The 54,450-nt window shown below is 72.0% G+C and carries 59 protein-coding genes and 1 pseudogene (2 of these 60 running past the window's edge); 28 read left to right on the top strand and 32 right to left on the bottom strand.

What is annotated here, in order from left to right:
- The 3 genes in view from EWH70_RS19260 to EWH70_RS19250 are tightly spaced (each overlapping or abutting the next) and all read left to right on the top strand, a layout consistent with a single transcriptional unit that may run on beyond the window.
- Positions 1–622, top strand: the 3' portion of a protein-coding gene (locus EWH70_RS19260) for a phosphonate ABC transporter ATP-binding protein (RefSeq protein ID WP_130476834.1). 92 nt of this gene lie to the left of the window's left edge; 622 of the gene's 714 nt are visible here — the last part of the coding sequence; its start codon lies off the left edge, out of view; it ends in the stop codon at positions 620–622.
- The gene (gene phnE / locus EWH70_RS19255) at positions 619–1,440 is read left to right on the top strand and encodes a phosphonate ABC transporter, permease protein PhnE (protein WP_130476833.1); all 822 of its coding nucleotides are present in this window, start codon (positions 619–621) and stop codon (positions 1,438–1,440) included. Before EWH70_RS19260 ends, phnE begins: the two co-directional genes overlap by 4 nt.
- Positions 1,437–2,093, top strand: a complete 657-nt coding sequence (locus EWH70_RS19250) for a phosphonatase-like hydrolase (RefSeq protein WP_130476832.1) — start codon at positions 1,437–1,439, stop codon at positions 2,091–2,093. Before phnE ends, EWH70_RS19250 begins: the two co-directional genes overlap by 4 nt.
- A 1-nt stretch (position 2,094) precedes the next feature.
- Here EWH70_RS19250 and EWH70_RS19245 read toward each other — a convergent pair whose 3' ends face one another.
- Entirely contained in the window at positions 2,095–2,328 is a 234-nt protein-coding gene (locus EWH70_RS19245; RefSeq protein WP_240687066.1) for a hypothetical protein, read from the bottom strand.
- A gap of 54 nt (positions 2,329–2,382) precedes the next feature.
- Between EWH70_RS19245 and EWH70_RS19240 the strand changes: the two genes are divergently transcribed.
- Both EWH70_RS19240 and EWH70_RS19235 read left to right on the top strand, forming a co-directional pair.
- Entirely contained in the window at positions 2,383–3,048 is a 666-nt protein-coding gene (locus tag EWH70_RS19240; protein WP_130476831.1) for a TetR/AcrR family transcriptional regulator, read from the top strand.
- 5 nt (positions 3,049–3,053) lie between these two features.
- On the top strand, positions 3,054–3,332 hold the full coding sequence (locus tag EWH70_RS19235) for a hypothetical protein (RefSeq protein ID WP_130476830.1): 279 nt from the start codon (positions 3,054–3,056) through the stop codon (positions 3,330–3,332).
- Here EWH70_RS19235 and EWH70_RS19230 read toward each other — a convergent pair.
- The gene (locus EWH70_RS19230) at positions 3,320–3,934 is read right to left on the bottom strand and encodes a DinB family protein (RefSeq protein ID WP_130476829.1); all 615 of its coding nucleotides are present in this window, start codon (positions 3,932–3,934) and stop codon (positions 3,320–3,322) included. The two genes, EWH70_RS19235 and EWH70_RS19230, sit on opposite strands and share 13 nt — an antisense overlap.
- 99 nt (positions 3,935–4,033) lie before the next feature.
- Here EWH70_RS19230 and EWH70_RS19225 point away from each other — a divergent pair, with 99 nt between their 5' ends.
- Positions 4,034–4,666, top strand: a complete 633-nt coding sequence (locus EWH70_RS19225) for a class I SAM-dependent methyltransferase (RefSeq protein WP_130476828.1) — start codon at positions 4,034–4,036, stop codon at positions 4,664–4,666.
- 45 nt (positions 4,667–4,711) lie between these two features.
- Here the strand turns inward: EWH70_RS19225 and EWH70_RS19220 are convergent, their stop codons facing one another.
- The 8 genes from EWH70_RS19220 to EWH70_RS19185 all read right to left on the bottom strand — a co-directional run bounded on the left by EWH70_RS19220 (position 4,712) and on the right by EWH70_RS19185 (position 11,788).
- On the bottom strand, positions 4,712–5,782 hold the full coding sequence (locus EWH70_RS19220; protein ID WP_130476827.1) for an alpha/beta hydrolase: 1,071 nt from the start codon (positions 5,780–5,782) through the stop codon (positions 4,712–4,714).
- The gene (locus EWH70_RS19215) at positions 5,779–6,612 is read right to left on the bottom strand and encodes a hypothetical protein (protein WP_130476826.1); all 834 of its coding nucleotides are present in this window, start codon (positions 6,610–6,612) and stop codon (positions 5,779–5,781) included. The genes EWH70_RS19220 and EWH70_RS19215 overlap by 4 nt, the downstream gene beginning before the upstream one ends.
- The gene (locus EWH70_RS19210) at positions 6,609–6,926 is read right to left on the bottom strand and encodes a type VII secretion target (protein WP_130476825.1); all 318 of its coding nucleotides are present in this window, start codon (positions 6,924–6,926) and stop codon (positions 6,609–6,611) included. The genes EWH70_RS19215 and EWH70_RS19210 overlap by 4 nt, the downstream gene beginning before the upstream one ends.
- Complete coding sequence (locus EWH70_RS19205) at positions 6,923–7,270, bottom strand: YbaB/EbfC family nucleoid-associated protein (RefSeq protein WP_130476824.1); 348 nt, start codon at positions 7,268–7,270, stop codon at positions 6,923–6,925. The genes EWH70_RS19210 and EWH70_RS19205 overlap by 4 nt, the downstream gene beginning before the upstream one ends.
- 17 nt (positions 7,271–7,287) lie before the next feature.
- Entirely contained in the window at positions 7,288–8,037 is a 750-nt protein-coding gene (locus tag EWH70_RS19200; protein WP_130476823.1) for an ESX secretion-associated protein EspG, read from the bottom strand.
- Positions 8,034–8,363 carry a hypothetical protein gene (locus EWH70_RS19195; protein WP_130476822.1) on the bottom strand — a complete coding sequence of 110 codons (330 nt, stop codon included), beginning with the start codon at positions 8,361–8,363 and terminating at the stop codon, positions 8,034–8,036. Before EWH70_RS19195 ends, EWH70_RS19200 begins: the two co-directional genes overlap by 4 nt.
- Positions 8,363–9,382, bottom strand: a complete 1,020-nt coding sequence (locus EWH70_RS19190) for a hypothetical protein (protein WP_130476821.1) — start codon at positions 9,380–9,382, stop codon at positions 8,363–8,365. The genes EWH70_RS19195 and EWH70_RS19190 overlap by 1 nt, the downstream gene beginning before the upstream one ends.
- Before the next feature lie 111 nt (positions 9,383–9,493).
- A complete protein-coding gene (locus EWH70_RS19185) occupies positions 9,494–11,788 on the bottom strand; it encodes a helix-turn-helix domain-containing protein (protein ID WP_130476820.1) in 2,295 nt (764 codons plus the stop codon).
- Between the two features lie 107 nt (positions 11,789–11,895).
- Here EWH70_RS19185 and EWH70_RS19180 point away from each other — a divergent pair, with 107 nt between their 5' ends.
- Positions 11,896–12,096 (top strand): hypothetical protein, encoded by a 201-nt coding sequence (locus EWH70_RS19180; RefSeq protein WP_130476819.1) that lies wholly within the window; start codon positions 11,896–11,898, stop codon positions 12,094–12,096.
- Here EWH70_RS19180 and EWH70_RS19175 read toward each other — a convergent pair.
- The 8 genes from EWH70_RS19175 to EWH70_RS19140 all read right to left on the bottom strand — a co-directional run bounded on the left by EWH70_RS19175 (position 12,048) and on the right by EWH70_RS19140 (position 17,905).
- Positions 12,048–12,473, bottom strand: coding sequence for a DUF6640 family protein (locus EWH70_RS19175; protein WP_130476818.1), 426 nt, complete (start codon positions 12,471–12,473; stop codon positions 12,048–12,050). The genes EWH70_RS19180 and EWH70_RS19175 overlap by 49 nt on opposite strands.
- A 276-nt stretch (positions 12,474–12,749) precedes the next feature.
- Entirely contained in the window at positions 12,750–14,048 is a 1,299-nt protein-coding gene (locus tag EWH70_RS19170) for an MFS transporter (protein WP_205669171.1), read from the bottom strand.
- Positions 14,049–14,153: 105 nt separating this feature from the next.
- Positions 14,154–15,140, bottom strand: coding sequence for a hypothetical protein (locus EWH70_RS19165; RefSeq protein WP_130476816.1), 987 nt, complete (start codon positions 15,138–15,140; stop codon positions 14,154–14,156).
- The gene (locus tag EWH70_RS19160) at positions 15,137–15,991 is read right to left on the bottom strand and encodes an ABC transporter ATP-binding protein (RefSeq protein ID WP_130476815.1); all 855 of its coding nucleotides are present in this window, start codon (positions 15,989–15,991) and stop codon (positions 15,137–15,139) included. The genes EWH70_RS19165 and EWH70_RS19160 overlap by 4 nt, the downstream gene beginning before the upstream one ends.
- Positions 15,988–16,344 carry a GntR family transcriptional regulator gene (locus EWH70_RS19155; protein WP_130476964.1) on the bottom strand — a complete coding sequence of 119 codons (357 nt, stop codon included), beginning with the start codon at positions 16,342–16,344 and terminating at the stop codon, positions 15,988–15,990. Before EWH70_RS19155 ends, EWH70_RS19160 begins: the two co-directional genes overlap by 4 nt.
- A 175-nt stretch (positions 16,345–16,519) precedes the next feature.
- Complete coding sequence (locus EWH70_RS19150) at positions 16,520–16,903, bottom strand: hypothetical protein (RefSeq protein WP_130476814.1); 384 nt, start codon at positions 16,901–16,903, stop codon at positions 16,520–16,522.
- 85 nt (positions 16,904–16,988) lie between these two features.
- Complete coding sequence (locus EWH70_RS19145) at positions 16,989–17,360, bottom strand: VOC family protein (protein ID WP_130476813.1); 372 nt, start codon at positions 17,358–17,360, stop codon at positions 16,989–16,991.
- A gap of 2 nt (positions 17,361–17,362) precedes the next feature.
- Complete coding sequence (locus EWH70_RS19140) at positions 17,363–17,905, bottom strand: DUF4287 domain-containing protein (protein WP_165436334.1); 543 nt, start codon at positions 17,903–17,905, stop codon at positions 17,363–17,365.
- An 82-nt stretch (positions 17,906–17,987) separates the two neighbouring features.
- Here EWH70_RS19140 and EWH70_RS19135 point away from each other — a divergent pair, with 82 nt between their 5' ends.
- Together EWH70_RS19135 and EWH70_RS19130 are read left to right on the top strand one after the other, a co-directional pair.
- Positions 17,988–18,359, top strand: a complete 372-nt coding sequence (locus EWH70_RS19135) for a YciI family protein (protein WP_130476811.1) — start codon at positions 17,988–17,990, stop codon at positions 18,357–18,359.
- Positions 18,356–19,552, top strand: coding sequence for an RNA polymerase sigma factor (locus tag EWH70_RS19130; RefSeq protein ID WP_130476810.1), 1,197 nt, complete (start codon positions 18,356–18,358; stop codon positions 19,550–19,552). Before EWH70_RS19135 ends, EWH70_RS19130 begins: the two co-directional genes overlap by 4 nt.
- On the opposite strand, the gene EWH70_RS19125 is transcribed toward EWH70_RS19130, so the two are convergent.
- Entirely contained in the window at positions 19,497–20,888 is a 1,392-nt protein-coding gene (locus EWH70_RS19125) for an MFS transporter (RefSeq protein ID WP_130476809.1), read from the bottom strand. The two genes, EWH70_RS19130 and EWH70_RS19125, sit on opposite strands and share 56 nt — an antisense overlap.
- 65 nt (positions 20,889–20,953) lie before the next feature.
- Between EWH70_RS19125 and EWH70_RS19120 the strand changes: the two genes are divergently transcribed.
- From EWH70_RS19120 to EWH70_RS19075, 10 genes are all read left to right on the top strand, one after another.
- Complete coding sequence (locus EWH70_RS19120; RefSeq protein ID WP_240687065.1) at positions 20,954–21,631, top strand: TetR/AcrR family transcriptional regulator; 678 nt, start codon at positions 20,954–20,956, stop codon at positions 21,629–21,631.
- The gene (locus EWH70_RS19115) at positions 21,622–24,651 is read left to right on the top strand and encodes an ATP-binding protein (protein ID WP_130476808.1); all 3,030 of its coding nucleotides are present in this window, start codon (positions 21,622–21,624) and stop codon (positions 24,649–24,651) included. Before EWH70_RS19120 ends, EWH70_RS19115 begins: the two co-directional genes overlap by 10 nt.
- 67 nt (positions 24,652–24,718) lie before the next feature.
- Positions 24,719–26,188: an MFS transporter gene (locus EWH70_RS19110; protein WP_130476807.1), complete on the top strand. Its 1,470-nt coding sequence runs from the start codon at positions 24,719–24,721 to the stop codon at positions 26,186–26,188.
- Between the two features lie 11 nt (positions 26,189–26,199).
- Entirely contained in the window at positions 26,200–26,397 is a 198-nt protein-coding gene (locus tag EWH70_RS19105; RefSeq protein ID WP_130476806.1) for a ferredoxin, read from the top strand.
- Positions 26,394–27,497, top strand: a complete 1,104-nt coding sequence (locus EWH70_RS19100) for an NAD(P)/FAD-dependent oxidoreductase (protein WP_130476805.1) — start codon at positions 26,394–26,396, stop codon at positions 27,495–27,497. The genes EWH70_RS19105 and EWH70_RS19100 overlap by 4 nt, the downstream gene beginning before the upstream one ends.
- 9 nt (positions 27,498–27,506) lie before the next feature.
- Positions 27,507–28,706, top strand: coding sequence for a cytochrome P450 (locus EWH70_RS19095; RefSeq protein ID WP_130476804.1), 1,200 nt, complete (start codon positions 27,507–27,509; stop codon positions 28,704–28,706).
- A gap of 73 nt (positions 28,707–28,779) precedes the next feature.
- Complete coding sequence (locus EWH70_RS19090) at positions 28,780–29,151, top strand: hypothetical protein (protein ID WP_130476803.1); 372 nt, start codon at positions 28,780–28,782, stop codon at positions 29,149–29,151.
- A 51-nt stretch (positions 29,152–29,202) separates the two neighbouring features.
- Positions 29,203–29,859: a DsbA family protein gene (locus tag EWH70_RS19085; RefSeq protein WP_130476802.1), complete on the top strand. Its 657-nt coding sequence runs from the start codon at positions 29,203–29,205 to the stop codon at positions 29,857–29,859.
- Positions 29,856–30,413, top strand: coding sequence for a vitamin K epoxide reductase family protein (locus EWH70_RS19080; protein WP_130476801.1), 558 nt, complete (start codon positions 29,856–29,858; stop codon positions 30,411–30,413). Before EWH70_RS19085 ends, EWH70_RS19080 begins: the two co-directional genes overlap by 4 nt.
- A gap of 21 nt (positions 30,414–30,434) precedes the next feature.
- Entirely contained in the window at positions 30,435–31,184 is a 750-nt protein-coding gene (locus EWH70_RS19075) for a phosphotransferase enzyme family protein (RefSeq protein ID WP_130476800.1), read from the top strand.
- On the opposite strand, the gene EWH70_RS19070 is transcribed toward EWH70_RS19075, so the two are convergent.
- Together EWH70_RS19070 and EWH70_RS19065 are read right to left on the bottom strand one after the other, a co-directional pair.
- A complete protein-coding gene (locus EWH70_RS19070) occupies positions 31,181–32,626 on the bottom strand; it encodes an alpha/beta fold hydrolase (RefSeq protein ID WP_130476799.1) in 1,446 nt (481 codons plus the stop codon). The two genes, EWH70_RS19075 and EWH70_RS19070, sit on opposite strands and share 4 nt — an antisense overlap.
- Positions 32,627–32,655: 29 nt before the next feature.
- Complete coding sequence (locus EWH70_RS19065) at positions 32,656–33,447, bottom strand: carbon-nitrogen hydrolase family protein (protein ID WP_130476798.1); 792 nt, start codon at positions 33,445–33,447, stop codon at positions 32,656–32,658.
- Between the two features lie 26 nt (positions 33,448–33,473).
- Here EWH70_RS19065 and EWH70_RS19060 point away from each other — a divergent pair, with 26 nt between their 5' ends.
- Positions 33,474–34,115 (top strand): GntR family transcriptional regulator, encoded by a 642-nt coding sequence (locus EWH70_RS19060; RefSeq protein ID WP_130476797.1) that lies wholly within the window; start codon positions 33,474–33,476, stop codon positions 34,113–34,115.
- Here the strand turns inward: EWH70_RS19060 and EWH70_RS19055 are convergent.
- Positions 34,087–35,417, bottom strand: a pseudogene (locus tag EWH70_RS19055) (MFS transporter). The gene EWH70_RS19060 and the pseudogene EWH70_RS19055 sit on opposite strands and share 29 nt — an antisense overlap.
- Before the next feature lie 109 nt (positions 35,418–35,526).
- Between EWH70_RS19055 and EWH70_RS19050 the strand changes: the two are divergent.
- Both EWH70_RS19050 and EWH70_RS19045 read left to right on the top strand, forming a co-directional pair.
- A complete protein-coding gene (locus EWH70_RS19050; RefSeq protein WP_130476962.1) occupies positions 35,527–36,216 on the top strand; it encodes a DUF2848 domain-containing protein in 690 nt (229 codons plus the stop codon).
- A gap of 74 nt (positions 36,217–36,290) precedes the next feature.
- Entirely contained in the window at positions 36,291–36,593 is a 303-nt protein-coding gene (locus EWH70_RS19045; protein ID WP_130476796.1) for a hypothetical protein, read from the top strand.
- A gap of 56 nt (positions 36,594–36,649) precedes the next feature.
- Here the strand turns inward: EWH70_RS19045 and EWH70_RS19040 are convergent, their stop codons facing one another.
- Positions 36,650–37,627 (bottom strand): Lrp/AsnC family transcriptional regulator, encoded by a 978-nt coding sequence (locus tag EWH70_RS19040; protein WP_130476795.1) that lies wholly within the window; start codon positions 37,625–37,627, stop codon positions 36,650–36,652.
- A gap of 127 nt (positions 37,628–37,754) precedes the next feature.
- Between EWH70_RS19040 and EWH70_RS19035 the strand changes: the two genes are divergently transcribed.
- On the top strand, positions 37,755–39,299 hold the full coding sequence (locus EWH70_RS19035) for an AbgT family transporter (protein ID WP_130476794.1): 1,545 nt from the start codon (positions 37,755–37,757) through the stop codon (positions 39,297–39,299).
- 54 nt (positions 39,300–39,353) lie between these two features.
- Complete coding sequence (locus EWH70_RS19030) at positions 39,354–40,448, top strand: M20 family metallopeptidase (RefSeq protein WP_130476960.1); 1,095 nt, start codon at positions 39,354–39,356, stop codon at positions 40,446–40,448.
- A gap of 2 nt (positions 40,449–40,450) precedes the next feature.
- Here EWH70_RS19030 and EWH70_RS36230 read toward each other — a convergent pair whose 3' ends face one another.
- The gene (locus tag EWH70_RS36230) at positions 40,451–40,639 is read right to left on the bottom strand and encodes a hypothetical protein (RefSeq protein WP_240687064.1); all 189 of its coding nucleotides are present in this window, start codon (positions 40,637–40,639) and stop codon (positions 40,451–40,453) included.
- Positions 40,640–40,882: 243 nt separating this feature from the next.
- The gene (locus EWH70_RS19020) at positions 40,883–42,319 is read right to left on the bottom strand and encodes a serine hydrolase domain-containing protein (RefSeq protein ID WP_130476793.1); all 1,437 of its coding nucleotides are present in this window, start codon (positions 42,317–42,319) and stop codon (positions 40,883–40,885) included.
- Positions 42,320–42,401: 82 nt separating this feature from the next.
- Between EWH70_RS19020 and EWH70_RS19015 the strand changes: the two genes are divergently transcribed.
- Positions 42,402–43,088 carry a TetR/AcrR family transcriptional regulator gene (locus EWH70_RS19015; protein ID WP_130476792.1) on the top strand — a complete coding sequence of 229 codons (687 nt, stop codon included), beginning with the start codon at positions 42,402–42,404 and terminating at the stop codon, positions 43,086–43,088.
- A gap of 609 nt (positions 43,089–43,697) precedes the next feature.
- Here the strand turns inward: EWH70_RS19015 and EWH70_RS19010 are convergent.
- The gene (locus EWH70_RS19010; protein WP_130476791.1) at positions 43,698–44,597 is read right to left on the bottom strand and encodes a hypothetical protein; all 900 of its coding nucleotides are present in this window, start codon (positions 44,595–44,597) and stop codon (positions 43,698–43,700) included.
- 86 nt (positions 44,598–44,683) lie between these two features.
- Here EWH70_RS19010 and EWH70_RS19005 point away from each other — a divergent pair, with 86 nt between their 5' ends.
- Positions 44,684–45,271: a histidine phosphatase family protein gene (locus EWH70_RS19005; protein WP_130476790.1), complete on the top strand. Its 588-nt coding sequence runs from the start codon at positions 44,684–44,686 to the stop codon at positions 45,269–45,271.
- Here EWH70_RS19005 and EWH70_RS19000 read toward each other — a convergent pair whose 3' ends face one another.
- The 3 genes from EWH70_RS19000 to EWH70_RS18990 are packed head-to-tail and all read right to left on the bottom strand — an operon-like array spanning position 45,272 to position 48,248.
- Positions 45,272–46,558 (bottom strand): PEP/pyruvate-binding domain-containing protein, encoded by a 1,287-nt coding sequence (locus EWH70_RS19000; protein ID WP_130476789.1) that lies wholly within the window; start codon positions 46,556–46,558, stop codon positions 45,272–45,274.
- Positions 46,555–47,160: a transcriptional regulator gene (locus EWH70_RS18995; protein ID WP_130476788.1), complete on the bottom strand. Its 606-nt coding sequence runs from the start codon at positions 47,158–47,160 to the stop codon at positions 46,555–46,557. Before EWH70_RS18995 ends, EWH70_RS19000 begins: the two co-directional genes overlap by 4 nt.
- Positions 47,157–48,248 carry a TetR/AcrR family transcriptional regulator gene (locus tag EWH70_RS18990; RefSeq protein ID WP_130476787.1) on the bottom strand — a complete coding sequence of 364 codons (1,092 nt, stop codon included), beginning with the start codon at positions 48,246–48,248 and terminating at the stop codon, positions 47,157–47,159. The genes EWH70_RS18995 and EWH70_RS18990 overlap by 4 nt, the downstream gene beginning before the upstream one ends.
- A 108-nt stretch (positions 48,249–48,356) precedes the next feature.
- Between EWH70_RS18990 and proS the strand changes: the two genes are divergently transcribed.
- The gene (gene proS / locus EWH70_RS18985) at positions 48,357–49,796 is read left to right on the top strand and encodes a proline--tRNA ligase (RefSeq protein ID WP_130476786.1); all 1,440 of its coding nucleotides are present in this window, start codon (positions 48,357–48,359) and stop codon (positions 49,794–49,796) included.
- A gap of 12 nt (positions 49,797–49,808) precedes the next feature.
- Here the strand turns inward: proS and EWH70_RS18980 are convergent, their stop codons facing one another.
- Together EWH70_RS18980 and EWH70_RS18975 are read right to left on the bottom strand one after the other, a co-directional pair.
- The gene (locus EWH70_RS18980) at positions 49,809–51,911 is read right to left on the bottom strand and encodes a serine/threonine-protein kinase (protein ID WP_130476785.1); all 2,103 of its coding nucleotides are present in this window, start codon (positions 51,909–51,911) and stop codon (positions 49,809–49,811) included.
- A 118-nt stretch (positions 51,912–52,029) separates the two neighbouring features.
- Complete coding sequence (locus EWH70_RS18975; RefSeq protein WP_130476959.1) at positions 52,030–52,644, bottom strand: GTP pyrophosphokinase; 615 nt, start codon at positions 52,642–52,644, stop codon at positions 52,030–52,032.
- A gap of 150 nt (positions 52,645–52,794) precedes the next feature.
- On the opposite strand from EWH70_RS18975, the gene EWH70_RS18970 reads away from it, so the two are divergent.
- Positions 52,795–53,979, top strand: coding sequence for an alpha/beta hydrolase family protein (locus EWH70_RS18970; protein ID WP_130476784.1), 1,185 nt, complete (start codon positions 52,795–52,797; stop codon positions 53,977–53,979).
- 1 nt (position 53,980) lies between these two features.
- Here the strand turns inward: EWH70_RS18970 and EWH70_RS18965 are convergent, their stop codons facing one another.
- Positions 53,981–54,450, bottom strand: the 3' portion of a protein-coding gene (locus EWH70_RS18965; RefSeq protein ID WP_130476783.1) for an alpha/beta hydrolase. The gene runs 1,075 nt beyond the window's last position; only the last 470 of its 1,545 coding nucleotides appear in the window; the start codon falls outside the window, past its right edge — the gene reads right to left on this strand; its stop codon occupies positions 53,981–53,983.

Raw genomic sequence — 54,450 nt, 5'->3', positions numbered from 1 at the left:
CGTGCTGGGCGCCAACGGATCGGGCAAGAGCACGCTGCTGCGGGCCGCCGCCGGGCTGCTGACGCCGCACAGCGGTTCGGTCACCGTCGCCGGACGTCCCCGCGGCCGCCTCGACGTCGCACTGATCTTCCAGCGCATCCACCTGGTCGGCAGGCGCAGCGCGCTGGACAACGTGTGCGCGGGCGCGCTCGGCCGCCTGCCGCTGCGTTCCTCGCTGACCCCGGCGCTGTTCCCCCGCGCGGTACGCGAGGAGGCCATGGCCTGCCTGGACCGCGTCGGCCTCGCCGACCGGGCACACGACCGGGCCGCGAACCTGTCCGGCGGGCAGCAGCAGCGGGTCGCCGTGGCCAGGGCACTGTGCCAGCGCGCACCGGTACTGCTGGCCGACGAGCCGGTGTCCGCTTTGGACCCGGCCGCGGCGGAGCAGGTCCTGGCGCTGCTCGCCGAACTCGCCCACGACGAGCGCCTCGCGGTGCTGGCCGTGCTCCACCAGCCCGACCTGGCCCGCCGGCACGCCGACCGCATCGTCGGGCTGCGCGACGGCCACGTCGTCCTCGACGGCTCCCCCGGCCAGCCGGTCGACTCCCTCTACTCCGCCCCCGTCCTGGAGGCCACCCCGTGACCACCGATGTCCGGCGGCTCGCCGTGCCGCCGAAACCCCGCCGTCCCAGAGCATTGCTCGGCGCGGGCGTGCTCGCCGCCGCGCTCGTGGTGGCCCACGTCATCGCCTGGGACGCCACCGACTTCTCGCCAGCCGCGCTCGCCGACGGCTGGACGGGCATGGCCGACTTCCTCGGCGAGGCGTTCCCGCCGGACCTGTCCTGGGGCGTGCTCGGCCCGAGTCTGGAAGCCGCGTTGGTCACCCTGTGGATCGGTCTGCTCGGCACCACGCTGTCGATACCGTTCGCGCTCGCGCTGGCCCTGCTCGCGGCCAGGGGGACCACCCCGTCGGGCTGGATCTACCAGCTCGCCCGCTCGGTGCTGTCCTTCCTGCGGGCGGTGCCGGAGGTGGTGTTCGCGCTGATCTTCGTCACCGCCGTCGGGCTCGGGCCGTTCCCCGGCGTGCTGGCGCTGGTGTTCCACAACGTCGGCGTGATGGGCAAGCTGTGGGCCGAGGCGATCGAGGACGCCGACCCGGGCCCGGCCACCGCGCTGCGCTCGGCGGGCGCGAGCCGCGTCCAGGTGGCCACGCACGCGTTGCTGCCGCTGGTCACGCCGCAGCTGTTCGGGCTGCTGCTCTACCGGTTCGACGTCAACGTGCGCTCGTCGCTGGTGCTCGGCCTGGTCGGCGCGGGCGGGATCGGGTTCCTGATCAACCAGTCCATCAAGCTGTTCCGTTTCGACCAGATGCTCACCCACATCCTGGTCGTGCTCGTACTGATCATCCTGGTCGACCAGCTCTCCGCGCTGGTGCGCCGCCGGTTGGGAGACAACGCGTGATCGCCCTTGCCGCACTGGACATCGCCGGCACCACCGTCGCCGAGGACAACCAGGTCTACCGCGTGCTCGCCGAGGTCGTCGCCGGCCACGGCACGCCGGTCGACGATGCCGGCATCCGCCGCTGGATGGGTGCCGACAAGCGGGAGGCGCTGGCGGCGCTGACCGGCGACCCAGGCGCGGCGGACCGCCTGCACGAGCGGTTCGTCGCCCGGCTGCGCGCCGCCTACGCCGAGCACCCGCCGCGACCGGTCCCCGGCGTCACCGAAGCGCTGGCGACGCTGCGCGAACACGGTGTGCGGGTCGTGCTGACCACCGGGTTCGACCGGCAGATCACCGATCCCCTGCTGGCCGCCGTGGGCTGGACGGTCGGCGATCAGCTCGACGCCGTGGTGTGTGCCGCCGACGTCGGCGGCGGCCGTCCGCAGCCGCTCATGATCCACCGGGCGATGAAACTGGCCGGGGTCACCGATCCCGGCCGGGTCCTCGCCGCAGGCGACACGGTGCTGGACATCCAGGCAGGCCACGCCGCCCGCGCCGGTCACGTGGTCGGGGTGCTCAGCGGTGCGCAGACCCGCGACGAGCTGGCGGCAGGCCACCCGACGCACATCGTCGAGCACGCCGGGCTGCTGCCGGAACTGCTGGGGTTGCGCTGATTCACCCGCGGCGGCCCGCCTCCTTGGCGCGGCTGTGCGCCCAGCCGGTGAGCAGCACGCCGAGCACCAGCACGACGGCGTAGACGGCGACCCGGCCGCCGAACTCGACCGGCAGCCAGCCGAGCAGCCCGGTCGACTCGTGGTCGATCAGCTGCCTGATCAGGCCCTGTGCGCTGGCCACGACCAGGACCATCCCCAGGATCTGCGCGATGTCGAACCGCATCCGAACCCCCATGCCTCGTTTATGGTGCGATCGCATCATAAACGGGCGGCGGTAGGATTCTCAACCGTGCCCAAGCGCGTCGACCACGACCTGCGCCGCCGCCAGATCGCCGAGGCGGTCTGGCGGCTGGCGAGCACCAACGGCCTGGAGGACGTCACGCTGCGCCGGGTGGCCGCGGAGGCCGGCGTGTCGATGCGGCTGGTCCAGTACTACTTCGGCACCCGGCACGACCTGCTGGTGTCGGCGCTGGACATCCTCAACAGCGTCACGGCCGAACGGGCACAGGAGCAGATCGCCGGCTCCGGCGGCGATCCGACCCCGCGCGGCGTGCTGCGCACGGTGCTGGTCGAGATGCTGCCGCTGGACGAGCACCGCCGGATGCGTTACCTGGTGCACCTGGCCTACTTCATCCGCAGCCGGTCCGACGAGGCACTCGCGGCGACGTTCCGCGACACCCCGCCGGTGCTGGAGGAGACGCTGGCCAAGCTCATCTCCTGGGGCAAGGACACCGGCGCGGTCGACCAGGCGGTCGACCAGAAGACCGAGGCCGAACTGCTGCTCAACAGCATCGACGGCCTGCAGACCAGCGTCGTGCTCGGGCAGCGCACACCGGACGCGGCCATCGCGTTGATCGACTACCAGCTGGACAAGCTGTTCTGCCAGGATTTCGCAAGCGATTCACCAGGCGCCCCGGGCACAGTCGACGGCAGGTCGTCGACTCGGGAAGGGTGAGTGAATTGCGCAAGATACTGGGTGCCGTCGCCTCCGCCACGCTCGCGGCGGGGCTGCTCCTCGGCGGCGCGGGGGTGTCGCAGGCCGCGGACTGCGTGACCGCGGCACGCGGCTGCGACGGATCGCATCATCCGGGCGGATCGTTCCAGCACTACCAGAGCTTCTACGCCTCCGACGCCTGCGACAAGTGCCAGCGCGCGGCGGCAGGCATCTCCGGCAGCCACGCCACGTTCTGCCGGTACATCAGCGTCACGCGTGCCGAGCTGTATGCCTACCGGAGGTAGCGGTACAGGTCGCGCAGCATGGCGATTTCCGCGCCGTGGTGCAGCAGTTCCTGGTTGACCCACCACACGACGTCGACGAACGCGTCCTCGGGATCGCTGCCGTAGGGATAACGGCAGCGCCCGATGTCGTCGAGCGCGGCGTCGCCGACCGTGACCAGGGCGTCCCGCCACGCCGTGGCGGCGGCCTCGAACGCGGCCAGGCCACCGGCGGCGTCACCATGATGGACGACGTCGTCCTCGGTCAGCGCGTGGCCGCCGGTCGTGTACTCGGCACGCAGCGCGAGCATCTCGCTCAGGTGGGCCAGCCGCCAGGCGATCGTGGTGAACGGCGGCGGCCACGGGTGCGGGCGGCCGCCGTCGCGTCCCCACGGCCCGGTGCCGGCCAGCAGAGTCGCACCGGGCCCCGGGCCCGCGGCGCGCGGCCGGATCGACCAGCAGCCCGCGACCGGCTCCCACAGGTACTCCTCGTCGGTGATGGCCGGGACCTCGACGTACTCCCCGTCGCCGCTGTCCATTTTCGGGCCGGTCAGGCGGTCGGCCAGCCGGCGGCGCGTGAAGTCGAACTGGTCGAGCAGCGGCGCCAGCCGCGACGGTACGGCCATGGGATCACCTCATCTCCGGTGGAGACGCTGCCACACCACCGGCGACTCGTTCCACCGGTTTACCGGTGCCCTGTCGGACCCGGGCGCTAGGTTCGCCCCATGACCGACGTCCTGCACGACACCCGGGCCGCCTACGACTCCGTCGCGCCCCTCTACGCCGAGAAGTTCAGCGATATCCTCGAAACCCTGCCACTGGAACGCGCGATGCTCGCGGCGTTCGCCGAGCTCGTGCGGGCCGCCGACGCGGGACCGGTCGCCGACCTCGGCTGCGGCCCCGGACATCAGACCGCGCACCTGCACTCGCTGGGGCTGTCCGCCTTCGGCATCGACCTGTCCCCCGAGATGATCGCGCTGGCCCGGCAGGCCCAGCCGCACCTGCGGTTCGACGTGGGCACGATGAGCGCCCTCGACCTCGCCGACGCCTCGCTCGGCGGCATCCTCGCGTCGTACTCGGTCATCCACACGCCGCCACCGGAACTGCCCGCCGTGTTCGGCGAGTTCCACCGGGTGCTGGCACCCGGCGGCCACCTGCTGCTCGGGTTCTTCGCCGGTCCCGACCCCGAGCCGGAGCGGTTCGACCACAAGGTCACCGCCGCGTACCGGTGGTCACCGGACAGCCTGATGAACCTGTTGCGCCGGGCCGGGTTCGCGGAGGTCGCCCGGATGCTGCGCGAGCCGCACGAGAACGAGCGGCAGTTCCAAGGGGGTCAGCTGCTGGTCCGCAAGCCCTGATGCGACGCCTCCCCCGCACCGGGTGGCGCGGGGGAGGCGGCACGGTCACGGGTGGGTGAGGCTGCCCATCAGCAGGCCGACGAAGTGCTTCATGTCGGCCACCAGGCAGGCCGGCTGCGCGTGCTTGCCGTTGCAGCCCTCCGCCCAGGTGCTGCCGTCGCCGTAGTCGATGAACGTGTGCGGGATGCCCGCGGCGGCGAGGTGGTCGCGGGTGACCAGGTTGGTGTCCCGCGCGACCTTCTCGACGACCGCCTGCGCCGGATTCTCGGTCAGGTTCCCGCCGTTGCCGGTGTACATCGCGACCCCCATGCCACGCAGCGAACCCACGTGCTGCGCCGGGCTCTTCGCGTTCCACACCGTGTCCAGCGGCCAGACCGGCACGCCGAAGATCGCGTCGGCCGGGACGGTCGGCGAACCGCTGCCGGGCAGCTGCGTGGTACCGACGACAGCCGCCCGCTGTGCCTGGTTCAGCAGGTCCAGCCCACCGGAGAAGGCGCCGACGTAGCCGAACAGCTCCGGCCTGGTCTCGGCGTAGTGGAACGCGCCGAAGCCGCCCATCGAGTGGCCGGAGATGGCCCTGGCGTCCCGCGACGCGATCGTGCGCAGGTTCGCGTCGACGAACGGGATCACCTGGTCGAGGTGGAAGTTCTGCCAGTTCTGCTGACCGATCGAGGCGGGCGGGTTGACCCAGTTGGTGTACCAGCCGCGGCCGGAACCGTTGGGCGCCACGGTGATCAGCGGAACGCCGCCGGTCGTGGAACTCTCGAACATCAGCTGGTTCATCGGCGTGTTCGGGTAGTCCGGGTGACCGTGCAGGTGGTACTGCACCGGGTAGCGGGTGCCGCCGGAGGAGTCGTAGCCCTCCGGCAGGGTCACCATGATCACGTGCTCACCGGAGACCTGCCCCGGCAGCACCGAGTACCGGGCCACCTGCTCGGACCGCACGGTGAAGGTGAACGTGCGGTCACTGTCCTTGACCCATTCCGGCTGCTTGACCACGGTCAGCCCGTTGCCGTCGCGGAACACCGGCGGCGCGGCCTGCGCGGCGGCGGGCACCGCGGCGGACAGGCCGGTCAGCATGACGGCGGCGGCCAGCGCCGCCAGTATCTTCCTCATTGTTCTGTCTCCCCAGTTTCCTCGGTTTTCCCGGGTTCCTCGGTGGATGGTTCCTCGGCGGACGACTCGCCGCCGGCCAGGTCGCCGATGACGTCCAGGCCGGTCTTGACGACGTCGAGCACGCCCGCCGCGCCCTCCAGCAACGCGATCAGGTTCTCGCCGCTGGCCAGCAGCTCCCCCAGCTTGGCCGCGATCTGCCCGCCGTAGTCCACGGCGATCGCCACGCACTGCGGGATGGCCTGGGCGATGCTCGCGCCGAACGTCGCGGGCGCGGCGGCGATGGCCTCGGTCATGATCGGCACGATCTTGCCGACGGCCTCGGTGATCAGCCGCGTCACGATGTCGACGACCTGCGCGACCACCTCACCCGCGGCGATCATCGCCGACGCGTTGGTCGCCGCCGACTCCGCGATGGCCTTCATACCGTCGACCAGCTTGGTCGCCGTCTCCAGGTAGCTGTCCTTGGCGCCACCGGACCACTCGCTGGTCTCCTCCGGCACGGACGTGCCGTACTCGTCGGCGAGCGAGTTCGCGTCCCGGGACGCGCCGTCGTGCGTGCCGGCGGGCCCGGACACCGAGTCCGGTTCGCCCCGCAGCTGCCCGAGCGGTTCCTCCAGGAACGAGATCATCGGGGTGAGGAAGTCGCAGCCCGCGCTGCTCAGCGCGGACAGCGGGCTCGCCGTGGAGCCGAGCATGCCGATCGACACGACCGGCTCGCCCGCGATGTCCGCCGACAGCCAGTCCTTGTTCGAGACGGAGTCACCCGCCAGCCGCAGGTCGGCCAGTGCCGTGTTGATCTCCACAGCCGACCGTTCGGTCACCGCGGTCATCGGATTCCCTCCCCGATCCCGGTCAGCCCGGCGGCGTGGTCGTCGTCGGAGTGCTGGTAATGCTCCGCCGCCCGCCGCATCCCCTCGCTCACCTTGTCCATTGTGGATGACGCGTGCCCGAACGCCTCACTCGTCCTCGCCATCGCGGCCCCAACACCGGTGGTGATGAACTGGGCGAACGAGCCCAGCGAGGCCGCGTTCATCTCCCCGGGCAGTGAGGTGCCGATGGCCGACAGCCGGTCGGCGTGCGCGGCCAGCCTGCCCGCGTGCGACCGCAGCTGCTCGGGGTCGACCTGGTACGACGGTGTGGTCATCGCACGACCTCCGCCGGCATGTGCCGGGTGATCTGCGTCAGCGCGGGCCCATCACCGAGGTAGCCTGCCATCACCTCGGCCATCCGTGCGGCGGCGAGACGCTGGGCCTCCCGCGCGGTGCCGACGATCAGGTCGGCGAGCACGGCGGCCTCCAGTTTGCGTGCCATGGGGGTCAGCTCGACCCCTTCGAGTACCCCCGCCGCGTTCACGGTCACGGTGACCTCACCACGCGGCGACCTCGCGGCCGCCCCCGCGTCGGCGAGACTCTCCCGTGCCCGCTGCGCGCCGTAGGCGGCGTGTTCGAGCCGGTCGCGGTAGTCCGCAAGCCATTGTGCCGGATCCATTGCCTGTCCCCAATCTCCTACCCAGCCGCGGCGTCACGCAGCGCTTTGACCAGGTCGTCGCGTCGCAGCGGGTTGACGCTCACCCAGCCGCTCTCGTCGCGATCCACCCGGACCCTCCCGTGTGGACTGTCCAACCACGACAGTTCGACAGTTCGTCCGACGCCGTCCACGACGACGCCGCCCTGCCCGCGCCCGGTCACCGAGGGCAGCAGGGCGATGAGTGCGTCGACGGCGGCCTCGTCGCCACCGCGTTCGGCGACCAGTGCGCGCAACCGCTTGCGGGGCGCCGGGCCCTCCAGCCGCGCCGCCGCCTCGACGACACCGGGCGGCAGCGTGATCGGCATGGCCTGCGCGGCGGCCGCCCTCGGGATCCGCCCGGACAGTTCCGCGGTCAGCGCGGCGTCGGTGATCCGGGTGACGGTCACCGGCCCCGGTTCGCCGCCGATCGACTGCCCGCACAGCAGCGCCTGCTCCCCGTCGATCATCGCGACGGTGCCCCGCACCAGTGAGCCGCACACGACCACGAGGTCCACCGATCGCCGGTGGTCCCGCAGCGTGTCGACGAAGTCCGCGGCGAGACGGACCGGACCGTCTTCGTTCGCCAGTCCGCGCTCGGACAGTGTCCGGCCTGCCTCGGCCAGCAGCGCCGCCCGTTCGCCGGAGTCGCGGCCACACGAGGGCACCCGCAGCGGGAACGGCGGGCGCCTGCCCGCGTAGGTGGCCAGCAGGTCCAGCTCGGTCAGCGTGAACTCAGATGTTGATGTCATCCGGATGATCCCCCCATCTCGCGGAGATCCTCGCTCGCCTGATCGTCGCGTTCCTGGTATTTGCCGCGGGCGCCGTCGAGCAGCTGCTTGTACTCGCGTACCTCCCGTTCGGCCGCCTCGACCTCACCGGCGAGCCCGGAGCTGCCCGCGGCCTCCCGCAGCCGCTGCGCCAGCTCGACGGCGGGTGGTGCGGTGCCCAGCATCGGCAGTCGCTGCGCCAGCCTGCTGGCGGTGGCGACCAGCTCGCCGGTCAGGTCACCGAGCTGGGCCAGCGTGCTGATCCGCTGCCCGATCAGGTCCGGTTCGAGTTCGACGCCCTCGCTCATCAGCGCACCTCCCCGATGACCTCTTCGCTGGCCGGCTCGGCGAGCGGGAAGAGTCCGTGGTTCATCCTCGGCATCTGGTTCTCGTGCTCCTCGTCGTCCGCTCCGCCGCGGGCGCCCGCGCCCGGCGGCACCATTCCGCCCATCGAGCCCGAACGCGCGGCCGCCGACTCGGCCGCCGCCCGCGCCGCGGCGACGGACCCGCCCGGCAGATCCATCGCGCCGACCCGGACGCCCGGTGCCAGCTGCGCCGACGGGGGCAGGCCGGTCGGCAGGGCCGTCCCGCCGGTGACCGTGCCGGGCAGCGCCGTCGCGGTACCACTGCCCGGGCCGACCAGGCTCTGCCACGACCGCGCGGCTCCCGCGGTCCCGCTCGCGGAGGCGGGCGCGGTCGCGCTGCTCGGCGACGTGGCCGCCGGCGGGATCGTGTCCCGTGCCTGGCCGATCATCCGGCTGGAGTCGGTCAGGCTGGACTCGTAGGTCCGCATGGCGCGGACCGCCTGCTGCTTCTGCATATCGGTGGCGTTGGCGCCGACGAAGAAGCTGAACCCGGCGCCGCCGACCGCCCCGAAGGCGGCGCCGGGGTCGGACTGCGGCGCACTGGGCAGTGGTGGTGGCGACCACGCCGGTGGCGCGGTCAGGCCTGCCCAGTTCGCCGCCGGGGTCCCCATCGGCGCGACGGGCTTGCCCGGGGGCGGCGGCATCATCGCCCTGGCCCTGGCCAGTGCGTCGGCCGCCCGCTCGGCAGCCTGCTCACCCGCCCGGGCCAGCTCGGCGATCTTCTCCACCCGGTCGGCCAGCACGCCCAGCCTGCGGGCGGCCTCCTCGGCGCCGGTACCCCGCCAGCCGTCCAGCAGCGCCGCCCGCTGTTCCCGCAACACCTCGGTGTGATTGACCAGCGCCGCCCGGTGCTGCGACCACTCCGCGGCGATCGTGCTGACGTCGGCGACGTCGGCCTCCTGCCACAACATCTCGTACAGCTCCTCGTGGCTGTACGCCTCCCAGTTCACCCCGGTGTCCACCCCAGACCCCTTTCCGGCATCGGTGCGGCAATGGTCGGCAGCGGCGGGGTTCGCGGGGAAGGGCACGGCGGCGGCCATTTCTGGCCGGTTGTTCTGACCAGGCGAAAAGCGTCAACGAGTCGCGCGGTAGGCCTTGGCGAGGTGCTCCTGCAGGCGGGCGTGCCGGAACTGGTAGACGGCGCCGGACTGGCGCAGCACGCCCCGGCGGTAGGCGTCGTCGAGCAGTGCGGTGACGGCCCACGGCAGCCTGCCGGTGAGCGGGAGCCGGATGCGGGTGAACAGCAGCCAGTGCCCCCACGCGGTAAACGCGACGATGTAGCCAGCGCCCGCGCTCAACCCGCCGATCAGACCGATCAGCAGGCCGTTGGGCAGGCCCCAGATGACGCCGCCGAAGTCACCGGCGACGGCACGCCAGCCGGTGACGATCAGGTACCCGCCGAGACCGATCGCCAGCGTGAGGACGACGGCGAGCACACCGGTCAGGCGCAGGGTGGTCGTGCGGTTGGCCGCGAGCAGGTCGGCGGGGCTGGTCGCGGTGGTCAGGTTGGCAGGCGCCTCCAGCAGGGCGGCGAGCGCGAACACCGCGCCGCAGGCCAGCCCGAAGATCACCGCGCACAGACCGGCGTCGATCAGTGTCGCCCGCACGAGCAGGCCGGTGTCCGCGGGGAGGGTGATGTGCGGGGACACCGCCTTCACCAGTACGGCGGCCGGTGCGTAGGCGATGCCGGCGGCCGCGCCGCACAGCGCGCCGGCGACGAAGCGGGTGGTGAGCTTTCTGCGGAACCCGGGTTGCCTGCCCGACCGGTCGAACAGGCGCACCCGGAACCGCGTGGGTTCGGTGATCCTGCCTCTGCGCACCACCATCAGCAGGTAGAGCAGGCCGAACGGGACGCCGACCACCGGTCCGATGAGCAGGCCGTCGGCGAGGGTGCTCCGCCAGTGCGGTGCGGTGCCGGATTTCAGCGTGAACAGGGGTATGAAGACCAGCCAGTCGACCAGCGCGGTGGCCACGCTGGCGGCCAGCGTCACCAGCAGGACGCGCGACGAGGCGCGCAGCGAGCCGCCGATCCGCCACCATTCCAGGTCACCGGTGCCCCGGCGGTCGAGGTCGTCGGCGAGAAACCCCAGCCACTGGCGCACGCGCGCGACGTCCCGGCCGCGCCGCTCGCCGTGGCCGCCGTAGACGGTGGGCAGGAACGTGTCGAGCAGATGCTCCTCAATGGCCCGCGGCGTGGGGAACCGGGTGGTGTCCAGCAGGTCGGCGGGGTCGCGGTCGCGGGAGTCGCTGTAGACGGTGCGGGCGAGGCCGACCATGAGCGGTGTCGACAGGACCTCGGCCAGGTTCGCGTCGCCGTCGCGCAGGGCGGCCATGACCGGACCCCAGTCGGTCCCGCGCCGGGCGGTGCGGGGCAGGTAGGCGGCGAGGTCGTCCGGGGTGAGGTCGGTCAGCTCGACCACCGCGGCCGAGGTGAGCACGTCGACGGCGGTGACCGCCCGCTCGTACTCGGCGAAGCGGCTGGTCAGCAGCAACGGCAGGGACAGCGAGTTGAGCGTCTCCAGTGCCGGCCGGTGCAGGCCCTCGGCGATCTCGTCGAAGCCGTCCAGCACGGGCAGGACGCGGCCGGTGTCGACGAGGACGGCGGCCAGCGTGGCTCCGCCGGGCGCGGCGGCGGCGAGTCCGGGCTGGTCCCGCTGCAGCATGTCGGCCAGCCAGGTGCGCAGCGGTGTCGCGGTCGGGTCCCAGGACCCGATGTTGAAGATCACCGGCACCGGGTCGCCGGGTGCGCGGGCGGCCAGCATGTCCAGGACGAACCGCAGGGTCAGCACGGTCTTGCCGGATCCGGCGCGGCCGAGCACCACGAGCCGCCGCGAGGGGACGCGCCGGTAGGCGTCGGCGACGTCGCCGACCTCGCCGGCGAGGTCGAGCGGCGTGGCGGCGACGCCGGCGGGGACGCGGCAGATGTTGTCCCAGTGGTCGGCCAGGTGCTCGGGTGCCTGCCGCCAGCGCACCGGCAGCGGGAACGGGTCGTGGACGCGGCGCAGTTCCTCCTCGCGGCGCAGCTGGGTGGCGATCACCCTGGCCAGGTGATCGGCCGACTCGGCCACCTCGGGCGGGACGGCGGGCAGGCTGACCTGCGGCGCGGGCGCCGGCGGCTCGGCGGTCCGCTGTGCGGGCGGCTGGTGCCTGCCGTCGGCGGCGGAGAGGAGGTCGCGGCGTTCGTCCGGGGTGACGTCCAGCGCGTCGGCGAGCAGCGTGACCGTGCCGATGCGGGGATCGTTGCCACTGCCGGTTTCCAGCCGCCGGATGGTCCGGACGCCGACGCCGGACCGTTCGGCCAGCTCGTCCTGGGTCAGGCCGACGCGCCGCCGGGCATCCCGCAGGAGCACACCGAAGGGAGTGGCCACGGCGGAGTTCCTCCAGGTGTGCCGGCGGGATCGCCTGATCTTAACCGGCCATGAATGGCAGGTGGTCGACCTGGTCGCTGACCTGCGAAAAGGCGAAACTGCCTGCTATGACAGCGAAGTTCCGGTACCGGTGTGGCGAGTGCGGCCACCGCACCCGGTGGCTCGACGACCGGGAGGGCGCGCAGCGCCTGGAACGCCACTACCGGCGGTGCCACCCCGGGGTCGAGCCCGGCGGCGACTTCGAGATCCGGCGCGACGGTCAGCGGCCCGGCTGCCTCGGTGTGTTCCTGCGGACCGACAGGCCGTAGCCGGTCAGGGTCAGCGCGATGAAGACGGCGGCGAGCACGAGGTTCAGCGGCATGCCGAGCAGGCGGCCGACCTCACCCGGGTACTCCTCGACGCTGGTGCCGGGCACCAGTAGCGGCACGAAGAACGCGCCCCACACCGCGACCGGCACGGCCGTGGCCACGCGCAGGCCGGTGCGGTCGGCCGGACGCCGCCAGAGCAGCCACAACGCGACGGCCGACATCGCGGCCCCGACCGCGAGCAGCATCACCGCGTGGAACCGGGCGTGCGGCGGCCAGTCCGGGTTGAACACGTGGCTGTCGTTGAAGTCGACGACCGCCGGGCCGGTCATCGTCGCCACCAGCACGACCGTCAGGATCGCCTTGCCCGCACCTGCCATGCGCCAACCCTGCCACGCGCCGCTGACATCCGGATGCCGTGAGGGCCCCGGCTGCCGGGTGGTGTGCGTGAAGGTGGAGTTCGCGTGCGGGAGCGTGGGACTCGCGTGCAGGAAGGTGGGACTCGCGGGGCCACAGGGTGGGAGCGTGTCTCACGGTATGAACTCCACGCTCGTGCACGCGAGTTCTGCGTTCCGGTACGCGAGTTCCACGTTCGCGCACGGTCGCCCGCCCCGGACTGTGCCGGGCCCTCACGGGACGTCGGGCGCTGCCTGGCTTCAGGCGTCGGCCTCCAGCGTGAGGTCGCGGCCGCGTGTCTCCGGCATCCGTACCGCCGTCACGAGCGTGACCAGCATGATCGCGGTCATGTACACGACCACACCGGTCCAGCCCGCGACGATCTGCGTGATCACGCCGGACAACAGCGGCGCGATGCCACCGCCGAGCACCGCGGAGAACTCCCGGCCGAGCGCGACCCCGGCGTACCGGTGCCGGGAACCCGCCAGCTCGGCGAACGCGGCGGCCTGCGAGCCGACCGTGCCGTAGGCGGCGAAGACGAAGCCCAGCACGATCACCAGGACGACCAGCGCCGGTTCACCGGTGTCCAGCAACAGGAACGCCGGCGCGGGGAACACGACCAGGAACGCCGCGACCGCGATGATGACCGGCCGCCTGCCCAGCCGGTCGCTCAGCACCCCGGTGACGAACGCCGACAGGCAGCCGAACAACGCGCCCACCAGCAGCGCCTGCGGCACCAGCCGCGGGTCGACGCCGACGGTCTGGATCAGGTAGCTGCCCATGAAGACCTGGACGAGATAGGAATGCGTGTTGCCGCCGATGTTCAGCGCGAAGGTACGCAGGAACGGCCTGCGCCCCACGGTGAACACGCTCTTGATCGGCGACTCGACCAGCCTGCGTTCCTCGGCCTGCTCCTTGCGTGCCTGCTCGAAGACCGGTGACTCACGCAGCCTGCGGCGCAGGACGTACGCGGCGACGGTGACGAACGCGCTGGAGAAGAACACCAGCCGCCAGCCCCAGGACAGGAGCTGGTCGTCGGGCAGCAACTGGACCAGGATCCACACGACGGCGCCGAGCGCGGTGCCCGCCGCCGCGCCGACGAACACCAGCGAGGCGTACCGGCCACGCTTGTCCGGCGGTGCGACCTCGGTGAGCAGCACCACCCCGCCCGCCTGCTCGGCGCCCGCGCCGAATCCCTGCAACAGCCGCAACACCACCAGCAGCGCGGGGGCGAGGAGCCCGACCTGGTCGTAGGTCGGCAGCGCGCCGATGACGAACGTCGCGATCCCCATCAGGAACAACGTGGTCACCAGCACGAACTTGCGGCCGAGCCGGTCGCCGTAGCGGGAGAAGAACAACCCGCCGAACGGCCGCGCGAGGAAACCGACCGCGTACGTCGCGAACCCGGCCAGCACGCCGATCGCGGGATCGGCCGCGGAGAAGAAGATCTTGTTGAACACGATCGCGGTCGCGGTGCCGTAGATGACGAAGTCGTACTGCTCCAGCGCCGTCCCGACCAGGCCACCCCACGCGGCGGTGCGGAGGTTGTCGTGCGCCATCGTCGCCTCCTCGTCGCGGCAGGTGGAGATCATCACCGCCGGGCGGGCGAGGGGTCAAACCGTCCCTATCGGATGGTGGGAAGCCCCCGCGCGGGGGCTTCCCACTCAGCCAACCGAACCGGCGGGCGAACGGCGCATGACCCGCCAGGTCACCACCGCGAGCACCACGGCCAGCGCGGCGAACAGGCCGAACTCGATGAGCTGGAACGCCGCCAGCCGGTCGGCCGGCTGCACGTCGACGAAGTGCGAGACCGCTCCCGCCTGCCGTTCACAGAGGTAGGGGTCCCCGTCCGGCCCGACGGGCATCGCGCAGCGTGCCGGGTCCACCTCGTTGCCCGCGGCGTCCAGCATCCCGCCGCCGACGAACAGGTCGTCGCGGCCGCCGGGCCGGAATTCCGCACCCAGCGGGAAGACCGAGCGGACCGGCGTCATGAAGTAGGGCCGCAGGTTCTCAATGACGAACACCCGGATGCCGGCGAACAGGGCGAGCGTGATCCCCATCGACACCACCGTCCGCCTGCTGATCGCGCTGACGGCGAGGCCGAGCGCGAAGCCGAACAGCGCGTACCCGGCCTGCAGCAGTGGTGACGACTCGAATCCGTGGCCGCTGAACGGACGGATCAGCGGCCAGTCCGGCAGGACGGCCCGCAGCCGGTGCATCAGCCAGCTCGACACGAGGCCGAGCACGACGGCGTAGACCACCGCGACCCCGGCCAGGACGGCCGTCTTGCCGGTGAGCCAGCGCAGCGGGCTGACGTCCTGACCCCACGCCAGCAGGTGGGTGCGCTGCTCGTACTCCCTGGCCAGCAGTGGCGCCGCCCAGAACACCGCGATCAGGGCGGCGTAGCCGGGAATCGCGTACTGGGTGAGATCCAGCAGGCTGCGGTCGAACTCGCCGTACCGCCCGACGGGACGGACGGTGAGCCCGAAGACCACCATGAGGACGGCGGTCAGCACCAGCAGGCCGCCGGTACCGGCCAGGGCCAGCCGGTGCTGGCGCCAGGTGATCCAGACCAGGTCCGCCCAGCCGGTCCCCCGGTGGCCGTCCGCCTCGGTCCGGCTCGCCGTCGTGGTCTGTGTCGCCGCGGTCATGCCGCCTCCTTCCTGCTCGCCGCCAGCCGGGCCAGCACCAGGTCCTCCAGCGTCACCGGCCGGGTGATCCACGGCTCGGCGACGACCGGGGTCCCGCCGGCCAGCCGCACCAGGAACGTGGACTGCCGCTCCTCGTGCCGCGCTTCGATCACCTCGCCGGGCCCCGGCGGCTCGTCGGCCCGGGGGCCGACGTAGTGCAGGTGCTCGCCGAGCAGCCGGTCCACCTCGCCGTCGGCGACCAGGCGTCCCCTCGCCAGCAGCAGCAGGCGGTCGGCGACCCCGCCCAGCTCGGCCACGACGTGGGTGGACAGCACGACGGCCATTCCCGCGTCGGCCGTCTCGGCCAGCAGCTCCGTCATCACCTCGCGCCGGGCGAGTGGGTCCAGATTGGACAGTGGTTCGTCCAGCAGCAGCACGTCCGGCCGGGCGCCGAGCGCGACCGCGAACGCCACCTGCGCCCGCTGGCCGCCGGACAGCCGGGCACACCGGCGGTCGGCGGGCACCTCGAACCGGTCCAGCCAGCGGGTGGCCCGCCGCTGGTCCCAGGTCTCGTTCAGCCGGGCCGCCAGCCGGAGCATGTCCGGCGCGGTCAGCTGTTTGTAGACCGGCTTGTCCTGCGCCACGAACGCCGTGCGGCCGGCCACGTCGACCGTCCCGCCCGCCGGGTCGAGCAACCCGGCCAGCATGCCGAGCAGTGTCGACTTGCCCGCCCCGTTGGCACCGACCAGCGCGGTCACCTGACCGCGGGGCAGTTCGAACGTGCAGTCCCGCAGCGCCCAGTTCTCCCGGCGCCGCCACCCCCGGTAGCTCTTGCTCAGGCCCTCGGCCCGTACCGCGACCTCGGTCGTCATGCGACCTCCACCCTTCCTTCACCGAGAACCGCGCGCACGAGCGCGTCGATGTCCTCGTCCTCCAGCCCCGCCTCCCTGGCCCGGGTCACCCAGCCGGTCAGCTCGCCACGCAACTCGTCCAGCACCTCGGGGGCGACGGAACCGAGGGCGGCCTTGACGAACGTTCCCGACCCCTGCCGCGCCTCCACCAGTCCGGCGAACTCCAGTTCGCGGTACGCCTTCAGCACCGTGTTGGCGTTCACGCCACTGCTGGCGACGACGTCGCGGACGGTCGGCAACCGGTCCCCCGGTCTCAGCCAGCCGAGCCGCAGCGCCTCCTTCACCTGCCGCACCAGCTGGAGGTAGGCGGGCATTCCGGCGGCCCGATCCACACGGAAGTCCACCGTGAGCACCTCCAAATTGTTCTACTCAACTAATACAGTAGTTGACCCGAACATGGAGTGCGTGTCAAGCTGCCGGTGCCCGGCGGACGGGTGGGACGGCGTCGGGGGCCGCCCTGCCCGCCGCCGGGCATCGGGGCGGGCGGGGTCAGGCGAGCCGGCGCAGCCCGGCCACCTGGAGTTCGGCGAACACCGCCACCGCACCGGCCTGCAGCAGGACGAACGCCAGTCCCAGGCCGGTCATCGGCACGGTCACCGCGACGACGACGCTGGCCAGTACCCACAGGGCGTTGACCACCACGACCTCCCGGGCACCAACGCGGCTGAGCCGCCGCCGCAGACCGAGACAGGCGACGGCCGCCGCGAACACCACCAGCCCCGCGCCGGCACCGTGCAACAGCCCGGCGGGCAGGCCCAGCAGTCCGGCGAGGAAGGTGCCGCCGATCAGCAGGAGCAGCCCGACGGCGCCGGTGGCGACGGCGTCCAGGCGCAGGGCGAGGCGAAGGAAACGTGCGTTGGTCTGCGTGGTCACGATGACTCTCCTCGGTCGCGGGGATGTTGCCTCGAACGATCTCCCGCGGGAGGTCACGGTGTCGATTACCTCGCAGGTAAGGGCGCTAGCTCTGGCTGACGTAGAGCACGTTGCCGTCGGGGTCGCGGAAGTCGAACATCGGCGGCACTCCCTCCCAGACCAGCAGCTCGTCGACGTCCACGCCCGCCGCCGACAACTCGGCGTGCAGCGCGGCCGCGTCGCCGGTGGTGAACCGGATCCCGGTGTCCACTCCGGACGGTGCCCGCTCGCTCGCGGGCAGCAGCGCGACCGTGACGGCCGACCCGGGCGGGCGGACCTCGATCCAGCGCCCGCCGAGCTGCGGCATCGGCGCGTCCATGAGCTTGCCGAAGCCGAGCGTCCCGGCGTAGAACTCCACTGCCCTGTCCTGGTCGGTGACGGGGATGCCCACCGCGCGCACGCTGTCGATGTTCGCCATGATCAGTTCTCCTTCTCGAGTCGGTTCTTCAGTTCGGTCAGGCGCTCGCGCCAGAAGGCACGGCGCCGCTCCACCGCCGCGGCGTCGGGCAGCAGCTGGTGTTCGACGTGGACCTGGCTCCTGCTGTCGTCCTTGGCCTCGACGGTGACACTGATCCGGGTGCCGTCGGCCAGGTCGAAGCGGACCGACCGGCCCGGGCGGCGGGTCAGTGCGACACCGGGCAGCCAGCCGCCGGGGTCGGCGACCGCGGCCAGCAGGCGGTCGGCGGGCACCCGCACCGTCCGGCCGGTACCGACCGTGAACGTGCCGCCGGGACGGGCACCGGGCGGCCGCAGCCCGCGCTCCTGCTCGTAGTGGACGATCAGCTTCTGCGCCCACCAGGCGGACATGCCATGCTCGCCCCGGAGCCAGGCGGAGATCTCCCGGAACGGCCTGCCTGGGGCGCCCCACTCGTCGAGCAGGGCGAACCACTCGCCGTAGTCCAGGCCGGTCGCCCGCTGGATGCCGGTCTTCGCTTGCCCGGGTTTCCGCGATGCTGCGATCATCGTGTCCTCCTTCATCTCGCCCAGAGGTAGAAGCCGTGTCCGGCATTTCGACATCCGGCCGAAAAGAATTTCGGAGACTCCGATGAAGTACCTGGTGCTGATCTACACCAACGCCGAGGCACGGCGGCTGTGGGAACAGCTGCCCGAGGACCAGCAGGCGGCCGGACTGCGGGCGTACGCCGAGCTCAACGAGGAACTGGCCGCCTCCGGCGAGATGATCGTCTCCGAGTCACTGGCCGACTCCTCGCTGGCCAGGCACGTCGTCGTGCGGGACGGGCAGCCGATGGCGACCGACGGGCCGTTCGCCGAGGTCAAGGAGCAGCTCGCTGGCTTCTACCTGGTCGACTGCGACAGCATCGAGCGGGCCACCGAGATCGCCGGGCGGATCCCCGAGGCGCAGGCCGGGCACGTCGAGGTCCGTCCGGTGCGCACGTACAGCGGGCTGGAGATGTGACGGTCCCCGGCCTGATCGGCGAGCTGGCTCCGCAGGTCGTCGCGCGGCTGGTCCGGCGCTACGGCGACTTCGACAGCTGCGAGGACGCCGTCCAGGAGGCACTGCTGGCGGCCACCCGGCAGTGGCCCGCCGAGGGCGTACCGGACAACCCGAAGGCGTGGCTGACCACGGTGGCGTCCCGGCGGCTGATCGAGACCGTGCGTGGCGACGTCGCCCGCAGGCGCCGCGAGGAGACGGTGTCGCGCGAGACGGTGCCGAGCACCGCGCCCGACCACGACGACTCGCTGACCCTGCTGACCCTGTGCTGCCACCCCGCGCTCACCCCGGCCTCGCAGGTCGCACTCACGTTGCGTGCCGTCGGCGGGCTCACCACCGCGGCCATCGCGCACGCCTTCCTCGTCCCCGAGGCCACCATCGGCCAGCGCATCAGCAGGGCCAAGCAGCGGATCAAGGCCAGCGGCGCGCAGTTCCTGCCACCGAGCCGGGAGGAACTGCCGCAGCGGATCGCCGGTGTGCTCAAGGTGCTGTACCTGATCTTCAACGAGGGCTACACCGCCAGCTCCGGCCCGGCACTGCGGCGGGTGGAGCTGACCGCGGAAGCCATCCGGCTCACCCGGCAACTGCATGCCGCACTGCCCGGCGACGGCGAGGTGACCGGGCTGCTGGCGCTCATGCTGCTCACCGACGCCCGCGGGCCCGCCCGCACGAAACCGGACGGAACCCTGGTCCCGCTCGCCGAGCAGGACCGCGACCACTGGCACCGCCCGTCCATCGAGGAGGGCATCGCGCTGGTCACCGGCGCGCTCGCCGACGGCCCGGTCGGGCCCTACCAGCTGCAGGCCGCGATCGCCGCCGTGCACGCCGAGGCCAGGCGTGCCGAGGACACCGACTGGCCGCAGATCCTCGGCCTGTACAACCTGCTGCACGCCGCCGCGCCCGGCCCGATGGTCACCCTCAACCGCGCCGTCGCCGTGGCGATGGTCCACGGTCCGCGGGCCGGTCTCGACCAGCTGGCCGAGGCCGAACCCGCGCTGGCGGGGCATCACCGGCTCAGCGCCGTCCGGGCCCACCTGCTGGACCTGGCCGGCGATCACCAGGCCGCGCGGGAGGCGTACCTGGAGGCCGCCCGCCGGACGCTCAGCGTGCCCGAGCAGCGGTATCTGCACTCACGCGCGGAACGGCCAGTGCGATGAGAGCCGCGGTGGCCAGCAGCGCGGCGCCCAGGCCGAAGCCGAGCGCGTAGCCGTCGCTGGAACTCCCGGAGTGCTGACCGGCCGCCGTGCCGAGTGCGGCAAGGCCCAGCGACGCGCCGATCTGCCGCGTGCTGTTGAGCAGGCCGCTCGCCGTGCCGGCCTCGCCGGGCGCGACACCGTTGGTCGCCGTGGAGACCAGCGGCCCGAGGCAGAGCCCGAAGCCGATGCTGGCCACGACGGACGGTCCGAGCACGTCGGCCGCGAACGTCCCGTCCGGCCGGATCGTGCTGAACCAGGCAAACCCGGCCGAGGTGAGCAGCGCGCCCGCGATCAGCAGGGTCCGCGGCGCGAACCGGTAACCGAGCTTGACGGCGAGCACGGAACCCACGACCACGCCGAGCGCGAACGGCAGGAACTGCAGCCCGGCCTGCGCCGCCCCGGCGCCGAGTACCCGTTGCAGATAAAGCGACATGAAGTAGAACGCCGACGCCATCGCGGCACCGACCAGCAGGTTGAAGGCGTTGGCCGCGGCGACCGAGCGGTTGGCGAACAGGCCGAGCCGGACCAGCGGCTCCCTGCGAGTGGTCCGCTCGACCTGGACGAACGCGACGAGCAGGACGACGGCGGCCGCCAGCGTCGTGAGGGTGACCGGTGAGGTCCAGGCGTAGGTGTCGGTGCGCACCACGCCGAACACCAGCAGGCTCATCCCCGCCGTCGCCAGTACCGCTCCCAGGACGTCCGGGCGTCCACTTCGGACCGGTGGCGGCCCGGCGGGAACCCCGCGCCGGACGAGGACGAGCGCGATCGCCACGATCGGGACGTTCACGAACATCACCCAGTACCAGCCGGCGTACTCGGTGAGCACACCGCCGATCAGGACACCGAGCGCGCCACCGGACGCGTTGGTCGCACTCCACACCCCGAACGCCCGGACCCGGGCCCTGCCGGAGGGAAACGTCGCGGCCAGCAGCGCCAGCGCGGCCGGAGCCAGCGCGGCGGCGCCGACACCCTGCACCGCGCGGGCGGCCACCAGCTGCCAGGGTTCCTGGGCGAATCCGCCCGCGAGCGAGGCGATGCCGAACCCGGCGAGCCCGAGCGACAGCATCCGCCCGCGCCCGTAGCGGTCGGCGGCCTTGCCGCCCAGCAGGAGCAGCCCGCCGAAAGTCAGCGCGTAGGCGTGGATCACCCAGGTCAGCCCGGCCGGGCCGAAGCCGAGACCCTCCGCGATCGCCGGAAGTCCGACGTTCACCACGGACAGGTCCAGCGACACCATGAACTGCACGACGGCGACGGCCGCGAGAACGAGTCCCGGCCGCGCGGGCGACTTTTCGAACATGTTCCAAAAGTAGCAGCGACCGGGCCGCGGTGTCGACCACGACGCCGGGACAGCATGATGGGACCGTGGCCCGTCCCAAGACCTCCACCGGCCGCACCGGCCGGCCGCCGGTGACCTCCCGCGAGCAGATCGTGGCCGTCGCCCGCGGGCTCATCGAGCAGGACGGCTGGGAGAAGCTGACCGTCCGCAAGCTGGCCGCCGAGATCGGCATCGGGGCGACGACCCTGTACCACCACGTGCGGGACAAGGACGACCTGGTGGTCCTGCTGGTCAACGACTACGCGGCGCAGATCGGCCGCCCGCCGCTGCCCGGCGACCCGCGTGAGCGCATCGTCGTGGCCGCCACGACGATGCACGACGTCCTCACGTCCTGGCCGTGGGCCGCGGAAGCCCTTGCCACCGACGGTTTTCTCGCCCGCGTCGACGAACCGGCGCTGTGGATGGTGGAGGCGATCCTGTCCGGCGCGATCGACCACGGCTGCACGCCCGAACAGGCCGTCCACGTCTTCCGCTGCCTCTGGTACTACACCGTCGGCGAGACCATCGTCCGCGCCCGCTCCGCGCCGCGGCGGCGGGAATGGGAGCAGGCCACCGAGCGCGAACCCCTGTTCGGCCACGTCGACACCGCACGGATCCCGCACCTGGCCGCCATCGGCCAGCGCTGGGGCGAGTGGGCGGGCAAGGACAACTACGCCGAGGGGCTGCGGGCCTTCGTCGACGGGCTGCTGGCGCGATGCGGGTAGCGCTGCTCGGGCCGGTCCGGGTCCTCGACGACACGGACTCGCCGGTCGACGTCAGGGGTGCCCGCTTGCGCATGCTGGCGGCCCGGCTGGCGCTGGCAGGCGGCGCCCCGGTGCCCGCCGACACGCTGGTCGCCGACCTGTGGGGAACGCGGCCGCCCGCCGACGCGGCCGGCGCCCTGCACGCCCTGGTGTACCGGCTTCGCCGGGCGCTGGGCGGGGCCGGGACGGTGGAGTCGGCCGGCACCGCCTACCGGCTCGCGGTGGATCCGCCGGACGTCGACGCGTACCGGTTCGAGGACCTGGTCGCCCGGGCCGGGCGCGAGCCACGGCAGGCGAGCGAGCTGCTCGGGCAGGCACTGCGGCTGTGGCGCGGTCCCGCACTGGCCGACGTCGGCGAGGCGCCGTTCGCGGCCGCGGCCGCCGCCCGGCTGGACGAGCTGCGTGTCGCGGCCGTCGAGGACCGGTTCGAGGCCGAGCTACTCGCGGGACGGCACGGCGAGATCCTGGCCGACCTGGAGGCGGCGACCAGGGAACATCCGCTGCGGGAACGCCTCGCCGGGCTGCGGATGCGTGCCCTGCACGCCGCCGGACGGCAGTCGGAGGCGCTGGCCGTCTACGAGCAGGTCCGGACCACCCTCGCCGGCGAGCTGGGCGTGGATCCCGGCAAGGACCTGCGGGAGGCTCACCTCGCCGTGGTGCGTGGCGAGGTGAGCCGCGCGGCGCCGGGGCGGCTGCCCGCGCGGCTGACCACGTTCGTCGGCCGCGACGACGAACTGGCACTGCTGGCGGAACTGCTGGAGCGGTCCCGGCTGGTCACCGTCGCAGGCCCCGGCGGGGCAGGCAAGACCCGGCTGGCCGTCGAGGCGATGTCCCGGAAGCCGCGGGACCGGACCTGGTTCGTGCCGCTGACCGACGACGACGTGCCCGGCGCGATCCTCGGTGTGCTCAGCTCGCCGGACGCACCCCGGCCCACCCGGGCCGACCCGGTGGACCGGGTGGCCGAGCTGCTCGGCGGCGGCCCGGCCACGCTGATCCTGGACAACGCCGAGCAGGTCGCCGAAGCGGTCGCGCGGTACGCGACGCGGCTGCTGGAACGCCTGCCACGGCTGACGATCCTGGTCACCAGCAGGGAGTCGCTCGACGTCGTCGGCGAGGCACTGTGCCGCCTGCGCCCGCTGGCTCCGCCGGCCGCCGCGCGGCTGTTCCTCGACCGGGCCCGCGCGGTCCGGCCCGGGCTGGAGCTCGACGAGGCGGGCGTCGCGGACATCTGCCGTCGCCTGGACGGGCTGCCGCTGGCGCTGGAACTGGCGGCTGCCCGGCTGCGCTCGATGGACGCCGGCGCGCTGGCCGCCGGGCTGGACGACTGGTTCCGGCTGCTCAGCTCGGGAAACCGCGGCGCGCAGCCACGGCAGCGCACGCTGCACGCGGTGATCGACTGGAGCTGGAACCTGCTGGACGAGGAGGAGCGGACGCTGGCGCGACGGCTGTCGGTCTTCCCCGGCACGTTCGGCGTCACCGCGGCGGAGCGGATCTGCGCGGACCGGAGCGTGCCGCCGTCCGACGTCGCCTACGTCCTGGGTTCACTTGTCGACAAGTCGATCATCGAGCTGGAGTCCGGCCGGTACCGGATGCTGCGGACCATCCGGGACTTCGCCGACCGCGAGCTCGGCCCGGATCGCGCGGCCGTCCGCGAGGCGTACGTGGCGCACTTCGCCGCGCTGGCCGCCGAGCACGACCCGCTGCTGCGGGGCGAGCGGCAGGATGCCGCGCTGACGGTCTTCGAGTCCGAGTACGACAACCTCGTGCACGCCCTGCACCTGGCACTGGCCGGCGGCGCCGCCGGGCCCGCGGTCGCACTGCTCGGGCCGCTGTACTGGTACTGGAACACCGTGCACCACGACGCGCGCGACGTCTCCTTCGTGGCGCGGCTGCTGGAACTGGGCGACGCCCTGCCCGCCGACGCCCGTGCCGCCTTCACCGCCGTGCACCTGCTGTCCGGCTCCGCGGAGCCCGAGGCCGGAGCCGTGCGGGCGGTGATCGAGGACTGCCTGCGTACCGAGGCGTCGCGGCGCTTCCCGATCCTGCTGGTGATGATCCTGCCCGGCGGGTACCTGTCCGGCCTCGACGACCTCGTCGCACGGGAGATCGCGCAGATCCGCGCCCGGCCGGACCGGTGGGCTCGCGGCTGCACCTACCTGGCCGAGGGGTTCGCCGCGTACGACCGCGGTGACTGGCGCACCGTCGAGGCGTGCTGCGAGCAGGCGGTCCGGGAGTTCGAGGCGGCCGGCGACCGGCTGATGACGGCGATGACGCTGGGCGGTTCGGCACGGGTGTACTCCCTGCGCGGCGAGCACGAGCACGCGATCGCCGCGTACGAACGCGGCGTCGCGCTGATCCGCAGGACCGATCCCAGCCATCTGCTCGCGCTGGCGCTGGAACGGATGCGTGGCGGCGACCTGCCCGGCGCCCGGCGGGACGTCGACGAGGCGACCCGGGCCGCACACGAGTACGGGCAGTCCCATCTGGTGGCCCAGTGCCTGGTCGTGCTGGCGGACTGGCAGCGGCGGGCGGGCGACCCCGGAGGGTGCGAGCGGACGCTGGCGGAACTCGAGGAACTCACCGGCACCGACGCCGCGCTGGGCACCGCGGTCGAGGGCCAGCTCGTCGCCGTGCGGATCGCGAACCTGCTCGCCACCGGCGACGCGAGCGGGGCCAGGGCGTTGCTGCCCAGGGCCGTCCGGGCCTGGCTGTCCTACCGGGACGGTGCCCCGGCGGCGCAGGCACTGGCCGCAATCCTGCTGCTGGAGGGCGACCCGGCCGGTGCCGCCACGGCACTGGGGATGAGCCAGGTCATCCGGGGCACGTACGACCACGGCGACCCGGAGCTGCGCGCGCTCGCCGGCGAGCTGGCCTCCCGCCTCGGCGAGGCCGCCTACCGCGAGGCGTTCGACGCCGGCGCCGCCCTCCCCCGCGAGGACGCGCTCGACCGCCTCACGAGCCAGGCGCCGCCGGGGCGCTGACAGCGACGGCGCGGCGTGTAAGCCGGCTATCAGGGAGCCGTCACCGGCGGTCGGCATCGTCGCCGGCGTGACAACCCAACGAGATCCCCGACGTTGGCTGATCCTGGTCGTGCTCTGCCTGAGCACGCTGGTGCTGACGATCGACAACCAGGTCCTCACGGTGGCCATCCCGGCACTGATCCAGGACCTGGGTGCCGACGCCCAGGACATCCAGTGGATCACCAACTCCTACATCCTGGCGATGGCCGGACTGCTGCTCACCGCGGGCAGCCTCTCCGACCGGTACGGCAGACGGCGCGTGATGGTCATCGGCCTCGCGTTGTTCGGGCTGGCGTCGCTGACGGCGACCTGGGCAAGCGACCCCGGACAGCTGATCGCCTGCCGTGCGCTGATGGGCGTTGGCGCCGCACTGATCATGCCGAGCACGCTGTCGATCCTGATCACGGTGTTCGACGACGAGGAGCGGCGCAAGGCCACCTCGGCGTGGTCGGCAGTGGCTATGCTCGGCCTGGTCGGCGGCCCGATCCTCGGCGGCGTCCTGGTCACCGAGTTCGGCTGGGCCTCGGTGTTCCTGGTCAACGTCCCGATCGCCGGGCTGGCGATCGCCGCCGCACTGGCGCTGATGCCCGAGTCCCGCGCGCCGGCCCGCAAGGCCGACCTGCTCGGCACCGCGCTGTCCGTGCTGGGCCTGATCGCGCTGGTCTGGGCGATCATCGACCTGCCGGTGACCGGCCTCGGTGACGCGGTGACGCTGGTCAAGCTGGCCGTCGCCGTGCTGTGCCTGCTGCTGTTCGAAATCCGGCAGTCCACAGCGGACTCCCCGATGGTGCCGCTGGCGTTGTTCCGCGACCGCGACTTCACCGGCGGCAGCTTCGCACTCGTACTGACCCAGATCGGGCTGGCCGGGCTCGTCCTGGCGCTGACGCAGTACCTGCAGTTCGTGCTCGGCTACACGCCGACCGAGGCCGGTGCGGCGCTGGCGCCCATGGCCGTCGTGACGATCGTGACCAACCTCGCCGGCGCCGCGCTCGGCCAGAAGGTCAGCAACCGGATCCTGGCGGCCGCCGGCCTGACGATCGTCGCTGCCGGGTTCGGGATGCTGGGCACCCTGTCCGTGGGCAGCGGTTTCGTGACGGTCGTGGCCACGCTGGCGTTGTTCGGGATCGGCGCCGGGCTGGCGCAGCCCGCGGCCATCGCCGCGTTGATGGGCGCGGTGCCGGAGGAGTACGCCGGGGTCGGCTCCGCGGTCAACGACACCATGCAGCAGGCCGGTGCCGCACTCGGCGTGGCCATCCTCGGCAGCGTGCTCGCCGGTGGCTACACCGCCGCGATGCCCGAGGACACCGCCGAGCGGGCCAGGGCCTCGATCGGTGACGCACTCGCACTGGGCGATCCCGGTGTCACGCGGGCGGCGCGGGAGGCGTTCGCGTCCGCCATGTCGGCCACCGGCTGGATCACCGCCGGACTGGTGCTCGCCGCGGCCCTGGTCGCACTGCTGGTCATGAAGAAGCGCACGCCCGTACCCGTGCCCGCCTGAAGGAGGAACCGATGAAGGTGACCGTTGTGCCGGACAGGTGCGTCGGTGGCGGCCACTGCGCACTCGCCGCGCCCGAGGTCTTCGACCAGGACGACGACGGCATGGTCGTCGTGCTCGACGCGGACCCGGGGCCGGGACAGCACGACGCGGCCCGGGAGGCCGCGATGCTCTGCCCGACCGCGGCCATCGTGCTCCGGGAGGAGGCATGATCCCGTCGGATGTTCTGATCATCGGAGCGTCGGTCGGGGGACTGACCGTGGCCGAGGCGTTGCGGCACAAGGGATTCCGCGGCCGGATCCGGATCGTCGGCGACGAGCCGCATCCGCCCTACGACCGCCCGCCGCTGTCGAAGGAGATCCTGACCGGGAAGGCGCCGGCCGGACCGCCGGTCCTGCGGACCCCGGGCCGGCTCGACGCGCTGGACGCGAAGTGGCTGCTCGGCAGGCGAGCCGTTCGCCTCCGGCACGACACCCGCGTGGTCGAACTCGACGACGGCCGCGCACTGTCCTACGACGTCCTCGTCATCGCCACCGGCAGCATGGCGAAACCACACGGCACGGCCCGCACGCTGCGCACCGTCGACGACGCGCTGGCCCTGCGCGCGGAGCTGCACACCGCCCGCCACGTGGCGGTGCTCGGCGCGGGCGTGCTCGGCTGTGAGGTCGCGGCCGCCGCACGGACGCTGGGCAGGCGGGTGACGCTGATCGGCCGGGAGCCGGTGCCGATGGCAGGCAGACTCGGACCCACGCTCGGCGCGTACCTGGCCGACCTGCACCGCGACCGCGGCGTGCGGCTGCGCACGGGCAGCGACACCGGTGACGCGGACCTCGTCGTGGCGGCCGTCGGCTCCGAACCGGCGACCGGCTGGCTCGACAACAGCGGCCTGCGCATCGACGACGGGGTCCGCTGTGACTCACACCTGCGGGCGGCCCCGAGCGTGTACGCGGTCGGCGACGTCGCCAGATGGTCAGATCATCCCGATGATGTAGGCATCCGACTGGAAACCCGGACCAACGCTACCGAACAGGGACTGGTCGCCGCCGCCAACATCCTCGGCGCCGACCGGCTCTACCGGCCGGTTCCGTATTTCTGGACCGAACAGTACGAAATCCGGATCCAGGTCCACGGGGTCGTCACCCCGCACGCCCGGATCCGCGTCGTCGACGGCGACCTCCGCCTCGGCCGGTTCCTCGCACTGGCCGAGGCCGACGGCACGACCACGGCCGCGATCGGCTGGAACCACCCGCTCGGCGTCCGGCAGGCACACCGCCTGCTCCGCGGCGACCTCACGACCACCCGCAACCGATAGGAGACCACCATGTTCACCGAACTCGAACTGCTGTTCCAGCGTGCCCCCGAGCACCCGTTCCGCCTGCCGGAGGCGATCCGGCGGCTGCGCGACACCCCGATGGTGCCGATGCGTTATCCCGACGGGCACGTGGGCTGGCTGGTGACCGGGCACGAGGAGTCCAGGACCCTGCTCGCCCACCCCGCGATGAGCAACCGCTACGAGCTGATGCACCCGCCGCTGCCGGGCTTCACCGAGGCGCTGCCGCCCGCGCCGGTCGGCGACTTCCTCGGCCTCGACGCACCGGAGCACACCCGCTTCCGCAGGCTGCTGGCCGGCAAGTTCACCGCGCGCCGGATGCGGCTGCTGACCGAGCAGGTGCGGCTGGTCACCGAGGAGCGGCTGGCGGTGCTGGCCGAGCACGGGCCGCCCGCCGACCTGGTCGAGCTCTACGCCCGGCCGATCCCGGCGCTGGTGATCTGCGAGCTGCTCGGCGTGCCCGGCTCGGACCGGGAGGCCTTCCAGGAGGCGGTCAACAAGGCCACCTTGCACAGTGACGACACCAGCGCCGACAACATCATGGCCGCCTGGCAGGAGCTGCAGGGCTACCTCGACGAGCACGTCAAGGCCAAGCGCGCCAACCCCACCGACGACGTGCTCAGCGAGCTGACCACCAGCGACCTCAGCCATGCCGAACTCACCGGTGTCGGCACGTTCCTGCTGGGCGCCGGCCTGCACACCACCGCCAGCGTCATCAGCATGGCCACCTTCGCCCTGCTGCTGCACCCGGAGCAACTGGCCGCGGTGCGCGACAACCCGGAGCTGGCCGACGGCGCCGTCGAGGAACTGGTGCGCTACACCGGGATCGGGCCGGTCACCATGCGCTGTGCGCTGGAGGACATCCGGCTCGGCGAGCACACGGTCACGGCGGGCCAGACCGTCTCCTTCTCCTTCGACGCGGCCAACCGCGACCCCCGCAGGTACACCGACCCCGACGAGCTGGACGTGCGCCGCGACGCCGCCGGGCACCTGACCTTCGCCCACGGCGTCCACCAGTGCCTCGGCCAGCACCTGGCCAGGACCGAGCTGCGGATCGCGCTGCCCGCCCTGCTGAACCGCTTCCCCACCCTGGAGCTGGCGGTGCCGGCGCGGGACATCCGGATGCGCACCGACACCAACGTGTACGGCATCGACGCCCTGCCGCTCACCTGGCAAGCCGGATCGGCGTGACCGGCGAGGCTGGTGTGGTGACCTCGATGCCGATTCACATCCATCCCACAGCGACGGTTCCTAGAATCACCGCGTGTCCCGGACGACGTTCACGCCGCTGCGCCTGGCGCGGCTCGTCGTCGTCCTCGGGGTGCTGATCGGCCTCGCGCTGATGCAGGGGTCGGGCTGCCGCGCCGACATCCCCGGCTACGGCTCCACCGCGCCCTGCCCGGTCTCCGCCGTGTACGACCTCTCGGACACCGCCGACTCGCCGCACGACACCCCGGGCGGCGTGCTCGGCGCGTGCCTGACCGTGCTCGTGACGTTGCTGGGCGCGGTCCTGCTCACCTCGCGTGGCCCGGGAAGCACCGCGATCCTGATCGGGCCCGCGCCGTCCCGGCGCGGGTCACCCGCGCCCGCCGCACGGATACCCGACCAGGCCAGCCTCTGCGTGCTGCGCACCTGATCCGTCTCATCGCCCCCATTTCACCCTGTTCCCACGTGAAAGCGATGAGACATGACCGCGAACACCAAGATCTCCCTGACCGTGCTCGGCGTCGTCGCCGTGGTGGTCACCGCACTGATCCTGTTCACCCGCTCCGATCCGCCCGCCCAGCAGCAGCCCGCACCGCAGGCCGCGCCTGCCTCGGTTCTGGTCCGGCCCAACAGCCATCGACTGTCCACAAGCGACGGCAAGGTGACCGTCGTGGAGTTCCTCGACTTCGAGTGTGAGTCCTGCCGCGCCGCCTACCCGGCCGTGGAGAAGCTGCGTGCCGACTACGCCGGCAAAGTCACCTTCGTCCTGCGTTACTTCCCGGTGCCCAGCCACGTCAACGCCGAACTGGCCGCGCGCGCCGTGGAGGCCGCGAGCCAGCAGGGCAAGCTCGAACCGATGTACAAGCGGATGTTCGAGACCCAGCAGCAGTGGGGTAACCAGCAGGTCGAGCACCGCGAAACCTTCCTCGGCTTCGCCCGCGACCTCGGCCTGGACATGACCGCGTTCCAGGCCGCGCTGGACTCGCCCGCCACCGCCGAACGCGTCCTGGCCGACCGGGCCGACGGTGTCGACGCCGGCGTACGCGGCACGCCGACGTTCTTCGTCAACGGCGTGAAGTTCACCGGCGGCGGGTACGACGCCCTCAAGGCCGCCATCGACGCGGAGCTGGCCAAGTGACCGGCCGCCTGCTGCCGTGGATCCTCACGATCGGCGGCCTGATCGGGCTGACCGCCGCGGGGACACTGACTGTCGAGAAGCTGGCGCTGCTGCGCGAACCCGACTACATCCCCACGTGCAGCATCGACCCGGTGCTCAGCTGCGGATCGATCATGAGCACACCGCAGGCCGAGGTGTTCGGATTTCCCAATCCCCTGCTCGGCATCGCGGGCTTCGCCGTCGTCACCACCGTGGGTGCCGCACTGTTCGCCGGCGCCCGGTTCGCGCGCTGGTTCTGGCTCGGCCTGCAGGCCGGGACCACCCTGGGCGTGTTGTTCGTGCACTGGCTGATCTACCAGAGCCTCTACGACATCGGCGCGCTGTGCCCGTACTGCATGGTCGTCTGGGCGGTCACCATCCCGGTGTTCTGGTACACCACGCTGCACAACTTCGGCGACCGGCCCGGCCTGCGCGTACTCGCCCGCTATCACACGGTCGTGCTGTTGGCCTGGTACCTGGTCATCGCGGCGGCCGTGCTCCAGGCGTTCTGGACCTACTGGACGACCGTGTTCTAGTGCGTCTGCGACGATAGGCCGGTGGGCTGGGAGGCACTGAAACTGTGGGGCGACGACGTCGTTCGCGTCGAACCGCTGACCGGCGGGGTGGGCCTCAACGAGGTGTGGAGCGTGCGCGTCGGCGGGCGCCTCGCGGTCGCCCGGCTCGGCCGGCGCGGTGACGCCGACCTCGCGTGGGAAACCGGCCTGTTACGCCACCTGGACCGTGCGGGGATGCCGGTACCGGTGCCGATCCCGGCCACCGACGGCAGGCTCTTCGCCGACGGCCTGGTGGTGATGACCCATGTCGCGGGCGGACCGCCGGAGACCGAAGCCGACTGGCGCCGCGTCGCCGGGACACTGCGCCGGCTGCATCGGCTCACGCTGGGCTGGCCCCAGCGCCCGGGCTGGCGATCGTCGGCCGACCTCCTGCACGCAGAGACCGGAACGCGGGTCGACCTCCGCGCGATGCCGCCCGAGGGTGTCGCTCGATGCCGGGCGGCGTGGGCGCGGATCACCGGCCGTGCCACGTGCGTGGTCCACGGCGACCCCAACCCGCGCAACATCCGCATGACCGCGGACAGCGTCACGTTGATCGACTGGGACGAGGCGCACGTCGACGTCGCAGACCTCGACCTGGCGCTGCCGCACGACGCGGCCGGGCTCGGCGACGAGGACTACGACGTCGCCGCGCAGGCGCGGGCCGCCTGGGAGGCCGCCGTGTGCTGGGACCCCACCGGGACCGACCCGTTCGCGGCCCAGCGGCTCGCCGAGGTCCGGGCGATTTCCTAGTTCGGCGGGAGCTGCCCGGGGCAACGGGTACCGGCGGGCGGCAGGGTCCCGTCGGTCAGGTACCGGTTGACGTGACCGGTCAGGCAGGTGTTGCCGAAGAAGTACGCGGCGTGCCCGTCGTCGTGCCACAGCACCCGCGAGCCCGGCAGCTGCCGGGCGACCCTGGCGGCACCCAGGTTCGGCGTGTTGTTGTCCAGTTCCCCGATCCCCACCAGCACGGGCGGCAGGCCCGGCGTGTGCAGCGGCCGCGGCGGATAGCTCGGCTCACCCGCGACACCTGCGCACCGGCCCAGCTCGAACCGAACCTTGAGCCAGCCTGCCCTGGGGACCAGGCGGCGCAGCCGTTCCTCCATGGCCATCGCGTCGCGGTAGCCGATCGGGGCGGGCATGAAGTCGTGGCAGTTGGACACCCTGCCCACGGTCCCGGGACCGCTGCCCACCTCGCCTCCGGCGAGCCGGGGATTGGTGAGGAAGTCGCCGGCGTCACCGGCCTGGGCCTTCGTCAGCGCCCGCGCGAAGTCCGGCCACACCGGCGGGTTCATCCCCGCGACGACGCCGACCCGCAGCTGCGCGAGGTCGACCGTCCTGCCGGGCCCCGCGCCGGGCGCGGGCAGCGGTGCACGCTCGGCGGCCCGCAGCAGGTCGTCGATCGCCCTGTCCCTCCCTTGTGGACAGAAGGGTCGGCCCGCGCACCAGTCCCGGAAGCGGCTCAGGTGCCGCTCCTGCGTCACGACCACGCTGCGCAGCCAGGACTCCAGCCGCGGCTGGGTGTGGTCGGCGACGCCGTCGAGGTACATCCGCCCGACCCGCCGGGGGAACAGGCGGGCGTAGGCCTGGCCGTAGACCGTCCCGTACGAGTTGCCGAAATACCGCAGCCGGTCCTCGCCGAGGGCGGCCCGGATGGCGTCCATGTCGTGGGCGACCTGCTTGGCCGTCAGTCCCCGGAACGCCGGTCCCGCGGCCTGCCGGCAGCCGGCGTCGTAGGCCGCGTTGCGCTCGGCGTGCTGGTTCCAGCCTGCCTCGTCGCGCACCCGGATCAGCAGGTCCTGGTCCGGGTCGCGCACCGGGCAGGTGATCACCGTGCCGTTGTCCGGCGTGCCCAGCCCGCGCGGGTCGAACACCACGATGTCGAACCGCTCGTTCAACGCCGCCAGCGACGGCGGCAGCGGGTTGCGCAGGATCCCCGTGCTGTTGCCGGGACCGCCCAGGTTGACGAGCACGGAACCGGCGCGGGCGGCGGCATCACGCGCCGGCCTGCGCTCGACGTTGACTCGGATGTTGTCACCATCCGGATGATCCCAGTCCACCGGTGCCGTGAGCACGGCACACTGCCGCTCCGGCCCGCAGTCCACCCAGGACAGTCCGGTGGCGGCGTCCGCAGGAGCCACCGTGGTGGCCGTCAGCAGCAGGGCCGCCGCGGCGAGCGTCGTTCGTGTCCGCATCGTGCGGTGCACGATACCGGCGGGGCGGCTCAGAAGCGGCGGTTCGCCAGCACCGGGTTGGTCCGCCTGGCCGCGGCGACCTGCTCGGGGTCGATGTCGGCCAGCAGCAACCCCGGCTCCCGGCCCAGCTGACGCACCGTCGTCCCGGCCGGGCCCGCGACCACGCTGGCCCCGATTCCGGACGGCACGCCCTTGGGCGCGGTCCGCCCGGCCGTCTGCGGGTCGGCCTGGTCGCAGGCGGCGACGAACGCGGCGCAGTCCAGTGCCCTGGCCCGCACCAGCAGGTCCCACTGCTCTCGCTTGCCCGGTCCGGCTCCCCACGACGCGGGCACCACGACCAGCTCGGCACCCTCGTCGCCGAGCCGCTGGAACAGGCCGGCGAACCGCAGGTCGTAGCAGGTGGCCAGGCCGACGGTGACGCCGTCGACCTCGACGGTCACCAGCCTGTCCCCCGGCGCCACGGTGTCGGACTCGGCGAAGCCGAAGGCGTCGAAGAGGTGGATCTTGTCGTAGTGGTCCTCCACGCCGCCGCCGGTCGCCAGCAGCGTGTTGTGTACACGACCGTCTTCGGATGGCGTGAACATCCCGATGATCACTGTCACGCCGGCGTCCCCGGCGATCTCCCTGACCCGGGTCGCCCACGGCCCGTCGAGTGGTTCGGCGACCGGCCGCAGCGACACGCCGAACCGGCACTGGGTGGCCTCCGGGAACACGACCAGCCGCGCACCCCGTTCGGCGGCCTCGGTGACCTGGTCCGCGACCAGGTCGAGGTTCTCCTTCGGGTCAGCGGTCGCGGCGATCTGGGCCAGTGCGATCCTCATCGTGTCTCCCCGTGTATACGTTGTGTATGGGTTCGTCGAAAGAGTCCGGACGGGACCGCGCACTCCACTACCTGCGCGAGACCGTACTGGTGGATCCCGAAGTGCAGGGAACCTTCCTCAACGAGGCCGAACTCGCCACCCGGATCGGAGTGTCCCGCACCCCGGTCCGCGAGGCACTGCTGCTGCTGGTCGCCGACGGCCTGGTGGAGATGCTGCCCAGCCGCGGCGCCTACGTTCCGCCGATGACCGGCAGGCAGATCCGGGAACTGATGGAGCTGCGTGCCGTCCTGGAGCGCCACGCCGCCGCGGTCACGCTGGCGGCGGGCACCGTGCCGCTGGCCGCGATGCGCGAGGCACTGGAGGAACAGCGGGTACTGGCCGAGGCTGGTGACGACCCGACGTTGTTCATCGAGCTGGACATGCGGTTCCACCAGGCACTCGTCGACGCCACCGGCAACGCGTTGCTCGCGCAGACCTACGCCGGGCTGCGGGTCCGGCAGCGCCGGGTCGGCGTGACGGCCCTGTTCCGCACCGCCGACCGGCAACGCTCGGTCTGCGCGGAGCACGGCAGGATCGTGGACGCGCTGGACGCGGGTGACGCGGCGGCGGCCGCGGCGGCGATCGACGAGCATCTCCGGCTCACCGAGCGGGTGCTGCTGCAGGCCTGACCTCGACGTAGGCCTCGTCCTCGGTGTGGTCGGGGTCGCGGCCCAGCCACAGCCCGGTCAGCGTCAGCAGGCAGGCGACGCCGAGGTAGCCGGCCACCGGGACCCAGCTGCCGAACCCGCTGTCCAGCGCCGCGAACGCCAGCGGCGCGACCGCACCGCCGGCCACGCCCGCGATCGTGTACGCGAGCGAACTGCCGGTGTAACGCAGCCGGGGCGAGAACTGCTCGGTCACGAACGCGGCCTGCGGGCCGTACATGAACGAGTGCAACGCGAGTCCCACGGCGACGCCGAGCACGAGCAGCCCGAACGAGCCCGAGCCGATCATCGGGAAGAACACGAACACCCACACCACGCTGCCCGCGGCGGCGACGGTGTAGAGCAGCCGCCGGTTCACCCGGTCCGACAGCGCTCCGGCCAGCGGGATGGTGAACAACTGCAGCGCCGACGCGATGAGGATCGCGCCGAGCACCTCGGACCGGGAGAAGCCGAGCCGGGTGGTCGAGTAGGTCAGGACGAACACGGTGAACAACGCGTAGACGACGTCCGGCCCGATCCGGCTCAGCACCGCCGCGGCCAGCGCACGGCGTTCGGTGGCGAACACCTCGCGCACCGGCGCCGACGGCCGCTCCCCCGACTCGGCGATCGCCTTGAACACCGGGGTGTCCTCCAGCTTCAGCCGGATCCACAACCCGAATCCGATCAGGACGGCGGACAGCAGGAACGCGACCCGCCAGCCCCAGTCTAGGAACTGCTCGCCGGTCAGCACCAGCGTCAGCAGTGCCAGCACGCCGTTGGACAGCAGGTTGCCAGCGGGCGGGCCGACCTGCGCGGCCGACGCCCAGAAGCCTCGTCGCCGGGGATCGCCGAACTCGCTGGACAGCAGCACGGCGCCACCCCACTCGCCGCCGACGCCCACGCCCTGGGCGAACCGCAGCAGCACCAGGATGATCGGCGCGGCGACGCCGATCGTGTCGTAGGCGGGCAGCAGTCCGATGAGGAACGTGGCGACGCCGATCAGCACCAGCGTGGCGACGAGCACCTGCTTGCGGCCGATGACGTCGCCGAGCCTGCCGAACACGATGCCGCCGACCGGGCGGGACACGTAGCCGACCGCGTAGGTGGAGAACGCGAGCAGCAGCCCGGTCAGCGGATCGGAGGCGGGGAGAACAACTGCGGGAACACCAGGGCGGCCGCCGCCGAGTAGACGGCGAAGTCGTACCACTCCAGCGATGTTCCGGACAGGCTGGCCAGGAACGCCCGCCGCAGGTCACGGCGGTCGACTGCCTGGGTATGTGGGGACATCGCTGGCTCCCTGTAGCTGTCGGTTCTGGTTGGCGCGCCCTTATACTTGCTGTATACACAGTGTGTGCGCAAGTCCGCGTACTCCCCGCGACCACCGGAGGTCCTTTCCGTGACGCTCGACCTGACCCTGCCCGACGGCACCACCCGATCGACCGTCGTCCGCCGCGTGTTCAACGCCGGCTACGCCGGCCGTGCGCAGGAGGAGGTCGCCGCACACGTCGCCGAGCTGGCCGAGCTGGGGGTGCCCGCGCCGTCGGCCGTCCCGGCCCTCTACCCGGTCGCGCCCTACCTCGCCACCCAGACCGGCCAGGTGCCCGCACAGCACGACCGGACGTCCGGCGAGGCGGAGTGGGCGATCGTGATCGACGACGACGTCGACGACCCGCTGCTCACCGTCGCCTGCGACCACACCGACCGCGCGCTGGAGGTGCACGGCGTCGCCTGGAGCAAGAACGCGAGCCCGGACGTCCTCGGCACCTCGGCGTGGCGGCTGGCCGACGTCGCCGACCGGCTCGACGACATCCGGCTGCGGGCGTGGGTCCGGCACGGCGGCGCCGAACCGGAACTGATCCAGGACGCCACCCTCGGCGATCTGCTGCCCCCGAAGTACTGGCTGGACGTGCTGCGCGAGCGCGGCTGGCTGGTCCCCGGCACCGTGCTGCTGTCCGGCACGGTGCGGATGCTGGAGGGGGCCGACCAATTCGCCGACGCCTGGCGGGCCGAACTGCACGATCCCGCGACCGGCGCGACGATCGCGGTCTCCTACGAGGTGGACCGGCTTCCCGATCCGATCGGCTGATTCCGGCGAAAGCGGCGTGCGCGCGACCGGGAGGCGGCATACTCCACTGGCATCGACATTTTGGGGAGGATTTCGTGCTGAACACCAGGAAGATCATCACCGGCGCGGCCGCGGTGCTGGCGCTCGGTCTCGCCGGCGGGCTGCCGGCCACCGCGGCAGCCGCGGCGGAGCCGGTCGCCGCCGCGAGCGACAAGTGCGCGCACTACCTGATCGAGGCCAGGAAACACGAGGACCTGACCAAGCAGCACCTCGCCGCGGCGAAGAAGGCCGCGCAGGCCGGCGACCAGAAGAAGGCGAAGTACCACCGGGACCGGGCCGCCTCGCACAAGGCGCTCGCCGACCGCGCCAGGGACCAGTACCGCAAGTGCCGTAGCTGACCCGCCGTAAACCCGTGAAGGCCACCTTCAGCACGTCCGGCATGGTGAGGGTGCCTTCACGGGACCAGCAGGCCGTCCTCGCGGTGGATCCAGTAGCGGCGCAGCATGCGCAGCACCACCGACACCTGCAGCGCGGTGATCCCGGGCAGCGGGGCTAGATCACGCGTCAGGAAGTCGGCCATCTCCTCCTCGTTGCGGAACACGCCCTGGTGGATGACCGACGTCGTGCCCGCGACGATCGACACGTACCGGGCGGAGGGGTGCCGCGCCAGTTCCTCGGCGACGGCCTGGATCGCGCCCGGTGAGATGGTCAGCGCCATCGTGACCTCCAGGCCGTACCCGAGCAGGACGGGCTCGACCTCGACGCGCGGCCGCACGATGCCGCGGCGCAGGATCGACTGAATCAGCCGGTAGGTGGTCGACTGGCTCAGGCCCAGCACCCGGCCCGCCTCCGCCGCCGTGATCCGCCCGTTCTCCCGCAGCAGCCCGAGCACCCGATGCTCGTCCCGTCCGATCTTGAGGGGCCCCGCCGGCGGCTCGACGGGGTCCGCCGCGCGGGACAGCAGGTCGACCTGGGCGTCGTCCAGCCTGCGCAGCCGCCACGCATCTGCCCTGGTCAGTGCCCGCAGGACCAGCTCGGAATGGGTACCGGCCACCCCCGGCACACCGGGGATGCGCTCGGTCAGCAGCTCCCGGGTCCGCGCCCGGTCCGGGACGTGCACCGCCAGGTACACGTCGGATCGGCCGGACGTCTCGGCCACGAGCTGCGCCTCCGGCAGCTCGGCCAGTGCCCGGGCCACCCGGCCGGACGCACCGGGCTGCGTGGTGACCCAGACGTGCCGCGGATGCCCCTCCGCGCGAGCGGACCATTCGACCTGGCCGATCACCCGCAGGACGCGCTGCTCCTCCAGCCGCGCGAGCCTGCGGCCAACGGTGCTGGACGACGTGCCGAGCGCCTCCGCCAGCACGGCGACCGGCGCACGTGGTGCGACCTGGAGCGCGGCCACCAGGTCGAGGTCGGGTTCACTCAGCACAAATCGACTGTATCAGCCAGAATCAGCCCCCTGGTGACTGATGCATGCAATCTCAGCTATGGGGTTGCACTATTCGGCCACCTGGATTTCTAATGGGGCGCCCGCGCTCAGGGAAGGAGTCAGGCCGATGAGCACCAGCGAGGCCAAGCCGGCACCCCGGCTGCTGAATGTGCTGCTGCGTTCCCTCGACGGCGTCGAACGCCTCGGCAACAAGCTGCCCCATCCGTTCTGGCTGTTCGTCATCCTGAGCGGGGTGCTCGCACTGGCCAGCTGGGGACTGGCCGCCGGCGGCGTCTCGGCGGTGAACCCGGCGACGGGCAAGACCGTCGAAGCCAAGAACCTGCTGTCCGTCGAGGGCGTGCAGATGATGGTGGGCGACGTCGTCAAGAACTACACGTCGTTCCCGCCGCTGGGCACGATCCTGGTGGTCATGCTGGGCGTGGCCGTCGCCGAACGGTCCGGGCTGCTCGCCGCGGTACTGCGGGCGGGAGTGTCGCGCGTGTCGCCGCGCTGGGTGACGTTCGCGCTCGCGTTCACCGGCATGGTGTCGCACGTCGCCTCCGACGCCGCCTACGTGGTGCTGATCCCGTTGGGCGCGCTGGCCTTCCGCGCGGTGGGCCGCAGCCCGATCCTCGGCATCGTGGTGGCGTTCGTGTCCATTTCGGCCGGTTACGACGCCAGCCCGCTGATCACCCCGACCGACGCCATCCTCTCCGGGCTGACCACGGCGGCCGCGCACACCATCGACCCGGCCTACGTCGTCACCCCGGTGGCCAACTACTTCTTCTCGCTCGCGTCGTCGGTCGTCCTGGCCGCCGTGATCACGCTGGTGACCGAGAAGGTGCTGGCCCGGCGGGCGGAGTCGCTGCCCGTCGACGACGACGCCGACGAGGACGACCTCGGCGAGCTGAAGCTCAAGCCGGAGGAACGGCGGGGCCTGCGGGCCGCGCTCATCGCGCTGGTGGTGTTCGTGGTCGCGCTGGTGGCCGCGGTCCTCCCGCCCGGCTCGCCGCTGCGTGGCGAGGGCGGCAGCATCGTCCAGTCGCCGCTGCTCACCTCCATCGCCATCTTCCTCGCACTCGGCTTCCTGGCCGCGGGCTGGGCGTACGGCAAGGCCGCCGGCACCATCGGCGGCGCCAGGGACGTTCCCGGTTTCATGGCACACGGATTCCGTGAGATGGCGCCGATCCTCGTGCTGTTCTTCGCCATCTCCCAGTTCCTGGCCTACTTCAAGTGGACGGGAATCGGGGAGATCGTCGCCATCCGCGGCGCCGACCTGCTCAAGACCGCCGGTATCTCCGGCCCGGTCGTCTTCCTCGGCATCCTGCTCGTGGTCACCGTGATCAACCTGATCGTGACCAGCGGTTCGGCGCAGTGGGCGCTGGTCGGCCCGGTGTTCGTGCCGATGCTGATGCTGCTGGACATCCCGCCGGAGACCACGCAGGCGCTCTACCGCATCGCCGACTCCTGCACGAACGCCATCACGCCGATGAGCCCGTACTTCGTGATGGCACTCGGCTTCCTGCAGCGTTACCGCCGCTCGGCCGGCATCGGCACGCTCGCGTCGATGACCATCCCGCTGTCACTGACCCTGCTCGTCGTCTGGACGCTGCTGTTCTTCGTGTTCTGGGGGTTCGGCATCCCGCTCGGCCCCGGCGCTCCCGTCCCGTAGAAAGGATTTCCCTTGCCCCGCACCGACGACTGGTCCCAGCAGGCGCTGCCCGCGATGCTCGACGACCTCCGGACGATCGTCGAGCTGGAAACCCACAGCTACGACAAGGCCATGCTGGACACCGGGCTCGACGCCATCCGGGCCTGGGCAGTCGGCCGGCTCGGCGAACCCGGGCACGAGGTCCGTCACCGCGACGCCACCCGCGGCGACGTGCTGGAGCTGACCTACCCGGGCACGAGCGACGGCACGGCCCTGATGCTCTGCCACTACGACACCGTGTGGCCGACCGGCACGCTCGCCGGCTGGCCGTACACGGTGGACGACGGCAGGATCAGCGGGCCCGGCGCGTTCGACATGAAGCTCGGGCTGGTGCAGTCCGTGTGGGTGCTGCGCGGCCTGCGTGAGCTGGGGCTGCCGCACCCGTCGGTGAAGTTCCTGTTCAACGGTGACGAGGAGATCGGCAGCCCGTTCTCGCGGCCGATCATCGAGGCGGCCAGCGAGGGAACGCTGGCCACGCTGGTCTTCGAGGCGTCGGTGGACGGCAAGCTCAAGACGACCCGCAAGGGCGTGGGCCTGTTCGACGTGACCGTCACCGGCGTCGAGGCACACGCCGGCCTGGATCCCTACGCGGGAGCCAGCGCCATCCACGCGCTGGCCGAGATCGTCACCCAGGTCACCGCGGCGGGTTCACCCGCGCTCGGCACCACCGTGAACGTGGGCACGATCCACGGTGGCACCGGCCGCAACGTCGCGGCGGGCAAGGCGAGCTGCGGAATCGACGTGCGGGTCTCCGAACCGTCCGAAATGGACCGTATTGATGAGGTGCTGGCCGGGCTGCGGCCGTCGGACACCCGGGTGACGGTCGAGGTCACCGGCGAGTGGAACCGTCCGCCGATGACCGCGAACCCGCCCTCGGAGGTGTTGTTCAAGCGGGCGCAGGCGGTAGCCGAAGGCCTCGGCTGGACGCTGGAGGGCGCGGCCGTCGGCGGTGCCAGCGACGGAAACTTCGTCTCCGCACTGGGCCGTCCGGTACTCGACGGCATGGGCGCCGTCGGCGACGGAGCGCACGCCCGGCACGAACATGTTCTGGCGGAACACATTCCACACCGGACGGCGCTGGCCATCGGAGTGCTGGCCGGTCTGGCCTGAGGTCAGATGACGTCGACGTCGTACCCCGCGACGAGGGCCGGGGACAGCAGCCCGCCGGAACATTCGGCCGACGACGACCGGAAACCCATCCGGGCCCAGTTGCCCGCGACGGACCAGAAAGCGTTGCCCCATACGCAGTGCGCGATGGCGCGGTAGGTGTAGGGCGGATAGGAGGGCCCGTAACAGTGCACGGAAATGCCCTCACCGAAGAGAACCGAATAGTGGCTTGCCGAGCAGTCGAGTGGCGGTTCGTCCGCGGAGGCCGGTGGAGCCACCAGAATGACAGAGGAGACAACGGCCGCAGCGATGGCTGCCATCTGTTTTCGCACAGTGACTCTCCAAACCCCGAGCGAGAAGAACATTTCCGGTCGAGCGTATGGTTCGGTGCGAATTAACGGCAATTAACCGTGAAGGTGAACGGCGGGGGCACGACGTCATCCACACTGCTCCACTTGAGGGAGCGCGGGAGTATGCCGCGCGACACCGGGTGAGGCCGGGTCGCCGTCGGTCACTTTGGGTGTGGCACGCATGAAGACGTACACGCACGGCGTGCCGCCGGCCGGAGTGTGGAACACCACCGGGCTGTAGGGCCGGCCACCGAGGTCGAAGGGTGCGGCGAAGACCGTCGGCGACACCGGCAGCAACTCGGCCTCCATCGGCGGAGCCAGGCCGTCGAGCTCGTCGACGAACTCGTAGCGGATCCGCGGCCCGCGTGCGTCGCGGCTGACGGTGGTGACGACGCCCGCGCGCCGGTAGGTGCCCAGCAGCGGCGCGATGTCCACTTCGGGCGGATTCGCCGGCGGGGCGAACGGCGCGGGCATGCGTGCCCCGGTCAGCTCAGCCAGCAGTTCGCCGAACAGGTCGGCGTAGAACCGGGCGACGTCGCCGCCGTTGGTGAGCAGGACGACGGCCACTCCGGCGTCCGGGACGACCCGCAGGTAGGAGTGCTGGGAGACCGCGCTGCCGTCGTGACCGAAGCCGGGCACTCCGGACCAGTCGTGCAGTGTCCAGCCCAGACCCCAGCCGTCGGCCGACATGGTCCACCTGTCCGGGCTGTCCGCCTCGCGGCGCCGCATGGCGGCGACGGCTCCGGCGGACAGGATCCGGGTGCCGTCCGCGGCGAGTCCGCCGTCCAGGTGCATGCGCGCGAAGCGGGCGACGTCGCCCGCCGAGACGATGACACGGCCGTACGGGCCGGCGGCGCGCGGCATGACGTCCCAGGCGGGTGCCGGTTCGGGATCCCGCCCGGCCGGGCCGAGATGGCCCATGGCCGCGCGGAACCGCAGGGCCTCCTCCGGCAGGGTCATCGAGTGCTCCAGCCCGAGCGGGGTGAACACCCGGTCCCGCAGCGCCTGGTCCCAGGTCTGCCCGGTCAGCACCTCGACGAGCCTGCCCAGCACGGCGTAGCCGAGGCTGCCGTAGGAGAACGCGGTCCCGGGTGGACAGTCCAGCGGTACCCGCCTGGCGGCCTCGACGTAGCGGGCCAGGCAGTCGTCGCCCCGGCCGCCGTCGTAGAGGAAGTCGTTGGTCACCCCGCCGGTGTGGGACAGCAGCTGCCGCACGGTGATCGCCGCGGTGGCGTCCGGATCCGGCGTGTCGAACTCCGGCAGGACGCTCACCACGGGCGCGTCGAGATCCAGCTCGCCGGCGTCGGCGAGCTGCATGACCAGCGTGGCCGTGTAGGGCTTGGCCAGTGACCCGGCCAGGAACACCGAGTCGGGCGTGGCCGGCACACCGGTCCCCCGGTGCAGGACGCCGGTGGCCAGCTCGTGGACGGCCCCGTCGGCCAGCACGGCCAGCGCCGCGCCTGGCACGTGGTGACGGGCGCGCAGCTCGTCGAGCCGGGCCTGCCAGCGGTTCGTGTCGAACATATTTCACCTTTCCGCACACTGTTCGGTTAACCGCACACTGTACGTTCACCGAACAGTGTGCGCAATGCCGTACACTGTTCGGATGACCGTGTGGATGCGTCCCGAACGCAGGCCGGGGCTGAGCCGGGAGCAGATCGTCGCCGCGGCACTGGAGCTGCTGGACGGTGAGGGCGTCGATGCGTTGAGCATGCGCAAGCTCGGCACCCGGCTGGGGGCGGGCGCCACGTCGATGTACACCCACGTGGCCAGCAAGGACGAGCTGATCGAGCTGGTCGTGGACGAGGTCTACGGCGAGGTCGAACCGCCGGAGCCGGACGAGTACTGGCGGTCCGCGGTCACCGGTTACGCGCACAGCCTGCGCTCGGCACTGCTGCGTCACCCGTGGATGGGCTCGGTGCTCGGCGAGGCGGGCGTCGCCTACCTCGGCCCGAACATGCTGCGGCTGACCGAGGCCGTCCTCGCCACGTTCGAGGCCGGCGGCTTCGGCCTGGAGGCGGCCGACCGGGCGTTGCACGCGGTGGTCGCCTACGTTGTCGGGGTGTCGACCAGCGAGGCGGCGTGGCTCACCACGCTGGCCCGCAGCGGGCAGAACGAGCAGGAATGGACCGACCGGCTGTGGCCGGCGGCCGAACGGGCCGTTCGCGACTATCCGCGGCAGCGGCAGCTCTACGCCGCACGGCGGAACCGGGACCGCGGAGCCGACCGGGACGAGGAGTTCGCCGTCGGCCTGGACTGCGTGCTGGACGGCGTGACGGCCCGCCTCGGCTGAGCCGCCGGTCTCCCGACCGGGTCCCGGCAGGGTGCCCCCGCCCGGCACAGCTCGTGAATGACACCTCATTACGTCAGGCCCGGCCGAGTCCGGTGCCCGCGCGGCTGCGGCGCTGTCGCGAGGGGCCCTTTGGTTGCCAGTCTCGCAAGGATGGTGCCGTTGGTTGCGCTGGTGCTGTTGTGGTGCCTGGTGTGTGTGGGTTGGTGTGAAGGCCGAGTTTGTGTCGTCTGACGGGATGAAGGTGGCCTTCATGCGTTTCAGGCTCGGGCGTAGCGACCTCGGTGATCACAGCGAGCACAACAGGCTCAGCAGCCCCACCGGCCACCACGAACGAGACAAGGCGCCCGCACCGGCTTTGCCTTCACGGCGTAGTCGGGCGGTGTGCGTGACGGTGAAGTTCGTGTGCGGCAGCGTGGGACTCGCGTGCACGAAGGTGGGACTCGCGGTATCCGCGAGGCGGAAGGCGCGTCTCACGGTACGAACTCCACGCTCGTGCACGCGAGTTCTCCGTTCCGGCACGCGAGTTCCACGCTCGCGCACGATCACCCGCACCCGGACTTTGCTGCCGGGGCCCTGGCGTCGGATGCCGTGGGGCCTACGGCATCGAGTTCACCGGAGCGACGGCAGCCGCCCGGCACGCTTGAGGAGCAGGACGGCGCCCACGGTGGCGTAACCCCGCCAGTCCAGCGCGGCGGCCGGTGAGTAGCTGGCGAAGTCGACGGTCCAGCCGCCGTCCTCGCGCTGTTGCGCTGCCACGTCGTCGAGTTCGGCCTCGATGACACCCGGGCGCAGCAGGGTGCTCGCCGGGCTGCCGGGTACCGAGGCGAAATTGAGTGCCCGCATCGTCTCGCCCTCGCTGCCGCCCTCGACCGGCACCAGCCCGGTGTCCGGCACGAACTTCCCGATGCGGGGCAGGAGTTCCCTGGCCTCCGGGTAACGCTCGTACGCGGCATCCAGGAAGCGGACGGCGAACGACAGCGCGATCGCGTGCGGCGCCGTGTCCAGGGCACCGATGGCGTCGAAGCAGTACCGGGCGGCACGCGCCAGCCAGGGGTGCGCGGCGACGGCCGGATCGTGCGCGGCGACCCGCAGTGCGGCGCCCGCGGTGAACGCCGTGCTCTGCAGGGTCGACACCGCCGGGTCCGCGCCGGCCCAGAACGGGGCGCACGCGGTGGCGTCGGCCACCGGCAGCGCGAACGGCAAGCCGCCGTCCGGCAACGTCACCGAGCCGAGCCAGTCACACAGCTCTGCCGCACGCGGCGTGGTCACCGGCGCGATGTCCTCGAACACCTCGAAGGCGTGCAACGCGCCTCCCGGCTGGCTCTCCGGCGCGCGCAGGTCGGGTTCGAGTCCCCAGCCGTAGCCACCGTCGTCGTTGCGGTAGGCGTCCACCGCGGCGAGGACGGCGTCCGGGTCCGTCTGCCCGGTGGCGAGTTCGAAGCGGCGGCGGTCGAGCAGCCGGCCATGACCGGCGAGGAACGCCGCGGCACGTGAAAGGTCAATGCTCATGTGCCCAGGATGACCCGGCGGTGCCGCGCGGTTCTTGAACGGATCGGACACCCACACACTTCAGATGTTGATATCATCTGGATACCATGAGTACTCGAACCCTGTACGTCGCCCGGCACGGTGCGGCGGATCCCTTCGGTGAACTGACCGAGGCCGGGCAGCGGCAGACGGAACTGCTCGGCCGGCGGCTGGCCGGCCTGCCCGTGGACGCGGTCTGGCACTCGCCGCTCCCCCAGGCGGCACGATCCGCCCGGATACTCGGAACATCGCTGCCGGACGTCCCGGTGTGGGAGGCCGCCGAGCTGATCGACCACGTGCCGCACGTACCGGACGAGATGCCCGCGGCATGGGCGGGGTTCTTCGACGGGTTCTCCGCCGCCGAAGCCGCCTCCGGCGCGGCGCTCGCGGACGCGCTGACCGCGCGGTTCGCCTGTCCCACCGGCGAGGAAACCCACGAGGTACTGGTCACCCACGCCTACCAGGTGGCCTGGCTGGTCCGGCACGCACTCGACGCCCCGCCCGCGCGCTGGCTCGGGCTGAGCTGCGGCAACACCGCGCTGACGGTCATCCAGTACCGCGACGGCCTCGCGCCCACCGTCCTGCTGTACAACGACATGGGACACCTGCCGCCCGAACTGCGGTGGACGGGCTTCGGTCCCGGCGTCCGCCCCTGACTACCGGTCCCGCCGCAGGACGGCGTGGGCCGCCGCGAGACGAACCGTCTCGTCGCGCTCGGATCGGTCGCCCGACACGTCGTCGGCCCAGTCCAGCAGCCTGCGCAGGTGACCGTCCGCCGCGGTGGTGACCACGCGCGGCCTGCCGAGGACGACCTCTCCCCCGGTCCCGTCGATGGTGACCAGGGTGCCCTCGCCGACGGTGAGGCCGCCGACGCCCACCACCGCGGGTTTACCCATCGACCGGGCGACGACCGCGGCATGACTGGCCGGGCCGCCCCGGGCCGTGACGATTCCGGCCGCGGCGGCCAGCCCACGCAGGTCGTGTGGCGACGTCTCCGGACGGACCAGGATGACCGGACCATCCGAAGCCATCCGCACCGCGGACTCTACTGTGGACGCGACCCTGCCGGTGGCGACCCCGGGGCAGGCGCCCAGCCCGCGGGCGAGGACCTCGGCCGCCACGATCCGCGGCGTCCGGACGAGATGTCCCGGCGTGATCCTGAGCAGCGCCTCGGCGCGGCTGATCATCCCCGCGTCGGCGAGGTCCGCCGCGACGACCACACCGGCGCCGCCGGTGAACCGGCCGGGCCGGACCTGCAACATCCACAGCGTGCCGGACTCGAAGGTGAACTCGACGTAGCAGGCGTCGCCGTAGTGCCGCTCGACGCGGTCCAGCGCGCCCAGCAGGTCGGCCCACACCGCGGGCTCCCGGCCGGCGAGTTCGGCCAGCGGCAGGGTCGGCAGCCGGCCGGACACGACGTCCTCGCCACGGTGTCCGAAAAGGACATCACCGAACGGCGCTTTCTCACCCGTGTTGGGATTCCGGCTGAACGCGACGCCGGTTCCGCTGTGCTCGTCACGGTCGCCGTACACCATCGCCTGGACGACGGCGGCGGTTCCCAGGTCGTGCGGGATGCCGTGCAGTTCGCGGTAGGTCCGCGCCCGCGGCGTGTTCCACGACGCGAACACGGCCTCCACCGCGGGCGCCGGGTCGCCCACGACGTCGAGGACGGTCTCCATCATGCCGGGCATCGACACGCTCGCTCCCGAGCGGACCGACACCGCCCCGGCGCCGAGGTCCGCCACCGCGGCGGCGAGTTCCTCGCCGAGCCCGTCCGGCAACCGGCCGTCCCGCAGGAACGCCCGGCAGGCCCGGGTGGTGACGACGAACCCGGCCGGCACGCGCAAGCCAATCCGGTGCAGTGCCAGCAGGCCGTGTGCCTTACCGCCGACGGTCTCCGCCGTCTCCCCGGCGTCGGCGGACAGCGAGCGGATCCATTTCACCGGGGGATCCCGAGTGTGGCCAGCAGATCTTCGTGCAGCTCGGCCCACACGGTGTGGTACGACGCGATGTCGTCGGCCACGTACTCCAGCCTGCCTGCCGCGGCGTGCTCCAGCGCCGCGGTGAGCCGGATCCGGTAGCGCTCGAACCGGGGCAGCGCCGCCGACAACGCCGTCCGGACAGCGGCGGCACGCCGGTCGAGGTCGGCGAACCGGCCGAGGACGCGGGTGTCGTAGGCAGAGTCGGTGTGGTCGTTGACGGTCACGACGCCGTCGACGGTACGCACCTGCCATGCCGTGCACAGGTCGAGCAGTTCCGGGTTGAGTACGAGGAAATCCTCGAACGCCGCGGTGACGGCGGCATGGGCACCGGCCGACTCCAGTTCCCCGGTGATCCGCCTGGCGTCCTCGGCGCGGCCGGCCTCGGTCATGCTCCAGCCGCCGAACTCGCCCGGCTCGTGCGTGACGAGACCGGCGACGGCGAGGTCGATCAGCTCCGACTCCACTTCGGACTCTCCGAACCCGGTGGCGGCGGCCACCCGGCCGCGGCTCGACGTACCGGCGCAGCGCAGGGCGTGCAGCACCAGCAGGCCGGGCGGGGTCATCGCTTCGTCTTCCGGCGCGCCGGCTTCACCGGCAGCGACACCGCGTACGCCGCGCCCCGCCCCCGGGCCCTGGCGGCGATCACCCCGTCGCGGACCCGCACCGCGACCTCGGTCTCGTCGTCCACCTCGGCCAGGCCGAGTGCCGATGCCGTCCAGCCGTCGTCGTCGAGCACGAGGTGGATCCGCTGCCAGACGTCGGCGGAGAACACCGCCGCCAGGCAGGTGGCGAGGTCGAGGATCCGCATCCGCACGAGACGCCCGGTCTCGGCCGGATCGCCGGTGACGAGGGCGATCGTGACCTGTTCGCCGGGCAGGGCGGAGCGGATCGCCTCCTCGGCGGCGGCGAGCCGGCCCGCTCCCAGCACGGTGACCAGCCCGTCGGCACCGAGGTCGACCGGTTCCCGGAGGATCTCGTCGGTCAGTCCCTGCGGCGGCTGCCATGCCGCGGCCGACGGCCGTGCCGGGGAGACGTGGGGCAGGTACGCCGGTGCCCAGTTGTCGCCGAGGTCGGCACCGGCCAGGTGCTCGCACGCGCGGACGACGTCGAACGGATCACCGAACCCCGGCGCCGTCTCGGCGAGCTGGGCCGAGCCGCCGAGCAGGGTCAGCGCCAGCTCTGCCAGCCGCACCCGCCGCGGCGCCCGCACATCGCAGGACTCCAGCGCGACCCCGAGCAGCAGCGCCTCCAGCCGCATGACCTGCGCCAGCACCGCGCGTCCGTGGTCGCCGTCGAGAACACCGGCCAGCGACCGCAGCCGCAGCCGCCCTCCGGGCTCGCTCTCGCCTGCCAGCGGAAGCCGTTCGAGCCAGACCCTGGCGAACGTGCCCAGCGCGTCGGCCACCGTCACCGGCGCCAGCACCGGCCCGCGAACGTCGGCGTGCTCCACCAGGTCGGTCAGCACCGCCAGGTACAGCGCGCGCTTGCTGGGGAAGTTCGAGTACACCGCACCCCGGGTCAGTTCGGCCCGCTCGGCGATCCGGTCCACCTTCGCCGGGCCGTACCCGTACTCGGCGAACTCCTCCCTCGCCGCCGCCAGCACGAACGCCCGGGTTCGCTGTTGTTGCTGCGCCCGTGTCAGCCGAGCCATGTCCGCTCCTTCCGTCCACGGTAGAATACTCTCATCATCCGGATGATGTGAACATCTGAGTTGGTTAAAGCGAATGACTCCGGCACGTCAGGCCCTTACCCTCCCGGCATGGCACGTGACGAGCGCGGGGTCACCCCGCGAAGCGAGGATTTCTCCTCCTGGTACAACGAGTTGGTCACCAAGGCCCAGCTGGTCGAGCGCGGACCGGCGAAGGGGACCATGGTCATCCGACCGTACGGGTACCGGATCTGGGAGCTGCTCCAAGCCGAGCTCGATCACCGCATCAAGGAGACCGGGCACGAGAACGCCTACTTTCCCCTGTTCATCCCGGATTCCTACGTCAAACGCGAAGCCGAGCACATCGACGGCTTCTCCCCGGAACTCGCCGTCGTCACCCATGCGGGTGGAAAGGAGCTGGACGAGCCGCTGGTCGTCCGGCCGACGTCCGAGACGGTCATCGGCGAGATGATGGCCAGGTGGGTCTCCTCCTACCGGGATCTGCCGCTGCTGCTCAACCAGTGGGCCAACGTCGTGCGCTGGGAGCTGCGGCCGCGCATGTTCCTGCGCACCACGGAGTTCCTGTGGCAGGAAGGGCACACCGCACACGCCGACGAGGCCGACGCGATGCGCGAGACCAGGCAGATGCTCGACGTCTACACCGAGGTCGCCCGCGACATCGCCGCGATCCCGGTGGTGCCCGGCGAGAAGACACCCGGCGAACGGTTCGCCGGTGCGGTACGGACCTTCTCCATCGAGGGCATGATGGGCGACGGCAAGGCACTGCAGGCCGGCACGTCGCACTACATGGGCACGAACTTCGCCAGGGCCTTCGACATCCGGTACTCGACCGACGCCGGCGAGCTGGAACTGTGCCACACCACGTCGTGGGGAATGTCCACCCGCATGATCGGCGGCGTCATCATGACCCACGGCGACGACAAGGGCCTCGTCCTGCCGCCGAAACTGGCGCCCTACCAGGTGGTGATCGTCCCGATCGCGCGTGCCGGCCAGGCCGAGCCGGTGCTGACGGCCGTACGCGAGCTGGCCGCCCGGCTGAAGGCCGCCGGCGTCCGGACACATGTGGACGATCGGCCGCAGACGCCCGGGTTCAAGTTCAACGAGTGGGAGCTGCGCGGCGTCCCGCTGCGGCTGGAGATCGGGCCGCGCGACCTCGCGGCCGGAACCGCCCTGCTGGCCAGACGGCTCGGCGACGAGGGCAAGACCCCGGTCGCCCTGGACGCCGTCCCGGAGGTGGTGGTCACGGAACTGGAGCGGTTCCAGCGGTTCCTGCTGCGGCGTGCGGTGGACTTCCGGGAGTCACGGACGTCCACTGTGGACTCCTGGCAGGAGTTCACCGAGGCGGTCGCCACCGGCTGGGCGAGCACGCCGCACTGTGGCAGGCCGGACTGCGAGGCGGAGATCAAGGCGGCGACCTCGGCCACGCCGCGGTGCGTTCCGGTCGAGGCGCCCGGCGAATCCGGCGGCTGCGTGCGCTGCGGTGAGCCGTCGGCCTACGGCAGGCGCGTCCTGTTCGGCCGCGCCTACTGACGCCGGAGCCGGTCAGTCGTCGATGAACAGCCAGGTGTTGTCCTGCCACTGCATGGTGAGATCGTCGGTGCCGAAGATGTCGGGCAGGGCGCCCTTCGGGACGTACATCCGGTTCTCCCCCTGCGGACGCAGCTTGGCCGGGTCGACCTTCACGTTCTTCGCCTTGGTCATCTCCTGCGGCGTGAGGTGGTCGAACAACGCGGTGTAGGTCTGGCGGCAGGTCGGCTCGCCACCCTGCCGGGTCCAGGCCGGCGCGCTGATGGCGCACACGACGTCGAGGTCCTTCGCCGCGACGGCGCGGAAATAGCGTTCCATCACCAGTGCCGCGCCCTCCCGGGTGCGCTCGACTACTCCCGCCTTCGGCGCGCTCGACGACTGTGGCCGCGACGCGGGCGCGGGCACCGTGCCGGGCGGTAGCTTCGCGGCGAACTCCGGCGTGACCAGGTCGCCGGTCTCGCCGTAGGGCAGGACCACCTCGCGGATGCCGCACTGGCCGAGGTTCAGCATCAGGTTGAGCCCGTCGGGCGCCGCGATCGGCTGCACCGCCGGTGGCGCGGACCCCACGCCGCGGAAGCTGTCCTCGGTGAACGGCTCGGCGCTCGGGCAGTCGGCGATGCGCGGGGACACCCGCTCCCACACCCGCCGCGCACCGGTGGCGGAGACGTCGGAAAGGAAGTCTTTCACCGTCAGGATCTCGCCGTTCGCCAGATCGACGGTCACCGCCATCGGGAAGAGGAACTGCTCGCCTGCCACGGTGAAGTCGTGCCGTGACGACACCATGCGCGGGCCCTGCATCCGGAACTGCGCCGTGCCGGTGGCGTCCGGCGGGATGGCGGAACCGTAGTTGCCCACCAGGTAGCCGCCGAACATCTCGTCCGGCTTCCGCAGCGACTGGTTCACCTTGTCCGCCACGGCGGGATCGGGCAATCCGGTCACCTGGCCGTGCTGCACCCGCAGCTGGATGCCCTGAACATCTCGATTCGACGTCTCGATGGTGAACCGGGGCCCGGGCTGCTCCGCGGGCGCGGCGACGGGCGCCGGTGGCGGCGGGTCGTCCTGGTTGGCGATCACGATGACGGCGCCCGCACCGGCGAGCACGGCCAGCGTGGTCACCCCGATGACGGCCTTGCCGACGGTGCCGCCCAGCACGGCCTTGCCCGCACCCGCGCCGACCTGCGCGACGGTGCCACTGCCCGCGACCGCACCTCCGGTGGCCGGCGCGAGCTGCGCGGCACCGGCCAGCAACGCGACCGGTGACAGCGCCATGATCGCCGCGGCCCGGGCGGCGAGCCGGGAACGGCCGCGTTCCTCCCAGTCCTCGCCGTAGGCCGCGCGAGCCGAATGCTCTACTTCGGACACGAACTGGGCGGCGTCGCGCGGACGCTGCGCGGGCTCCTTCGCCATGCCGCGCCGGACCAGCTCACGCAGTTGCTCGGGGGCCTGCCCGAACGGGATCGGCGCGTACTCGTGCAGGTTGCGCAGCACGGTGGAGTCGTCCGCGACGTACGGCCGTTGCCCGGTGACCGCCTCGAAGAACACGCAGGTCGCCGCGTAGACGTCGGTGGACGGGGTGGCGGTCGAGTACGCCCACTGCTCGGGGGCCATGTACGCCGGTGTCCCCGCGGGCACGCCGGTGTCGCCTGCCAGCACGGCGAGTCCGAAGTCGACGAGCTTGCTCTCCCGGTCCGCGCCGACCAGCACGTTGTCCGGTTTGTAGTCGCGGTGCACCACGCCGGCGACGTGTGCCGCGGCGAGCCCCAGCAGCGACCCCTTGAGCACGGCCAGCGCGGCCTCCGGGTCCAGCGGCCCCTGGGCCAGCACCGCCTTCAGCGACACCCCCGGCACCGCCTCCATCACGATCGCGGCGCCCTCGGGGGTCTCGACGAACTCGTGCAGGCGCGCGACGTGCGGGCTGATCACCCTGGCGGCCTGGCGGGCCTCCTCGCGGAACCGGGCGACGTGCTCGGCGTCGCCCAGGTGCTGGGTGAACAGGTACTTGACGGCCACCTCCGTGCCGGAGGCGTCGTGCCGTGCGAGCACGACCCTGCCGAACGAACCCGACCCGAGGTCGGCCAGCTCGGTGAATCCCGGCAACGACCACCGCGGCGACGACATCCCCACACCCCCTGACTGTGACAGACTAGGCGTATCTGTCACGCGGGGAACGATAGCACCGGTCAGGGCCCGCCGGGCGGAAACTCACCTGTTCCGGACGGCGCGGTGAAAGTGTGGCCTACCGCAGGCGCTGGTGCAGCACCTGCATGCGGGCGTCGAGCTGGGCCGCGATGGTGGCCGTCGCGGCCAGCTCGCCCGCGAAGTCGGCCGGGACGTCGGTGTCGTACTTGTAGAACAGCTTGTGCTCCAGCGTCGCCCAGAAGTCCATCGCGATGGTCCGCAGCTGCACCTCGACCTTGACGTGCTCCACCCGGTCGGACAGGAACACCGGGATGCGCACGATCAGGTGCAGGCTGCGGTAGCCGTTGGGCTTGGGGCTGGCGATGTAGTCCTTGCTGTGCAGCAGTTCCACGTCGTTCTGCTTGGTCAGCATGTCCGCGACCTGGTAGACGTCGGACACGAACGGGCAGACCACGCGGATACCGGCCACGTCGTCGAGGTGCTCGGTCATCGTCTCGACCGACACCTCGTGGCCCTTGCGGTGCAGTTTGCGGGCGATCGCGTCCGGCCGCTTGATACGGCTGGTGACGTGCTCGATCGGGTCATGTTCGTGGACGAAGTCGAACTCCTCGCCGAGGATCCGCAGCTTCGTCATCAGTTCCTCGACCGCGAACTTGTACACGAGAAGGTGCCGTGACAGCTCGCGATGGTCCCGGTCCTCGTCCACGAACATGGTCACGCAACGGGAACGATCAAACCGGCGTGCCGGTTCCCCGCGTCACCGAGCATGCCCCGGCCGGGTGTCACAGCTGCGGCCAGCCCTACCCCGGATGCACCTGCCAGCCGGATCGCCCGGCCGGTCGCCGACTCCTAACCTCGACCCATGATCACATCGATCCTGGTCACAGCGCTGACCGCCGCCCTGATCACGGCGGTGCCCGCGCACCCCGCGCCTGCCTGGCGGGGCGAGTTGCGCTCCGCCGTGCCGATCAGCAGCCTGAACCCCGCCCAGGTGAGCGACCTGCTCACCGGGCAGGGCATCGACACGGGATCGGTGCGGCACGGGGTGGACGTCTACCGGCTGGAGTACCGGACCGCGGGCCCGGACGGGCGGCCGGTCATCGCCAGTGGCGCCGTCGCACTGCCGCGTGACGCCGGGCGCATGCTCCGCACGATCGGCTTCCAGCACGGAACGATCGCCGCCAAGGCGGAAGCGGGCTCGGTCGGACCGGACACCAACCGGCTCGCCCCGATCACCTACGCGGCCGCGGGTTACGCCACGGTCGCTCCCGACTACCTCGGGCTCGGCACCGGCGAAGGGACGCACCCCTACGCCGACCTGCCGACGCAGACCAGCGCGTCGGTGGACATGCTGCGCGCGGCCGACACCTTCGTCCGCCGCAACGGTGCCGTGCTGGACCGCAGGCTGTTCCTGACCGGGTTCTCCCAGGGCGGCCCCGCCGCCCTGGCCCTCGGCCGCGCGCTGCAGCACGGAGCCGACCCGCGCTTCTCCGTCCGCGCCATCGCCGGCGTGAGCGGCTTCTACGACCTGTTCGGCACCCAGTTCCCCGCCGCACTGGACGGGACCGTCCAGCCACAGCTGGCCACGATCTCCACGGCGTACTACCTGGTCGCCATGAACCGGCTGTACGACGTGTACGGCCAGCCGTCCAGCGCGTTCGAGAAGGACTACGCCCCCGTGGTGGAAGGCCTGTTCGACGGCCTGCACTCGGGACCCGAGATCATGCGCGAGCTGCCCCGGACCCCGGCGGAACTGCTCACCGACCGGGCCGAGCGGCAACTGCGCAGGCCCACCGGCGCCATGGCACGTGCGGCGCGGGCCAGCGACGGGTCGTGCACCGGGTGGACGCCGCGTGCCGAGGTCCGGTTGTACGCCGCGGGCAGCGGCGACGAACTGGTCCCGCCCGGCAACAGCGTCCACTGCCGGGACGAGTTCCGGCGCCGAGGTGTCGATGCGCCCGTCGTCGACCTGGGCACCGTGGACCACAACACCTCGGCGAAGCGGGCCTATCCCCTGGTGCTCGGCTTCTTCGCCGGACGGCCCTGAATCACGCCGGGCCGGGCGGCGGCACGCCGGGCACGCTCTGGTCGTCCGGGACGACACCGTCGACCAGATAGGCGTCGACGATCCGGTCCACCGCCGCGTTGCCGTAGCCGTAGATGCCGTGGTCGCCCTCACCGGTGACGGTCAGCAGCCGGGAGTTGGCGAACGCGGCGTGGGCCCGCCGGGCGCCCTCGATGGGCGTGGCCGGGTCGTTCACCGACTGGACGATCAGCACCGGCGGGACGCCCTTGCCGTCCAGTGTGGGCAGCGGCCGCGGTTGGCCCTCCCAGAAGACGCAGTTCTGCAGGTACATCCAGAATCCGCCGGAGAGCAGCTTGCCCTGATCGAGGAACCGCTGGGAATGGCGGATCACCGACTGCCGGTCGCGCGTCATCGGGCTGTCGTTGCACCGGACGGCCGTCAGGACGGCGAGCATGGTGTCCGTGGGGTCCGGCTCGGCCGGTGCGGCCGCCG

This window comes from Amycolatopsis suaedae (assembly GCF_004214935.1).
In the GTDB taxonomy this organism is placed as follows: domain Bacteria; phylum Actinomycetota; class Actinomycetes; order Mycobacteriales; family Pseudonocardiaceae; genus Amycolatopsis; species Amycolatopsis suaedae.
The sequence above is the reverse complement of the archived record's forward strand: the minus strand, read 5'-3'. Positions and strand labels throughout refer to the sequence as shown.

What these genes read in the sequence shown, in the direction of transcription:
- EWH70_RS19065 (WP_130476798.1), bottom strand. Translation starts at nt 33,447, where the DNA reads ATGAGGATCGCACTGGCCCAGATCGCCGCGACCGCTGACCCGAAGGAG.
- EWH70_RS19140 (WP_165436334.1), bottom strand. Translation starts at nt 17,905, where the DNA reads ATGATCGCAGCATCGCGGAAACCCGGGCAAGCGAAGACCGGCATCCAG.
- EWH70_RS19145 (WP_130476813.1), bottom strand. Translation starts at nt 17,360, where the DNA reads ATGGCGAACATCGACAGCGTGCGCGCGGTGGGCATCCCCGTCACCGAC.
- EWH70_RS19215 (WP_130476826.1), bottom strand. Translation starts at nt 6,612, where the DNA reads ATGACCGCGGTGACCGAACGGTCGGCTGTGGAGATCAACACGGCACTG.
- EWH70_RS19165 (WP_130476816.1), bottom strand. Translation starts at nt 15,140, where the DNA reads ATGACCGCGGCGACACAGACCACGACGGCGAGCCGGACCGAGGCGGAC.
- EWH70_RS19135 (WP_130476811.1), top strand. Translation starts at nt 17,988, where the DNA reads ATGAAGTACCTGGTGCTGATCTACACCAACGCCGAGGCACGGCGGCTG.
- EWH70_RS19100 (WP_130476805.1), top strand. Translation starts at nt 26,394, where the DNA reads ATGATCCCGTCGGATGTTCTGATCATCGGAGCGTCGGTCGGGGGACTG.
- EWH70_RS19125 (WP_130476809.1), bottom strand. Translation starts at nt 20,888, where the DNA reads ATGTTCGAAAAGTCGCCCGCGCGGCCGGGACTCGTTCTCGCGGCCGTC.
- EWH70_RS19020 (WP_130476793.1), bottom strand. Translation starts at nt 42,319, where the DNA reads ATGTTCGACACGAACCGCTGGCAGGCCCGGCTCGACGAGCTGCGCGCC.
- EWH70_RS18970 (WP_130476784.1), top strand. Translation starts at nt 52,795, where the DNA reads ATGATCACATCGATCCTGGTCACAGCGCTGACCGCCGCCCTGATCACG.
- EWH70_RS19005 (WP_130476790.1), top strand. Translation starts at nt 44,684, where the DNA reads ATGAGTACTCGAACCCTGTACGTCGCCCGGCACGGTGCGGCGGATCCC.
- EWH70_RS18975 (WP_130476959.1), bottom strand. Translation starts at nt 52,644, where the DNA reads ATGTTCGTGGACGAGGACCGGGACCATCGCGAGCTGTCACGGCACCTT.
- EWH70_RS19085 (WP_130476802.1), top strand. Translation starts at nt 29,203, where the DNA reads ATGACCGCGAACACCAAGATCTCCCTGACCGTGCTCGGCGTCGTCGCC.
- EWH70_RS19010 (WP_130476791.1), bottom strand. Translation starts at nt 44,597, where the DNA reads ATGAGCATTGACCTTTCACGTGCCGCGGCGTTCCTCGCCGGTCATGGC.
- EWH70_RS19230 (WP_130476829.1), bottom strand. Translation starts at nt 3,934, where the DNA reads ATGGCCGTACCGTCGCGGCTGGCGCCGCTGCTCGACCAGTTCGACTTC.
- EWH70_RS19245 (WP_240687066.1), bottom strand. Translation starts at nt 2,328, where the DNA reads ATGGGGGTTCGGATGCGGTTCGACATCGCGCAGATCCTGGGGATGGTC.
- EWH70_RS19220 (WP_130476827.1), bottom strand. Translation starts at nt 5,782, where the DNA reads ATGAGGAAGATACTGGCGGCGCTGGCCGCCGCCGTCATGCTGACCGGC.
- EWH70_RS19070 (WP_130476799.1), bottom strand. Translation starts at nt 32,626, where the DNA reads ATGCGGACACGAACGACGCTCGCCGCGGCGGCCCTGCTGCTGACGGCC.
- EWH70_RS19180 (WP_130476819.1), top strand. Translation starts at nt 11,896, where the DNA reads ATGACAGCGAAGTTCCGGTACCGGTGTGGCGAGTGCGGCCACCGCACC.
- EWH70_RS19195 (WP_130476822.1), bottom strand. Translation starts at nt 8,363, where the DNA reads ATGAGCGAGGGCGTCGAACTCGAACCGGACCTGATCGGGCAGCGGATC.
- EWH70_RS19160 (WP_130476815.1), bottom strand. Translation starts at nt 15,991, where the DNA reads ATGACGACCGAGGTCGCGGTACGGGCCGAGGGCCTGAGCAAGAGCTAC.
- EWH70_RS19095 (WP_130476804.1), top strand. Translation starts at nt 27,507, where the DNA reads ATGTTCACCGAACTCGAACTGCTGTTCCAGCGTGCCCCCGAGCACCCG.
- EWH70_RS18995 (WP_130476788.1), bottom strand. Translation starts at nt 47,160, where the DNA reads ATGACCCCGCCCGGCCTGCTGGTGCTGCACGCCCTGCGCTGCGCCGGT.
- proS (WP_130476786.1), top strand. Translation starts at nt 48,357, where the DNA reads ATGGCACGTGACGAGCGCGGGGTCACCCCGCGAAGCGAGGATTTCTCC.
- EWH70_RS19115 (WP_130476808.1), top strand. Translation starts at nt 21,622, where the DNA reads ATGCGGGTAGCGCTGCTCGGGCCGGTCCGGGTCCTCGACGACACGGAC.
- EWH70_RS19015 (WP_130476792.1), top strand. Translation starts at nt 42,402, where the DNA reads ATGACCGTGTGGATGCGTCCCGAACGCAGGCCGGGGCTGAGCCGGGAG.
- EWH70_RS18990 (WP_130476787.1), bottom strand. Translation starts at nt 48,248, where the DNA reads ATGGCTCGGCTGACACGGGCGCAGCAACAACAGCGAACCCGGGCGTTC.
- EWH70_RS18980 (WP_130476785.1), bottom strand. Translation starts at nt 51,911, where the DNA reads ATGTCGTCGCCGCGGTGGTCGTTGCCGGGATTCACCGAGCTGGCCGAC.
- EWH70_RS19200 (WP_130476823.1), bottom strand. Translation starts at nt 8,037, where the DNA reads ATGACATCAACATCTGAGTTCACGCTGACCGAGCTGGACCTGCTGGCC.
- EWH70_RS19210 (WP_130476825.1), bottom strand. Translation starts at nt 6,926, where the DNA reads ATGACCACACCGTCGTACCAGGTCGACCCCGAGCAGCTGCGGTCGCAC.
- EWH70_RS19225 (WP_130476828.1), top strand. Translation starts at nt 4,034, where the DNA reads ATGACCGACGTCCTGCACGACACCCGGGCCGCCTACGACTCCGTCGCG.
- EWH70_RS19205 (WP_130476824.1), bottom strand. Translation starts at nt 7,270, where the DNA reads ATGGATCCGGCACAATGGCTTGCGGACTACCGCGACCGGCTCGAACAC.
- EWH70_RS19170 (WP_205669171.1), bottom strand. Translation starts at nt 14,048, where the DNA reads ATGGCGCACGACAACCTCCGCACCGCCGCGTGGGGTGGCCTGGTCGGG.
- EWH70_RS19030 (WP_130476960.1), top strand. Translation starts at nt 39,354, where the DNA reads ATGCTCGACGACCTCCGGACGATCGTCGAGCTGGAAACCCACAGCTAC.
- EWH70_RS19105 (WP_130476806.1), top strand. Translation starts at nt 26,200, where the DNA reads ATGAAGGTGACCGTTGTGCCGGACAGGTGCGTCGGTGGCGGCCACTGC.
- EWH70_RS19155 (WP_130476964.1), bottom strand. Translation starts at nt 16,344, where the DNA reads ATGCCCGCCTACCTCCAGCTGGTGCGGCAGGTGAAGGAGGCGCTGCGG.
- EWH70_RS19060 (WP_130476797.1), top strand. Translation starts at nt 33,474, where the DNA reads ATGGGTTCGTCGAAAGAGTCCGGACGGGACCGCGCACTCCACTACCTG.
- EWH70_RS19035 (WP_130476794.1), top strand. Translation starts at nt 37,755, where the DNA reads ATGAGCACCAGCGAGGCCAAGCCGGCACCCCGGCTGCTGAATGTGCTG.
- EWH70_RS19175 (WP_130476818.1), bottom strand. Translation starts at nt 12,473, where the DNA reads ATGGCAGGTGCGGGCAAGGCGATCCTGACGGTCGTGCTGGTGGCGACG.